This is a genomic window from Actinomycetospora lemnae, from assembly GCF_028737315.1.
Lineage (GTDB): Bacteria > Actinomycetota > Actinomycetes > Mycobacteriales > Pseudonocardiaceae > Actinomycetospora > Actinomycetospora lemnae.
The window spans coordinates 1-56,661 of sequence record NZ_JAQZAO010000005.1; the positions used below are offsets into that span (position 1 = coordinate 1).

Genomic DNA, 56,661 nt, shown 5'->3' on the forward strand with positions numbered 1-56,661 from the left:
CACCCCTCGTGGTGACCGCCCGGCGCCGCCGTGCGTGTGCTGGGCGAGCCCGAACCGTGACCCGCGACGACGCCCCGCTGCACGGCGGGACCCGCCCGACAAGGCACAATGAGACGCCAGTGAAGCGCGACGACGGTGTGGAGTCCGGACCCCGGACGCGGACGATCGGGAGCGAAGTGCATGCAGCTGCTCAGCCGCGGTGACGCCGGCCCGCCGGTCGCCGAGGTCCGGGCAGCACTCGAGGAGATGGGCATCCTCGAGCCCACGGGCCCCGGTCCGGCCCTGTTCGACGACCAGCTCGAGCAGGCCGTGCGCATCTTCCAGCAGCGTCGGGGCCTCATCACCGACGGCATCGTCGGCCCCGCCACGTACCGGGCCCTGCGGGACGCCCGCTGGGCGCTGGGCGACCGCATGCTGCTGCTCAACACCCAGCAGCCGCTCACCGGCGACGACGTCTTCTCGCTGCAGGAGCGGCTCCTCGAGCTCGGGTACGACTCGGGCCGCGCCGACGGCGTCTTCGGCCGCCAGACCGAGCAGGCACTGCGCAGCTTCCAGCGCGACTACGGCATGAGCCCCGACGGCATGTGCGGGCCCCGCACCCTGCGCCACCTCGGCTACCTCGGCCGCAAGGTCACCGGTGGGCGCCCGGGCCTGCTGCGCGAGCAGGAGCGGCTGCACCGCGCCGGGCCGCGGCTCTCGGGCAAGCGCATCGTCATCGACCCGGGCCACGGGGGTGCCGACCGCGGCGTCTCGGTGGGCACCGGGCCGGACCAGGTCACCGAGGCGGGTCTCGTGGGCGACATCGCCCGCCGCCTCGAGGGCCGCATGGCCGCCGCGGGCATGGAGGCGCTGCTCTCCCACGGTCCCGACGACTGCCCCACCGACGCCGAGCGGGCCGGCTTCGCCAACTCCGCCGGCGCCGACGTCGTGCTCTCGCTGCACGTCGATGCGAACTCCAGCCCCGCCGCGAACGGCCTCGCCGCGTTCCACTTCGGCACGGGCACCGGCGCGACCTCGACGGTCGGTGAGGCCCTCGCCGGCTTCATCCACCGTGAGCTGCTGGCCCGCACCCGGATGCTCGACTGCGGCGTCCACCCGCGCCCGTGGGAGCTCCTGCGGCTCACCCGCATGCCCGCGGTCCGCGTGGAGATCGGCTACCTCACCAACGACCGCGACCGCGCCGCCCTGCTCGACCCGGGCTTCCGCGACGTCGTGGCCGAGGGAATCCTCGTCGCCGTCAAGCGGCTCTACCTGCTCGGGCAGGACGACAAGCCGACCGGCACGTTCACCTGGGCCGAGGTGCTCCAGCGCGAGAGCAACCGCCCGGCCGCCGCCCGCTAGGACGACGGCCGGAGCCAGGCTCCCTCAGCCGCACCCCACGCGCGCCGGCGGCGCGGCGGCCGGGGCCGTCGAGATGGTCACCGAGCCCAGCAGCTGGGCGATGGCCGCCTCGACGTCCTCCTTCCAGTTGAAGCCGGTGCGCAGCTCGAAGCGCATGCGCGGCCAGCGCGGGTGCGGCGCGACCGTCTTGAAGCCCACCGCGCGCAGGAACGCCGCCGGCAGGACGCAGGTCGGCGTGTCGAGGTCGGTGCGGCCGTGGCCCTCGGCGCGCGGGCGCTCGGTGTCGTCCGCGAACGACTCCACGGCCTTGACGCCGCGGCGCGTGAGGTCACGGACCACGTCCTGCACGAGCAGGCGCCCGACGCCCTCGCCGGCGAAGTCGGGCAGCACGTGCAGCCCGCACAGCAGCACCGCGTCGGGAGACACGGGCGCGGTGGGGAACGCGGCGGCCCGCGGCACGACCGTGGGCGGGGCGTAGAAGGCGAAGCCGGCGGGGACGCCGTCGACGTGGGCGATGCGCCCGCACGAGCCCCACTCGAGGAGCACCCCGGAGACCCAGGCCTCCTTCTCGAGCTCGACGGTGCCGAAGTCCTCCGCCTGGTCGCTCAGGTGCGGGGGGATCTCCCAGTAGACGCACCGACGGCACTGCTTCGGCAGCTCATCGATGTTGTCGAGGGTGATCCCGACACAGGTCCGCGACACGCGTTCCGCCTTCCCCGACGATGGTCGAGCTCGTCCGCGCTGCGTTCCCGGATCGATGCCCGCGAGGAGGATACGGGCACCGTCCCATGCCGTCTCCGCCGCGGGGTCCCCCAGGTGGACGAACCACCCCGGCGAACGCCGGAGTGCCCCCTGCGCTCTCCGTCGATCTCAGGGCGCTCCCAGATCGACGCTGAGGGCCCGGACGATCACTCCTGGGGTGAGGGGCCCGGGGAGGGCGTCGAGTCCATCAGACGCGCGATGCGCTCCAGATCGTCCACCGAGCCGAACTCGACGACGATCCGGCCCTTGCGCTGGCCCAGCTCGACCTTCACGCGGGTGTCGAACGTGTCCGAGAGGCGCTCGGCGAGGTCCTGGAGCCCCGGCGCGTGCATCGGCCGGCGGGCCGGCGCGCGCTTGGCCGGCGGCTGCCCGCCACGGGCGAGCGTCACCGCCTCCTCGGCCGCGCGCACCGACAGGCCCTCGGCGACGATGCGGGCGGCCAGCTCCTCCTGGGCGCCCGGGTCGTCCAGACCGAGCAGCGCGCGGGCGTGCCCGGCCGAGAGGACGCCCGCGGCGACCCGGCGCTGCACCGCGACGGGCAGGCGGAGCAGGCGGATCGTGTTGGTGATCGCCGGGCGGCTGCGGCCGATGCGGTCGGCGAGCTGCTCGTGCGTCACGTCGAACTCGGTGAGGAGCTGCTGGTACGCGGCCGCCTCCTCCAGCGGGTTGAGCTGGACGCGGTGGATGTTCTCGAGCAGCGCGTCGCGCAGCAGGGTGTCGTCGGGCGTCTGCCGGACGATCGCCGGGATGTGCTCGAGGCCGACCTTCTGGGCCGCGCGCCAGCGCCGCTCGCCCATGACGAGCTCGTGGGTGAGCGACGGCCCGCCGTCGGGGCCCGGCTCCGGGGTGGGCAGCTCGCGGACGACGATCGGCTGCAGCAGCCCGAACTCGCGGATGGAGTGCTCGAGCTCGGCGAGGGCCTCCTCGTCGAACACCGTCCGCGGCTGCTTCGGGTTCGGGCGGATCCCGTCGAGGCGCACCTCGCGGTACACCGCGCCGGCGACCTCGCCGGAGGCCTCGGGGGCGGTCGCCGTGCCGTTCGTCGTGGACGTCGTGGACGCCGTCTCGTCCGGGGCCTCCGGCGTGCGCCGGTTCCCGAACACCACGTCCGCGGCCTGGTTGCCGAGCCCGCGCCGCGACGGCACGGGCGCACCCTCGGTCTCCGGGGGACCGGTGGGGATGAGGGCCGCCAGCCCCCGTCCCAGTCCGCCGCGCCGTTCGGTCCGCTCGCTCATCGCACTCCCTCACCCTCGCGCTGGCGACGCACGACCGCGCGTGCCGCGAACTCCCGTGCCGCATCGAGGTAGCTCATCGCTCCCCGCGAGCCCGGGTCGTAGGTGAGCACGGTCTGGCCGAAGCCGGGCGCCTCGGAGACCTTCACGCTGCGCGGGATGACGGTGCGCAGCACGACCTCGCCGAAGTGCGCCCGGACCTCGGAGGTCACCTGGTCGGCGAGCTTGGTGCGGCCGTCGTACATGGTCAGCAGGATCGTCGACACGTGCAGCTCGGGGTTGAGGTGCGACTGCACGAGCGCGATGTTGTTGAGCAGCTGACTCAGGCCCTCGAGCGCGTAGTACTCGCACTGGATGGGGATGAGCACCTCGGGCGCCGCCACCATCGCGTTCAGCGTGAGCAGGCCCAGCGACGGCGGGCAGTCGATGACGACGTAGTCGACGTCGAGCCGGTCGAGCGCCTCGGGGGTGAGCGCGTTCTTGAGCCGCGACTCCCGGTTGAGCATCGAGACGAGCTCGATCTCGGAGCCGGCGAGGTCGATGGTGGCGGGCACGCACAGGAGGTCCGCGGAGCGCTCGCAGACGGCGGCCGCCTCGTCGATGGTCATCTCGCCGAGCAGGACCTCGTAGATCGACGGGGTCCCGCTGCGGTGGTCGACGCCGAGCGCGGTGCTGGCGTTGCCCTGCGGGTCGAGGTCGACGACGAGCACGCGGGCACCGTGCAGCGACAGGGCCGCCGCGAGGTTCACCGCGGTGGTCGTCTTGCCGACGCCGCCCTTCTGGTTGGCGACGGTGATGATGCGCCGCTCGGGGGGCCGGGGCAGCCGGTGGTCCTCGGGGTGCAGCACGCGCGCGGCGCGGGCGGCCTCCTCGGCGATCGGCGTCAGACCCTCGTCACCGTGGGGGTAGAGGACCTCGCCGGCGCCGAGCACGCCCGCCCCGACACTCGCCGCGGCGTCGCTGACGGCCTCGCGCACCTTCTCGGCGGAGGGACGGTCGGCGGGTGTTCCACGTGGAACGGAGCGGCTAGGTGTCGGTCGGTCGGTCACGGGCTCGATCCTTCCTGCCGCGCGCGCGGCGTCCGGAACCGGGGGAGGGGCCGCGTCGCTCGCTCCGGCTTACCAGCACGACGGTGGTCGCGGCTTCTCCCACGCCGCAGTGCACGACCCGTGGGTCGTCACCACCGGCCGCGCGGATCTCCTTGAGGTCTCGCTCGACCTCGCTCGCGGCGCTCGCGCCCTTCATCGCGGCCAGGATCCCACCCGGCCGCACGAGGGGGAGCGTCCAGGTCGCGAGTCGCCCGATCGGCGCCACGGCGCGGGCCGTGACGACGTCGCTCTCCCCGCACCGACGGCGTGCCTCACGCTCCTCGGCGCGCCCCCGCACGACGGTGACGGTCAGCCCGAGCTCGTCGACGACCCGCTCGAGCCACGCCACGCGCCGCGCCATCGGCTCGAGCAGCGTGATCGTGAGATCGGGGCGGGCGAGGGCGAGCGGGACGCCGGGCAGGCCGGCACCCGACCCGACGTCGACCACCGAGGCGTCGGTCGGCAGGACCTCGCCGACCGCCGCGCTGTTGAGGACGTGGCGCTCCCAGAGCCGGGGGAGCTCGCGCGGACCGATCACGCCCTGCTCCTGGCCGGGGCCCGCGAGCAGGGCGACGTAGCGCTCGGCGGCCGCGAGACGGTCACCGAACACCGATGCGGCCGCGTCCGGCGTCGCCGGGATCGTCGGCGCCTCGACGGGGCCACCGCCGTCGGCGGCCCCGTGGGTCGTGCTCACCGCCGTGTTCCACGTGGAACGTCGGCCCGCGACCCGGTGCGCGCGCCGCGGGACAGGAGGCCGGGACCGGCCGGGCCCGTCGTCACCGGTCTCAGCCCGCCGGGTGGACCACGACGCGGCGGCGGGGCTCCTCGCCCTCGCTCTCGCTGCGCACCCCGCCGACCGCGGCGACCGCGTCGTGCACGATCTTGCGCTCGAACGGGGTCATCGGGCGCAGCCGCTGCGCGCGGTTGGTGTCCTTGGCCTCCTGGGCGGCGGTGCGCCCGAGGTCGGTGAGCTCGGAGCGACGCTGCGAGCGCCAGCCGGCGATGTCGAGCATGAGGCGGTTGCGGGCGCCGGTCGACTGCTGGACCGCGAGACGCGTGAGCTCCTGGAGCGCCTCGAGGACGTCGCCGCGGGCGCCGACGAGCTTCTCGAGGTCCTTGCCCCCGTCCACGCTGACCACCGCGCGGCCGGCCTCGACGTCGAGGTCGATGTCCCCGTCGAAGTCGAGGATGTCGAGCAGGCGCTCGAGGTAGTCGCCCGCGATGTCGCCCTCGCGGACGAGCTGGTCCTCCGAACTGCGCTCGGCCCGCGACGCGTCCTCCGCGGGCCCGTCCGTCCCGGCCGCCCGGTCCTGCTCCGGGTCGTGCTCCTGGTCCTGCTCCCGGTCCTGCTCCTGCGACGCCACCGTCTCCGACACGCCGTCTCCTTCCGCCGGGCCCCGGAGGGCCGTCTGGCACGCGCTGCGCCGCTCCACGCGCGCGTGCGGGTCCGTGTCCGGCTCGCGCGGCCCGGAGGGCGTGCGCGGTGGCCGGGGTCCGTGACGGCGGGGGACGGCCAGGCCGTCCGCACCCACCGCCCGCGGGACTACTTCTTCTTCTTGCCGCGCTTGCCCTGGCCCGAGGACGCCAGCTGGCCGCCCTTGCCGCCGGCCTTGCCCGGGCCGCCCGCGGAACCGTTGGCGCCGTTGCCCCCGGACGCCCCGGACCCGTTGCCGGACCCGTTCGCGCCGCCCCGGGCGACCTTGCCCGGCGTCGCGCTGCCGGACCCTTGCCGGGCGCCGCCGCCGTTGCGGGCCGGCCCGACCTTGCCCGGCGCGCGCCGGCCCGAGCCCTTGCCGGCCTTGCCCCCGCCCGCGGCCTTCGCCCCGGCCGCCGTCGAGCCCGCGGCCGGCTGCGCGTCCGGGACGTCGTCGGCGGCGGTCTCCGGACCGTCCTCGACGGTCACCTCGTCGGGGGTCTCCTCGGCGGTGGTCCCGGCGGGACGCTGGCGCTGCGGCTTCTGACCCACCTGGGGCTTCTGGCCCACCTGCGGCTTCTGGCCGACCTTCGGGGCCAGCGCGTCACGCTGCTCGCGCGCCTGCTGGCGCAGCTCCTCCTCCTCGCGGGCGATCTTGCGGTAGATGAGGAACTGCTGGGCGAGCGTCCAGGTGTTCTGGCTCAGGAAGTAGATGAGGATCGCGACCGGGAAGAAGGCACCGAACACGAGCAGACCGGCCGGGAACAGCCACATCGTGATCTTGCCCATGATCGCGGCCTGCGGGTTCGCGGCCGCCGCCGGGCTCTGGTGCTGCTGCGAGACGCGCGCGGTGAAGTGTGTGGCCACCGCCGCGAGGATCATCAGCGGGAGCGCGACCGGCAGGACGTGGGCCTGGAACTCGCCGAAGTTGAAGCTGAAGGTGCCCAGCGACTGCATCCCGCCGGCGATGGCCTCGTTCAGCCGGACGCCGAAGATGTCGGCGTTGGTGAACGACTCGATGTCGGCCCGGTCGAAGACGTAGTTGTAGGGGTAGTTCGGCTGGAAGCCCCGCAGCACGTGGAACAGACCGATGAACACCGGCAGCTGCACCAGCAGCGGCAGGCAGCCCCCGAGTGGGTTGACCCCGTGCTCGCGCTGGAGCTTCTGCATCTCCTCGGCGAGCTTCTGCCGGTCGTTCTTGTACTTCTCCTGCAGCTTCTTGATCTGCGGCTGGAACTCCTGCATCTTCCGCATCGAGCGGACCTGGCTGATGAACGGCTTGATGAGCAGGGCCCGGAGCGTGAAGACGAGGAAGATCACCGAGAGCGCCCAGCCGAGGCCGCTCGCGGGCCCGAGGACGAAGCCGAACACCTCGTGCCAGAACCACATGATGGCCGACACGGGGTAGTAGATGAAGTTCAGCACGACTCTCGCTCCTCGTGGTGGGGGGTCTCGGCCCCCGTGTCGGCGGCGCGGCGGGGCCACCCGCACCGCGTCCGGTGCCCGCGGGGCGGCACCGGGTCCAGGCCTCCAGGGTGCCAGGGGGCGCACTTGGCCACCCTGACCAGGGTCAACCCCGTGCCGATCACGACCCCGTGCGTCCGCAGCGCGCCGATCGCGTAGGCGCTGCAGGTGGGGTGGAAGCGGCACGACGGCGGGAACAGCGGCGAGATCCAGCGCTGGTAGACGCGGAGCACGGCGACGAGCGCCCGCACGACGAGCGAGGGCCGGCGCCCGGCGCTCGGCTCGCGGGCATCACCGGCGGGCGGATCCGCCGGCGTGCCGTGCACCGGTGCCCGGTCCTCCACCGATGCCGTCCTCCTCGTCGCGACCACGGTCGCGCGCCGTGGGGATGCCGGGAGCACGTCACGCGCCGCTCCCGGTCGTGGGTTCCATGGTGCCCGTCCGCGCGACGGGAAGCGACCGCCCGCGGGGCTCCGGCGGTCGCCGGCCGACACCGTGGGAGCATCCGCGGCGTGTCGATCGTCGGAGGGCGGGCCACCGAAGGACGCAGTGGCCGGGCGGACGGACCGTCGCCCGGTGCGGCCACGGCGACCCGCGGGACGCGCCGCTCGCGCGCGGTCCACCGGGTCCTCGCGGCGGCCGCGCGCCGGGGCGCCGTGGTCGAGAAGGAGATCCTCGGCCTCGCGGACCTCGTGGGGCCGGGCGACGTCTGCCTCGACGTCGGCGCCGAGTTCGGCCTCTACACCCACGTCCTCGCCGACCTCGTCGGGCCGAGCGGCGCGGTCCACGCCTTCGAGCCCCAGCGCGGCGCCCACCGGGCACTCCGGCTCGGCGTCCGTGCCGCAGGGCTGTCGTGGGTGCACCTGCACCGGATCGCGCTCGGCGCCGTCCCCGGCACCGCGGAGCTCTCCGTCCCCCGCCGGCGGGGCCTGCCGGTGCACGGCCGCGCGTACGTGACGGCGGGGGCGTGCGACGACGGACCGAACCGGGAGTTCGCGCGGCGGCGTCTCGAGTCCGTCGCGGTCGAGACCCTCGACTCGGCCGTCGCCGACCTCGTCGCGGGCCGGGTCGCGCTGGTCAAGGCCGACGTGGAGGGTGCGGAGGGCGCGCTGCTCGACGGTGGCGCCGCGACGCTCGCGGATCACCGCCCGCACCTGCTGCTCGAGATCGAGGACCGGCACACGCGCAAGTACGGGGTCGGCGCGGACGCGCTGTTCGCGCGGCTCACCGGCGAGCTGGGGTACCGGGCCCACACCTGGTCGGCGGGCTGGCGGTCCGTCACGGGGATCGTCGACACCGAGCGCAACTACCTGTTCAGTCCGTGAGCCGCAGGCGGGCGAGGGCGGCGTCGAGGTCCTCGCCCAGCTCGGCCGAGGTCGCGTCGGCGGCGGCCGGCTGCGCGCGGATCACCAGGTCGGTCCCGGCCGGCAGCGCCTCGAGGCGCGGGCGCAGCAGGTGGCGCAGCCGCCGGCTGACGCGGTGACGGACGACGGCCGGACCCACGCCGCGACCGACGACCAGCCCCGCGCGGGCCGGGCGGTCGGGCGTCGGCGGGACGTCCGCGGGCGGCAGCGCGTGCACGACGAGGCGGCGGCGCCCGGCTCGCCGACCGCGGCGCAGCACGAGGCGGAAGTCCTGGGGCCGGGTGATCCGGAGGGGGCGCGGGAGCACGGAGAGGCGGCGCGCGAGGGGGGACCCGGACACACGACGACGGGACCGCGTCCACGTCAGGGAGCGGTCCCGTCGAGGGGTCGTGCCGGCGGGTCGGACCCGCGCGCGATCAGGCGCTGAGGGTCTCGCGGCCCTTGCGACGACGCGCGGCGAGCACCGCACGGCCGGCGCGCGTCCGCATGCGCAGCCGGAAGCCGTGGGTCTTCGACCGCCGACGGTTGTTCGGCTGGAACGTGCGCTTGCCCTTGGCCACTTTCGGGTTCTCCTGCTCCAACGCGTCGCGTGAGGACGACGCCACGGTCAGTCACGGATCGGATCCGGCCACCCGCACGGCAGCGGCTCCGCTTCGCGACCAGGGTAGCCGGTACGGCGACCGCGGTGCGCACCCCGGGTCGCCACCGCCGTCCGGGGGAGGTTGTGGGGGTCGCGGGCGGCTTGTTAGCGTCCACCACTCGCCGAGGGTGCGACCTCGGCCCGGGGCCGATCACCGAACGGCTCCAGCGGGGGGTGGAGGACCCGGGCGTCGGGGGGCGTCCGTCGCACCCACTCGCCACCCTCAGCGCGCCGTCGTGCACAGTTGTGGACAGGGCTGTGGACACGTGTGCCCATCGACGGGTCGGCGGTACCCACGACGGTGTCAGGGGACGGAGGGGGTGCGCGGTGTCGGACCAGCTCTTCGACCTCGACGAGACCTGGGGCCAGGTCGTCGCCGAGCTCACCGCCGGCTCGGGCGGCGGCGCCGTGCTCTCCCCGCAGCAGCGGGCCTGGGTGCGGGTCACCCGCCCGCTCGGGCTGCTCGACGACACCGCGCTGCTCGCCGCGCCCAGCGAGTTCGCCAAGGAGGCGATCGAGCGCGCGCTGCGCGACCCGATCGTCGCTGCCCTCTCGCGCCACATCGGACGGCCCGTCTCGCTCGCGGTGCGCGTCGACCACAGCGCCCGCCCGACCCCCGACATCGGTCCGACCACCTCCCCGCTGCCGCGCGTGACGCTCTCCGCCGACGGCGGGCACCCCTCGGGCGACGGCCACCACCCCGACACCGGCCCCGACACCGGCTACCTCGCCGCGACCTCGTCGCCGGGCGCGCCCACGTCGTCCCACCGGGCCGAGGCCATCGCCGCGGCCGCCGGCGTCGGGCGGGTCACGCACAACCCGGACCGGGCGCACCCCGAGGAGGAGGTCGACGAGGTCCGCGAAGGCCTCGCCGCCGTCCACGAGATCTGGTCGCCCCGCGGCCCCGGCGAGCCGGTGACCGAGCTCCGCGACACGGGCCCGGACCCCGCACGCGGCGCCCCGCGGTCCCAGACCCGCCTCAACGAGAAGTACACCTTCGACACGTTCGTCATCGGGGCGTCGAACCGCTTCGCGCACGCCGCGGCCGTCGCGGTGTCCGAGGCGCCGGCCCGCGCGTACAACCCGCTGTTCGTCTGGGGCGACTCCGGGCTGGGCAAGACCCACCTGCTCCACGCTGTCGGCCACTACGCCCAGCGCCTCTTCTCGGGCATGCGCGTGCGCTACGTGTCGACCGAGGAGTTCACCAACGACTTCATCAACTCGCTGCGCGACGACCGCAAGGTGGCCTTCCAGCGCCGCTACCGCGACGTCGACGTGCTGCTGGTGGACGACATCCAGTTCCTGGAGGGCAAGGAAGGGACCCAGGAGGAGTTCTTCCACACCTTCAACACCCTCCACAACGCGAACAAGCAGATCGTCGTGTCCTCCGACCGCCCGCCCAAGCGGCTGGAGACGCTCGAGGACCGGCTGCGCACGCGGTTCGAGTGGGGCCTCATCACCGACATCCAGCCCCCCGAGCTCGAGACCCGCATCGCGATCCTGCGCAAGAAGGCCGCCGGCGAGCGGATGGCCGCGCCGCCCGAGGTCCTCGAGTTCATCGCCGACCGCATCGAGCGCAACATCCGCGAGCTCGAGGGCGCGCTGATCCGCGTGACGGCCTTCGCGTCGCTCAACCGCCAGCCGATCGACCTCCAGCTCGCCGAGATCGTGCTGCGCGACCTCATCCCCGACTCCCGCCAGTCCGAGATCACCGCGCCGACGATCATGGCGGTGACGGCCGAGTTCTACGGCGTCTCCATCGACGACCTCTGCGGCCCCGGCAAGACCAAGGCGCTCGCCCTGGCCCGCCAGATCGCGATGTACCTGTGCCGCGAGCTCACCGACCTCTCGCTGCCCCGCATCGGGCAGATGTTCGGCAACCGTGACCACACGACGGTCATGCACGCGGACAAGAAGATCCGCAAGGAGATGGCCGAGCGCCGCCGGACCTACGAGCAGGTCCAGGAGCTCACAGCGCGCATCAAGCAGCGCGCCCGCGGCTGAGCGAGGCTCCGGGAGCGGGAGCCCGCACCGAGGACGCAGCGAACGCGCTGTTCGCTGCTTCTACGCGCGCGAAGTCCCCGCTCGCGCCGCTCCCTGCCCAGGGGAGCGAGGGACGCCCTCGCTGCCCCTCAGGCCCCGGGGACGCCCGAGCTGCGCCGCCGTGGGCCCGCCCCACTGCCCCGCCACGCCCCTCGCCCGGGGCGCCGACCGTGCCCGGCGCCGCCGAGATCTCACGCTGCGTCGAGATCCGGCGTCCCGTCGAGCGACGCAGCGTGACCACTGGAGCAGGCCCGCCGCGCCGAGACGACGGTGCCGCGCGCCGGGTTCCGCGGCCGGTAGCACACCGCGATCGTTCGACTCCCGATCGACCCACAGCTGGGGACAAGTCTGTGGACATCCTCCGCCGGGCGGTGGAAACGGGCGGGACGAGCAGGCCGGGCCGCGCTCCGTCCACCGGACACGCCGCTCCGTCCCCGGATCCGGGTACCGCCGACGCCGAGGTGTCCACACCGGATCCGGCCGCTCGACCTGCAGCGATCGCCCCGGTCCACACCACGCACAGGACTTACTACTCCTACTGTTCTTCTTCTCTGGGAGAACGACAGAAGACCAGGTGGTGTGGACGCGTGGAGCGCGCCACGCCGAGGACGTGGTCGGGCCACCCGATCGGCTCGGACCGCGACCGGGCCCGGAGTGTCGGACCCCTCCTGCACGCTCTACCGTGATGCACCCGCGCCGGGGTCCGTCCCCGCCCGACGGCACGCAGCCACCGGCCCAGCAGGGGGAGGACCCGCGATGAAGTTCCGCGTCGAACGCGACGCCCTCGCCGACGCCGTGGCCTTCGTCGCCCGCAGCCTCCCGAGCCGCGCGCCCGTCCCGGTCCTCGGTGGCGTCCTGCTCGACACCGAGGGCGACGGCACGCTGACGGTCTCGGGGTTCGACTACGAGGTCTCCGCCCGCGTCGAGGTGCCGGCGATGATCGGCGACGCCGGCCGCGCGCTGGTGTCCGGCCGCCTGCTCGCCGACATCACGCGCGCCCTCCCGCCGCACCCCGTGGACGTCACCGTCGACGGTCCCCGCGCCACCATCGTGTGCGGCAACGCCCGGTTCAGCCTCCCGACGATGTCGGCCGAGGACTACCCGCAGCTGCCGGACATGCCGCCGGTCGCCGGGGCGCTCGCGCCCGAGGTGTTCGCGCAGGCGGTCTCCCAGGTGGCCGTCGCCGCCGGGCGTGACGACACGCTGCCGATGCTCACCGGCATCCGCATCGAGATCGACGGCTCGACGCTCACGCTCGCGGCCACCGACCGCTTCCGGCTCGCCGTCCGCGAGTTCTCGTGGGAGCCGGGCGAGAGCGCGGGCGCCGGCGAGTCGGGCGAGGTCGCGCTGCTCGCCCCGGCCAAGACCCTCGCCGAGGCCGCCAAGACGCTGACCTCGTCGGGCTCGCGCATCGAGCTCGCCCTCGCCCGCGGCGACGGCCTCCTCGGCCTCGCTGGCGGCGGCCGCCGCTCGACGACGCGGCTGCTCGACGCCGAGTTCCCGCGCTACCGCCAGCTGCTGCCCAAGGAGCACACCTCGGCGGCGGTCATCGAGATCGCGCCGCTGGTCGAGGCGATCAAGCGCGTGTCGCTGGTCGCCGAGCGCGGCACGCAGGTCCGCCTCGAGTTCGCCGACGACACGCTGCGCCTCACGGCGGGCGGCGACGACGAGGGCAGCGCCGAGGAGGAGCTCGCCTGCCGCTTCGTCGGCGAGCCCCTGACCATCGCGTTCAACCCGGGCTACCTGCTCGACGGCCTCTCCGCGCTGGGCGCCGACCACGCACACCTGTCGTTCACCACGCCGAGCCGCCCCGCCCTGCTGCGGCCCGCGAGCGCGCCCGATGGCTCGGGTGACGACGCGGAGGCGGTCGGCGCGCCCGCCGAGGCCGGCGCCACGGCCGTCGAGCCCGGCCCGGGCGACCAGGTGGACGATCTCCCCGAGCCCCGTCCCGGGTACCTCTACCTGCTGATGCCGGTGCGGCTCCCGGGCTGAGCCCCTACGGTTCGGCGCGTATCCCGCCCGAGCGCAGGAGCCGCCCCGTCCGGGTGGCCGACCGAGAGGAACGCGACGTGCAGCTGGGGATGGTCGGACTCGGCCGGATGGGCGGCAACATGGCCGAGCGGCTGCGCGCCGCCGGCCACGAGGTCGTCGGCTACGCCAACGACGGGTCGGGCGACGTCGCGTCGCTGGACGAGCTGGTCAAGACGCTCGCGGCGCCGCGCACGCTGTGGCTGATGATCCCGGCGGGCGAGCCCACCCACTCCACCGTCCGCAGCCTGGCGGACCTCCTCGACGAGGGCGACCTCGTCGTCGACGGCGGCAACAGCAAGTTCACCGACGACACGGTGCACGCCGAGCTGCTCGACGCGCACGGCATCCGCTACGTCGACTGCGGTGTCTCCGGCGGCGTGTGGGGGCGCACCGAGGGCTACGGCCTGATGGCGGGCGGCGACCCGGCCGACATCGAGCGGATGATGCCCGTCTTCGACGCGCTGCGCCCCGAGGGCCCGCGCGAGGAGGGCTTCGTGCACGCCGGCCCGGTCGGGGCGGGGCACTACGCGAAGATGGTCCACAACGGCGTCGAGTACGGCCTCATGCAGGCCTACGCGGAGGGCTACGAGCTGCTCAACGCCGGCGGCCCGGTCACCGACGTCGGCGCGGTGATGAAGGCCTGGAGCCGCGGCACCGTCGTGCGCAGCTGGCTGCTCGACCTCATGGTCCGCGCGCTCGAGGCCGACCCGCACCTCGACCAGATCACCGGCTACGCCGAGGACTCCGGCGAGGGCCGCTGGACCGTCGACGAGGCGATCCTGCACGCCGTGCCGCTGCCGGTGATCTCGGCGGCGCTGTTCGCCCGGTTCGCCTCGCGCCAGGTCGACTCCCCGGCCATGAAGGCCGTCGCGGCCCTGCGCGCCCAGTTCGGCGGACACGCGACACACAAGGCCGGCGACGCGGCCAACGAGCCGCCCACGGGGGGCTGAGCACCAGGTCGACGGCGAGCGGGACGACGGGAGGGGCCGATGTACGTCCGGGCGCTCTCGGTCACCGACTTCCGCTCGTGGGAGCAGGCCGACCTGACCTTCGAGCCCGGTGTCTCGGTGCTCGTCGGGGCCAACGGCCAGGGCAAGACGAACCTGGTCGAGGCCGTCGGCTACCTCGCGACCCTCGCCTCGCACCGCGTCGCGGGCGACGCGCCGCTGATCCGGCGCGGCGCGTCCTCGGCGACGGTGCGGGCGGTCGCGGTGAACGAGGGCCGCGAGCTCACGGTCCAGGTCGAGATCGCGAGCGGGCGGGCGAACCGGGCGCGGGTCAACCGCGCGCCCGTGCGCAGCCCGCGCGAGGTGCTCGGGATCGTGCGCACCGTGGTGTTCGCGCCCGAGGACCTCGCCCTCGTCCGCGGCGACCCCGGCGAGCGCCGGCGGTTCCTCGACGAGCTGCTCGTGGCCCGGGCGCCGCGGTGGGCCGGGGTGCGCGCCGACTACGACAAGGTGCTGCGCCAGCGCTCGGCGCTGCTCAAGACCGCTCGGAACGCGCGCGGCGACACGAGCACCCTCGACGTGTGGGACGCCCACCTCGCCCGCGCCGGGGCCGCGCTCGTCACCGGGCGCCTCGAGCTGACCGCGGCGCTCGCCCCCCACGTGCGCCAGGCGTACGCCGAGGTGGCGCCCGAGTCGGAGCCGGTGGGCGCCCGCTACCGCTCGCGGGCGGAGAGCGTGGACGCGCTCGGCGCCCCGGAGGCGGAGGTCCCCTCGGCGGAGGACGTCGAGGCGATGCTGCTCGAGGAGATGCGCCGGCGGCGCCACCAGGAGATCGAGCGCGGGGTGTGCCTCGTCGGCCCGCACCGCGACGACCTCGAGCTCACGCTCGGCGAGGGGCCGGCCAAGGGCTACGCGAGCCACGGTGAGTCGTGGTCGCTCGCGCTGGCGCTGCGGCTCGGCGCGTTCGAGCTGCTGCGCGGCGAGGGCTCGGAGCCGGTGCTGGTGCTCGACGACGTGTTCGCCGAGCTCGACGTGCGCCGGCGGCGGGCCCTGGCGCGGACCGCCGCCCGCGCCGAGCAGGTCCTCGTGACGGCAGCGGTGGACGACGATGTGCCCGACGACCTGCAGGGAGCACGCTACGTGGTCGACTCGGGCACGGTGCGTGAGATGACGACGATCGGTGGGACGACGGGGGGTGGATCGGGTGGCCCGGACGCGTGATGTCGGCGGAGGTCCTGGGGACAGACCTGTGGATGCTGTGGACAACTCGGGTGACGGGCGCGGACCGTCGCGTCGTCCGGGCCCGGATCCGACCCGCGACCAGCAGCGCCGCCCGGACGACGCTGTCCACACCCCCGAACGCGACGATCAGGGCGCGACCGGGAGCGCTGCGCCGAACGGTCCTGCCGGTCCGAAGCGGGGCGCCGACCTGGCCCGTGACGCGCTGGCCGCGGCCCGGGCGGCGGCGTCCGAGCGCCGGGCCGCGGCGGGCGGCGGGGCCGCCGGGGTGCGCAAGCCCGTGCGCCGTGGCGGCACCGGGCTCGGGCGGGCGCGGCGTCGCGGCTGGTCGGGGGCCGGGGCCGACGACCGCGACCCCCAGCCCCTCGGCCGCCTCGCCTCCCGGCTCTCCGGTGATCGCGGCTGGGCGCCGCGGCTGGCGAACGGGTCGGTGTTCGGCCGGTGGGCCGAGCTGGTGGGCGCGGAGGTCGCCGAGCACGCCCGTCCCGAGTCCCTGCGCGACGGCGTGCTGACCGTGCAGGCGGACTCCACGGCGTGGGCGACCCAGCTGCGCCTGCTCCAGCGCCAGCTCCTCGCCCGCCTGGCCGCCGGGCTCGGCGACGGCGTCGTCACCTCCATGCGCATCCACGGCCCCGCCGCCCCCAGCTGGCGCCGCGGACCTCGCCACGTGTCGGGCCGCGGCCCGCGCGACACCTACGGCTGAGGCGGACCCGTCAGGACGGGCCGTCGTCGCCGCGCCAGAGCGCCGGAGGACCCTTCCCGGCCGGTCGCACCCTCCGACGGTCGTTTCGTGCGCCGTGTGACGCGCTGAGCCGCGTGCCCGGGCCCTTTCTGCACGAGCGACCCGGTAGACTGGATGTCGATGTACCGCCCGCGCGCCCCGCGCTCGGGCACGCGCCCACGCGAGGGAGACACCGGAGCTCGTGGCAGCCGCACAGAACTCGGCCCAGAAGAAGAACAACGGGGACTACAGCGCCTCGTCCATCACGGTCCTCGAGGGCCTCGAGGCGGTCCGCAAGCGGCCGGGTATGTACATCGGCTCCACCGGCGAGCGGGGTCTCCACCACCTCATCTGGGAGGTCGTGGACAACGCCGTCGACGAGGCCATGGCCGGCTACGCGACGCGGGCCGAGGTGACCCTCCTGGCCGACGGCGGCATCTCCGTCGTCGACGACGGTCGTGGCATCCCGGTCGACACCCACCCCGTGGAGAAGAAGCCGGCCGTGGAGATGGTGCTGACCATGCTCCACGCGGGCGGCAAGTTCGACGACAAGTCGTACGCCGTCTCCGGTGGTCTGCACGGCGTCGGCGTCAGCGTCGTCAACGCCCTGTCCACGGCGCTCGACGTCGAGATCCACCGCGACGGGCAGGTCTGGACGCAGCACTACGACCACGCGCGCCCGGGTCCGCTCACCCAGGCCGGCAAGACGCGCAAGACCGGCACCACGATCACGTTCTGGGCCGACCCGCAGATCTTCGAGACCACGACCTACAACCTCGAGACGATCTCGCGGCGCCTGCAGGAGATGGCCTTCCTCAACAAGGGCCTCACCATCGTCCTGCGGGACGAGCGCAAGCCCGAGAACGCCGACGAGTCGAGCGAGGTCGACGAGGCGCCCGACGCCGAGGGCTACGTGTCCAAGGTCAAGGAGCGCACGTTCCACTACCCCGGCGGGCTCGAGGACTTCGTCGCCCACATCAACCACGCGAAGGAGCCGATCCACCGCAAGCCGGTGGGGTTCCAGGCCGAGGGCACGGGCCACCAGGTCGAGATCGCGATGCAGTGGAACTCCGGCTACTCGGAGTCCGTCTACACCTTCTGCAACACGATCAACACCACCGAGGGCGGCACGCACGAGGAGGGCTTCCGCTCGGCGCTGACCGCCACGGTCAACCGTTACGCGCGCGACAAGAAGCTCATCAAGGACAAGGACCCGGCGCTCACCGGGGACGACATCCGCGAGGGCCTCGCCGCCATCGTCTCGGTCAAGGTCGCCGAGCCGCAGTTCGAGGGCCAGACCAAGACGAAGCTCGGCAACACCGAGGTCCGGTCGTTCGTCCAGAAGGTCTGCAACGAGCACCTCGCCGACTGGTTCGAGGCGAACCCGGCCGAGGCCAAGACCATCATCAACAAGGCGGTCGGCTCGGCCCAGGCCCGCCTCGCCGCGCGCAAGGCCCGCGAGCTCGTCCGGCGCAAGACCGCCGGCGACCTGGGCGGCCTGCCCGGCAAGCTCGCCGACTGCCGCAGCAACGACCCGGAGCGCAGCGAGGTCTACATCGTCGAGGGCGACTCGGCGGGCGGCTCGGCGAAGTCCGGCCGCGACTCGATGTTCCAGGCGATCCTGCCGATCCGCGGGAAGATCATCAACGTCGAGAAGGCCCGGATCGACCGCGTCCTCAAGAACAACGAGGTCCAGTCGATCATCACGGCGCTCGGCACCGGCATCCACGACGAGTTCGACCTGGCCAAGCTGCGGTACCACAAGATCGTGCTGATGGCCGACGCCGACGTCGACGGCCAGCACATCCGCACGCTGCTGCTGACGCTGCTGTTCCGCTTCATGCGCCCGCTGATCGAGAACGGCCACGTGTTCCTGGCGATGCCGCCGCTGTACAAGATCAAGTGGGGCGGCCGGAACGCCGAGCCGGAGTTCGCGTACTCCGACCGCGAGCGCGACGCCCTGCTCGAGGCCGGCCGCGCGGCCGGGAAGAAGATCAACAAGGACGAGGGCATCCAGCGGTACAAGGGCCTCGGCGAGATGAACGCCAAGGAGCTCTGGGAGACCACGATGGACCCGGAGACCCGGCTGATGCAGCAGGTGACGCTGGACGACGCGGCCACGGCCGACGAGCTGTTCAGCGTGCTCATGGGCGAGGACGTGGAGTCGCGTCGCTCGTTCATCACCCGCAACGCCAAGGACGTGCGGTTCCTCGACGTCTAGTCGAGGTCGAGGTGCAGGGCGGGGAGGCGACGTTTCCCGTGGAACGCCGTCCCTCGCCCCGACCCGGGACGGGCCCGACGACCGGCGCGGACACGCCGGCGCGGCCCCGACCGGGGAGCCGGGGGAGCACCCCCGGCCCCGATAGAGTGCGAAAGGTGAGAGCCGCGTGACCGAGACGACCCTGCCTCCCGGTGGGTCCGGCGACCGCATCGAGCTGGTCGACATCCAGCAGGAGATGCAGCGCTCCTACATCGACTACGCGATGTCGGTCATCGTGGGCCGCGCGCTGCCGCTGGTGGAGGACGGGCTCAAGCCGGTCCACCGCCGCGTCCTGTACTCGATGTACGACTCGGGCTTCCGGCCCGACCGCAGCTACGTCAAGTGCGCCCGCGTCGTCGGCGACGTCATGGGGAACTACCACCCCCACGGCGACTCGGCGATCTACGACGCGCTCGTGCGCCTCGCGCAGCCGTGGTCGATGCGCTACCCGCTGATCGACGGCCAGGGCAACTTCGGCTCGCCGGGCAACGACCCGGCCGCGGCCATGCGCTACACCGAGTGCCGCCTCACCCCCCTCGCGATGTCGATGCTCGCCGACATCGACGAGGAGACCGTCGACTTCATCGACAACTACGACGGCCGCACGCAGGAGCCCTCGGTGCTCCCGAGCCGCGTGCCCAACCTGCTGATCAACGGCTCGGCCGGCATCGCGGTGGGCATGGCGACGAACATCCCGCCGCACAACCTCCGCGAGGTGGCCGCGGGCGCCACGTGGGCGCTGGACAACCCGGAGGCCTCCGAGGAGGAGACCCTCACCGCGCTCATGGAGCGCATCAAGGGCCCGGACTTCCCCACCGCCGGGCTCGTCGTCGGCACCGACGGCATCCAGCAGGCCTACCGCACCGGGCGCGGCTCGATCCGCATGCGCGCGGTCGTCGAGGCCGAGGAGGACGCCAAGGGCCGCACGATCCTGGTCGTCACCGAGCTGCCCTACCAGGTCAACCCGGACTCGCTCATCGAGTCGATCGCGACGCTGGTGCGCGACGGGAAGCTCCAGGGGATCGCCGAGATCAACGACGAGTCGTCGGACCGCGTGGGCCGGCGCATCGTCATCACCCTGCGCCGCGACGCCGTCGCGAAGGTCGTGCTGAACAACCTCTACAAGCACACGCAGCTGCAGTACAGCTTCGGCGTCAACATGCTCTCGATCGTCGACGGCGTGCCGCGCACCCTGCGGCTCGACCAGATGATCCGGCACTGGATCCGCCACCAGATCGACGTGATCGTCCGGCGCACGCGCTACCGCCTGCGCAAGGCCGAGGAGCGGGCCCACATCCTGCGCGGTCTGGTCAAGGCGCTCGACGCCCTCGACGAGGTCATCGCGCTGATCCGGTCGTCGGAGACCGTCGACATCGCGCGCACGGGCCTCATGGAGCTGCTCGACGTCGACGACGTCCAGGCCCAGGCGATCCTGGACATGCAGCTGCGGCGCCTCGCCGCCCTCGAGCGCCAGAAGATCGTCGACGAGCTCGCCGAGCTCGAGGAGACGATCCGGGACCTGCAGGACATCCTCGAGCGCCCCGAGCGCCAGCGGCAGATCGTCCGTGACGAGCTCGGCGAGATCGTCGAGAAGCACGGCGACGACCGGCTCACGCGCCTCGTCGGGTACGACGGCGAGGTCGCCGACGAGGACCTCATCGCCGTCGAGGACGTCGTCGTCACCATCACGCGCACCGGCTACGCGAAGCGCACCAAGACCGACCTCTACCGCACCCAGAAGCGCGGTGGCCGCGGCGTGCAGGGCGCGACGCTGAAGCAGGACGACATCGTCTCCCACTTCTTCGTCTGCTCCACGCACGACTGGCTGCTGTTCTTCACCAACCGCGGCCGGGTCTACCGGGCGAAGGCCTACGAGCTGCCCGAGGCCACCCGCAACGCGCGCGGCCAGCACGTCGCGAACCTCCTCGCGTTCCAGCCCGAGGAGCAGATCGCGCAGGTCATGCACATCAAGGACTACGAGGCCGCGCCGTACCTGGTGCTCGCCACGAAGTCCGGGCTGGTGAAGAAGTCGCGGCTGACCGACTTCGACTCCAACCGCGCCGGCGGCCTCATCGGCATCAACCTGCGCGAGGGCGACGAGCTCGTCGGGGCCGTGCTCTGCTCCGGCGACGACGACCTGCTGCTGGTGTCCGCGGAGGGCCAGTCCATCCGGTTCTCGGCCACCGACGACGCGCTGCGCCCGATGGGCCGCGCGACGTCCGGCGTCACCGGCATGCGCTTCAACAGCGGGGACGAGCTGCTCTCGCTCGGCGTCGTCCGCCAGGGCACGTTCCTGCTCGTCGCCACCGGCGGCGGGTACGCCAAGCGCACGCCGATCGAGGAGTACCCGGTGCAGAACCGGGGCGGTAAGGGCGTGCTGACGCTGCAGTACGACCGCCGTCGCGGGACCCTCGTGGGCGCGCTCATCGTCGAGCTCGACGACGAGCTGTACGCGATCACGACGAGCGGCGGGGTGATCCGGACGACCGCCAAGGAGGTCCGCAAGGCGGGCCGCCAGACCAAGGGTGTGCGGCTGATGAACCTCGGTGAGGGTGGCACGCTGCTCGCGATCGCCCGCAACGCCGAGAACGCCGTCGACCCCGACGCGGGCGGCGCGACCACCCAGCCCCAGCCCTGATCGGTCCTGGTCGTCCCCCGACGTCCCCCGGCCCCCGTCACCGACCGACGAGACGAGTCCTGCCGTGAGCACACCCAACAAGCCGGACGAGCCGAACCCCGCGACGTCGGAGACGTCGGGCGGGTCGCGCACGGGCACGCAGGAGGCCGAGCGGTCGGGTGACGTCGAGACCCGCGACGCCGCGTCGACCACGCAGGTCGGGGCCGTCGACGACGGGACGCCGGGCGAGCCGGCGGACGGCGAGTCGAGCGGCTCGTCGGGATCGGCCGCCGAGGGTGGCGAGTCGGGGGGCCCGGCCGGCCCGCCCCCGCCGTGGCAGCGCGGCGGCGCGGCGACCGGCCCGCCGTCGGGCCCGCTGCCGGCGGGCCGTCCCGGCGGTCCGCCGTCGGGGCAGCCGTCGGGGCAGCCGTCGGGGCAGCCGTCGGGGCAGCCGAGGCCCGGGCCGGGCGGACAGGGCGGTCCCGGGGGGCCGGCGGGTCAGGGCGGCCCGGCGGGTCACGGCGGCCCGGGAGGTCCGGGTGGACCGGGTGGTCCGGGTGGACCGGGTGGACCGGGTGGACCGGGTGGACCGCAGCCGCCGTCGGGCCCGTTCCCGCGGCCCGGGGGCCCGGGTCCGCAGGGCGGCCCCGGCTACGGGCGGCCGAGCGGCGAGGGGTCGGGGACACCGTCGGGTGGGATCCCGGTCGCCGTGCGCACGGCGACCGCGTCGGGCACGGCCCGGCCGGAGGGCACCGGCGCCCCGAGCGGATCCGGCATCGACGCGCCGACCAACCAGCTCACTCCCGAGCAGCTCGGCATGCGCCCTGACGACGACGAGCCGCGCCGCGAGCCCGACGACGTCTCCGAGCTGTCGGCCGGCCGTCCGCGCACGAGCAAGGCGCCGCGGCGGGCGAGCCTGCAGGTCCGTCGGTTCGACCCGTGGTCGGTGCTCAAGCTCGCCCTCGTGCTCGGCGTCGCCCTGTTCTTCGTGTGGATGTTCGCCGTGGGCGTGCTCTACGCGGTGCTCGACGGGATGGGCGTCTGGGCCCAGCTCAACGGCACCTACCAGGACCTGACGTCCGACTCGGGCGGCGGCGGCGAGCTCATCACCGCGGGCGGCGTGTTCGGCGTCGCGGCGGTGATCGGGGTCGTGAACATCATCCTGTTCACCGCCCTCGCGAGCGTCTCGGCGTTCATCTACAACATCTCCGCCGACGTCGCCGGCGGCATCGAGGTCACCCTGTCCGAGCGGGACTAGCTGCTCGGTACGGGCGGGGGCCGGGTGTCGGGCGCCGGGTGACCGTCGGGTACCGTGGCGTCCGCACCTGGTTGCTGCGAGGGCCCATAGCTCAGTTGGTTAGAGCGCGTCGCTGATAACGACGAGGTCGCTGGTTCAAATCCAGCTGGGCCCACTCCCACGGTGCGACCCCACCGACACGACGGCCCCGGAGCATCGCGCTCCGGGGCCGTCGTCGTTCTCGGGCTCTGCCCGTGCTGATCAGCCGGAGAAGGTCGCGGTGTGGTCGGAGCCCTTCCGCTGGGCCTCCCAGGCCTCGACGACGTTGTTGGGGACGCGGCCACGGTCGGACACCTCGAAGCCCTGGGCCTTGGCCCACTCGCGGATCTGCTTCGAGGTCTCGCGGTCGTAGCCGCCGGGCGAGGTCGCGCGCGGCGTGCCCGTCCCCGCGCCCGAGCGGCGGCGGCCGCCGCCCGAGGAACGCCGGCCGCCGGTGCGGCGGGCGGCGGCGACGTACTCGGCGAGTGCGTCGCGCAGCTTCGCGCTGTTCTTGTCGTCGAGGTCGATCTCGTAGGTCACGCCGTCGAGTGCGAACTCGACCGTCGTGATGTCCTCGGCCTCCTCGCCGGTCAGGTCGTCGACCAGGGTGACGATGGTCTTCTGCGCCATGGCGGGCGTGACTCCTCACTACTTCATCGAACCGATGAGGTGCCGTCTATTCGTTGCCTTCGCGAGATTAGCAAAGAAATGACGAGGTGTTCGCACCGGTCCCGATTCGGGCCGTGCGGGTCACGCTCCCGAGGACAAATGCGCCGTGAGACCCTCCAGCCCGCCGGCGAACACATCGCGGGAGAAGAACGCCTTGAGCCGTTCGGCGTCATCCGGGTCACAGTCGAAGAGGACCGACCAGGAGACGAAGCATTCGCCCGTCGAGGTCACGGGGAACACGCGGATGGTCGCGCGGTAGTCCTGGACGGGGAACGGCGATTCGAGGATGGCGTACGTCAGCGTCCGCTCGCGGTCGTCGAGGGCCACCAGCGCTTCGACGACCGTGCCGCCGTCGCCGCCCAGGGTGAGCCGGCGCACCGCGCCGACCTGGTCGGGCCGGGCGCCGTCGTCGAGCTCACTGGCGGCGATCGCGGGGACCCAGGCGGGCAGGCCGTCGAAGTCGCGGATCACGCGCCAGACGGTGTCGACGTCGGCCGGGACGACGGTGCTGCTGCGGGTCTCGGGCATCAGATCTCCTCCTGCGGGGTGGGTCGCAGCTCGACGAACGCGCGGGTCGTGGCCGTCAGGGCCTGTTCGGTGGGGAGGCGCTCCATGCTGCTGGCGCCGTAGAAGCCGTGGCAGGTGCGCGTGCGGGACAGGACGTACGCGGCGTCGTCCGGCGACGACACCGGCCCGCCGTGGACGAGCACGAGGACGTCGTCGCGCACCGACAGCGCCGCCTGCGCCCACTCGTCGACCAGCCCGACGCAGTCGTCCAGCGACTTCGAAGTCTGCGCACCGATCGACCCGCCGGTGGTGAGTCCCATGTGGCAGACGACGACGTCGGCGCCGGCGTCGGTCATCGCGCGCGCGTCGTCGGCGGAGAAGACGTACGGCGTGGTCAACAGATCCTCGTCGTGCGCGGCGGCGATGAGCTCGACTTCGCGGTCGAACCCCATCCCGGTCTCCTCGAGATTCACCCGGAAGGTGCCGTCGATGAGGCCGACGGTCGGAAAGTTCTGGACGCCGGCGAACCCGAGCTCGCGCAGCTCGCGCAGGAAGCGGGGGCGGATGAGGAACGGGTCGGTGCCGTTCACCCCGGCGAGCACCGGGGTGTGTCGCACGACCGGGATGACCTCGCGCGCCATCTCGACGACGATGTCGTTCGCGTTGCCGTAGGCCAGCAAACCCGCGAGCGAACCGCGACCGGCCATGCGGTATCGGCCGGAATTGTAGATGACGATGAGGTCGATCCCGCCCTCCTCCTCGCAGCGTGCGGACAGGCCGGTGCCGGCGCCGCCGCCGACGATCGGCTCGCCGCGGTCGACCTTGGCGCGCAGGCGCTCGAGGATCTCGGCGCGGGTCACGGGCGTCCTCCGGTGATCTCGTCGAGCGCGGCGACGAGGGTCGCGGCGAACTCGGGGTCGTTGACGTGGTGGGGGCTCTCGACGATCCGGTGGTGGTCGTCGGCGCGGACCTGCGCCCGCAGGGTGTCGAACAGCGCGGCGTCGGCCTCGGCGTCGGCGAAGGGCATGCCGGGGGCGTCGAGGGCCGAGACGCCGCCGGTGGGCAGCACGAGGCGCACGGGGCCGGGACAGGCGTTGAGCTGTCGCGCGAGGAACTCCGCGGCGGCCCGGTTCTCCTCGGGCGTGGTGCGCATGAGCGTCACCTGGGCGTTGTGCTCGTAGAAGGTGCGGCCGCGGAACTGCGCGGGGACCGTGTCGGGCGCCCCGAAGTTGACCATGTCCAGGGCGCCGACCGACCCGACCCAGGGCACGCCGGTTCGTGCGAACGCGCCCAGGCGGTCCTCGGTCGCGGACATGACGCCGCCGACGACGAGGTCGGCGATCTCGGTGGTGCTCACGTCGACGACGGCCTCGACCAGGCGGTCGTCGACGAGCTTCTCCATCGCGCGCCCGCCCGTGCCGGTGGCGTGGAAGACGAGGCAGTCCCAGCGGTCGCTGACGGCCTCGGTGACCGCGGTGACGCACGGCGTCGTCACCCCGAACATCGTCAGCCCCAGCGCGGGCTTGTCCTGCGCCGGCGGCGTCTCGGCGGCGATCATCCCGCCCAGCGCGTGCGCCGCGTTGGCGAGCACCCGCCGGCTGATGCGGTTGAGACCGGCGACGTCGGTGACCGAGTACATCAGCGTCATGTCGACCGCGCCGACGTACGGCGCGACGTTGCCCGACGCCACCGTCGACACCACGACCTTCGGCACCCCGACCGGCAGGCGCTGCAGCGCCGGCGTGGTGAGCGCGGTGCCCCCGGAGCCGCCCAGGGCGAGGACGCCGGCGACGTCGTCGCGCGCCGGGAGCCAGCGCTCGAGCGCGGCGCTCATCGCCGCGACCGAGCTCCCGCGGTCGCCGGTGAACGCTTCGGCGCCGGCGACGTCGCGCGGGGTGACGTCCGCGGTGCTGGCGTCCGGGTCGCTCGTGCCGACGTCCACGGTGGTCACCGCGTGCCCCGCGTCGCGCAGGAGCCCGGCGACGTAGCGCAGCTCCTCGCCCTTCGTGTCGAACGTGCCCACCACGTAGGCACGATCCGTCCCGGCCATCCGCGCTCCCGTCCACGAGACCTCGTCGTCCGACGGGTGAGTCCTACCGCCCGCGAGCCGCCCGGCGATACCCGTGGACGATCACCGGGGGTGTCAGCGAAGTGCCGTCGCGGACACTGGACGTCCGTATCGGTACGTCGATCATGCGGGCGTCGGCGTCCGACGGGTCCGTGCGTGGTGCTGCGGTACCGTGGTCCGGGTCGTCGTCGGAAGGGGTGCAGTGAAGGCACTCGTGACGCTCGCCCTGGCCGCCGGGGCCGCCCTCCTCCTCCGGCGCCACCGCGATCAGCGACCCACGCGAGACGTCTGGCACGAGGCGACCACCTCGTCCTGACCCTCGGGGACGTAGCTCAATTGGCAGAGCACCGCCTTTGCAAGGCGGGGGTTGAGGGTTCGATTCCCTTCGTCTCCACCCATCCTGACCTGCGGAGACGCTGGTCCGACTGAGCGAACCTCGGACGACGTGACACGGTTCGTGACGCGAGTCGCCCTAGCTTCCGTGTCATGGCCAAGGCCAAGAACCCCCGGAAGCGCGAGCGGGGGACCATCGACGAGCTCCCGAGCGGAGCCCTGCGCGTCCGGGTGTATGCCGGGCAGGACCCGGTGACGAAGCGCCGGCACGACCTCGTCGAGGTCGTCCCGGCAGGCCCGAAGGTGTGGGACCGGGCCGAGGAGGTCCGGCAGAGGTTCCTCGCCGACATCAGGAAGCGCCGCAACCCGCAGACCACGGCCACCGTCGACCAGCTGCTCGACCGCTACCTCGATCAGCACACCGGCGGCCGGCGCACGGTCGAGGGCTACCGGGAGTACGTCGACAAGCACGTCCGACCGTTCATCGGCAAGTCGAAGGTCGGCTCGGTCGACGCCGAGATCCTGGACTCGCTCTACGCGGAGATGCGGCGGTGCCGCGAGCACTGCCGCGACCGCCGAGGTGTGGACCACCGGACCACCCACCCGCACGAGTGCGATGTGCGATGCCGCCCGCACCGGTGCCGGCCGCTCGGTGCTGCCACGATCCGCAAGATTCACTACGTCCTCAGCGGCGCCTACAAGCGCGCGGTGCGCTGGCGCTGGGTCGGCTCGAACCCGATCGACCAGGCCGAACCACCGCCGGTCCCGACGCCAGACCCGCAGCCACCAACTCCCGAGGAGGCGGCGCGCCTGGTCGCGGAGGCGGGACGTCGTGACCCGGACTGGGGGATGTTCGTCTGGCTGATGATGGTGACCGGCGCACGCCGGGGGGAGGTGTGCGGGCTCCGCTGGCAACACATCGACCTTGAGCGAGGCGTGATCACGATCCGGCGCGCGATCGCCGAGGTTCGTGGTGAGACAGAGGAGAAGGACACCAAGACTCATCAACGCCGCCACGTCACGATCGACCCCGGCACGGTCGCGGCCCTTGCCGAGCATCGCCTGCGGTGGGTGGAGCGCTGCGCCGCACTCGAGCTCGAGCTCGCGCCGGACTCCTTCGTCTTCTCGCCGTCCCCGACCGGGCAGGAGCACCTGACGCCGTCGTCGGTGACGCAGCGGTACAGCAAGATGGCCGACCGCCTCGGCATCGACACCCACCTCCACAACCTGCGGCACTACTCCGCGACCGAGCTCATCGCCGGCGGGGTCGACGTCCGCACCGTTGCCGGCCGACTTGGGCATGGTGGCGGCGGAACGACGACACTGCGTGTGTACGCGGCGTGGGTCGCCGAGGCCGACCAGCGCGCGGCGCAAGGACTGGCAGACCGACTACCTGATCGACCGCCATCGTCTAAGCCCGACGATGTGGAGCGGGCCAAGATCGATCCGAGGTACCCGTTCGAGCGCATCGCAGTGGATCTGCGTGAGCGGATCGCCGCGGGCGAGTGGTTGGCCGGCGCGCAGCTTCCGAGTGGCAAGCAGCTCGGGGTCGACTTCGACGTGTCGACCGCCACTGCGCAACGCGCGGTCGCGCTGCTGCGGGCGTGGGGACTTGTGGCGGTGAGTCGCGGCGCTCGGCCGGTCGTGACACAACCTTCCCCGTGCAGCTCGAAGGACCTCACGTGACTTGCGCCTGAGCCGCGGGCGTGGGGTGGTCGAGGCCGATCTCGACCGGCGACGCCACCGGAACAACGCCAACGAGCTCGGGCTGTCGCCCACGGCGATCAGAGGCGCCAACCATGCGAGAGTGCCGCCTCCGCACGGGACCGCACGTGGCACCGCGGGGCGGTCGTGAGGGCGTGCCAGGCTGTCCGGCGTGGGGGAGAACCCGGAGCTGGAGCACGGCAGGGCACGGGGGAGGGCGTGGAAGAGGGGCCTCGGCAGAGACCTGGAACGCGCCGAGATCGAAGCCTCGCCGGGGACGCCCCCGCTGGCTCGGCTGAGCAGGGCCGCGGGGAAGCGGTGAGCACGCGCCGCGGTCGCGGGGGGCAGCCGTGCGCGTTGTGCGCGCACCGCCCATCGTCGCGCAGGGGCGAGCACGTTCTACCGACCTGGCTCATCGACGCCCGGTTCCCGGCCAGCGACCGTCCCTTCACCAGCGGCCCGACCGGGCAGGCGATCCGCAGCTACGACCACTTCCAGCGGGTGATGCTCCCGTGCTGCCGCGAGTGCAACAGCGTGCTCGAGCACCGCTTCGAGACCCCGGCCCACGAGGCCATTGAGCGCTTGCTCGATGGTCACGAGGTCCCCCCCGGGCCCGACGCCGACCTCGTGCGCCGGTGGCTGCTCAAGACCTGGCTGCTCCTGGCCCACCCCCGCGCGGAGTACAAGGACTCCGTCCTGCAGGGCGCGGTGCTGCGGTGGCGCCACGCCCCCTGGGTCTTCGGCTGGATGGTGCAGGGGACCGAGCCGCCCGAGGGCCTCTCGGCCTGGGCGTTCCGGTACGTAACCCCCTACGAGAAACCCGAACAGCCGGAGCTCGTCGACCTCGCGACCGGGTGGCGCGACGGTACGTTCGTTGAACCCGAGGTCTTCGAGCTCGCGCTGCAGACCCTCAACGTGGTCGTCGTCCACCACCCAGGGCTTCGTCTCGAGCTGGCAGCGGAGCGACGCGGCGAGCTCGTCCGGCTCTGGCCCGCCCCACGGGGCACCGCCATTACGGGGCTGCCCACGCACCACGCCAGACCGGTGCTGTGGCGGGTCGGCTGACTCGGTGCGCGCGACGGCGTACGTCGTCACGAAGTGGTCGGCGGCGCCGCGAGCCGTTCGTGCTGCAGCTCGGCCACCGCGCCCTCGAAGGTCCACCCGTCCGGCGCGGCTGAGTGGAGAAGCGGCCATGTCGCCGTGTCGAGGTCGAGGTCGTGGGCGTTCTTCAGCGCCCGGAGCACCTTCGGGGCCGCCCTGTACCGCAGCCCGTCGTCGATGAGGCGGTAGCGGTGGGCGGTGAAGGGCAGCTCGGCGTCCTCGGCCCCGCCGCCCTCGACCGTGCCGTCGCTGCGCCGGCCCTCGGCGCGCTCGACGTCGATCAGCCCGAACCGCGCGAGGTGGCGCTGCGCGACGAGTCCGGCACGGTCGCCGCCGAACGCCCACTCCCAGTCCTCAGCCGACACCGCGACCTCCCCGTCACCGCCGTCACGGCGGTCCTGTTCGCTGCGGGCGAGCAGGTACAGGTACGTGACGATCTCGCTGTCGCTCAGGACGTGCACCCACCCGTTGATCCAAAACTCGACGGGCACCTTGATGGCCGGCTCGTCGTCCTTGGGGCGCCGGTAGGTCGTCGCCGAGCTGGTGAGGTTGTCGCTGGCCTCGTTGAGCAGAGCAAAGCCCTCGAAGCGGCCGCGGCCTTCGGGGTACCGCGCCTGGATACGGCCGTGGGCCTCGAGACGGGCCAGGGCGGCGCGCAGCTGCTCGGAACGGTTGTCCTCGGGCGTGCGAGCCGTCCCGGTGCTCCGGCGGCGGTTCACGGTCGGCGTGGCGATGAGCTCTTGCCAGCTCGGTCGACCCTCGACCTCGGAGTGCCGCAGCGCCCGCGTCGTCGGACGTCCGGCCTCGAGTCTAGTGCGACGGCACGTGACCTCGAACAAGATCACCAGCAGCACCTGTACTGCGCAACCCTTCGGGGTCGACACCGCCCGCAGCGGGCTGTCTCCCAGCGCACCCCGGTGGCGCAGCAGGTCGGCGCGCAGCGGCACCTGACGCGGCCGCACGACGCGCCATACCCGGGCGCGCGCCGCGGCGACGCGCTCGTCGAGCGGGCCCGCGCGCCCGGCCGACCCGGCGAGCCCGCGCAGCCGGTTCATCCGCACGTCGGTCCGAGACGTCGCCGAGCGCCCTACCGGTCCCGTGGACCGTCTCCGACCCATCTGCGCGCCTCCGACTGTCCGGGATTGACTGCTCCTTAGCGCTCCGTTGTCGCTCCCCTTTGACGGTCCACGTGTACGCGTAGGGGCAGTCTATCCCGTCCACGTCGAGGCGGGACACCGAGGTGCCGGCACGCTCATCGTGGGTGTCAAGAGCCGCTGACCTGCAGCGACAGAGAGGACACCACCCGCATGAACATCGATATCAAGGTCCCCGACCTGATCCCGCTGGTGCAGGCGCTCCTGCCCCACGCCGGGCCCGCCGCGCTGCTGCTCCTCGTGGCCGGCCTCGTGCTGGGCGTGCTGGTCCCGGCGGTCTGGTCGCAGCGCTCGACGCGGCGCTGTGCGGCGGCCGCCGTCCTCGACCGCATCCTGCAGACGGTGGAGCGCATCGCGGCGGTCTCCGCCCGTCTCCTCGCGCGCGTCGCGTTCAACCCGCCCCTGCCGTGACCCGCGTCGGCAGCTGCACCGTCGACGTGGCCCGCAACGCAGACGGTGCAGCGCCGGCCCATGGGACCACGTCCGGATCGCGGAGAGGGCGTCGCCGAATCGGGCGACCTGCCTTCTCCGCGCTCGGGGCCGTGGCGTACCCCTGGCGAGGCACGTCGTGGGGGAGGGGCTGGTCGTCGTGACGGTGCAGGTGTCGGTGCAGGCGTGCACTGTCCGGGAGCTCGCGGCCGCGGCGCCCGAGCTGAGCTGGACTCCGGTCTGCACGGTCAACGAGCAGCTCGACGAGCCCGACGAGCTGTCCGCGACCAGCCTCGGCAAGCTGGACGACCCGACGTTCCTGTGCGTCCGCGCCGCGCTGCCCCGCGAGCCCGGGCTGTACCTGTGGACCGCCGCCCCCGACGGCGCCTGGTCCGGGCAGTCCAGCGACCGCGCGGTGATCTACCTCGGCCGCGCCACCGGCGCCGGTGGGCTGCGGGCGCGTCTCGGCGACGAGCTGCGCTGGGTCCGCAACGGCGTTGGGCGAACCGCGAACTACCGGCAGGCCAACTTCCACGGTCATCCCCGCGCGATGATCATGCACGACGCGCGGACCCTCTACGCCGTCACCGCCGATCGTGAGCAGGCTGCTGAGCTCGAGCGTGAACTGCTCGCCGTCGCCTCCTACGGGTGTGCGCTCAGCCCGCTGGCCAACGGCAGCAGCTGGTGGAGCAGCTCCACTCATCAGCGCCGCGCTCGCCAGCGCGGCTACGACCGCCTCGTCGCCGCCGGCCTGCTCATCGACCCGATCCCGTAGACCGCCGGCCGCTGCGCCCAGCCAGCCGCGACCGTCATGGCACCGGCGCGACCTCGTCCAGCGGCACGGTCGGGACGGCGATCCAGCCTTCGAGCGCTGCAAGCTGCCCCTGCGGGCTGCCCGGCGCCGGCGGGCCCTCCACCCCACCCGGAGTGCAGGCCGCAGCGGCCACCAGGGCCGCGACCAGTGCGTCAACGACGTCGTCGCCGCACGCCGGGTGCTCCACCGCCGCGACCAGTGCGCCATCCGGGATTAGGACGGGACCGTCGCCACCGTTCTCGCCGACCCGGTTGGACGCGGTGAGCTCGCGCAGCAGCGCGCGACGCGCGAGGAGCGCGGCGGGGTCAGCGCGCTTGTAGCCCGCCGTCTCCGAGGTCGCCAGCCCCCATAGGCCCACAGCAAGGGCGGGGTAGACCTCGACCAGGCGCCCCCGACCGGCGCGGTCGATCAGGCCGTGCCCCCGCTCGCGCTCGTGGCGGCTGACCAGAGCCGCCCAGCGCATCGCGACCGCCCCGATACGGTCCGAAGACACCGACAGGGCGTTCACTCCGTAGCGGTCGGCTAGGTGGCGGTCGGTCGCCCGCAGCCGCAGCTCCCGCCGGTCCTCGGGCTCGGCGTCGGTCGGCCAGGGCCCACGGGATCCGTGTGCGGCGACCGCGGCGATGAAGCTGCTCGGCCACCCAAACGGGCAGTCGATCCCGACCTTGTGCCCGTCCTCGAGGGCGTCGAGCAACGCCTCGGTGCCGGCCGAACCGTCCGCTGAGTCGCAAACCAGCCGCGCGTGCCCCTGGATGCCGCCTGCCGAGGTCGTCCAGTCGATCGCAACGACGGCCGTGCCTCGCGCGGTGGCGGACAGGTCGATCCCCACAGTCCTCATCGCGTCATCGTCTCGATCACGCCCGCTGAAGCTCGCACGGCCAAAGAACGACGAGCAGCCAGGACTGCGATGAGGGCCGCAAAGCGTCGCGAGGGATGCCTCTGGAGTTCCTACTCCGTGCCCAGGCACAGCTGCTCGTCGGAGAGCTGGACTGACCGCTCGCCCCTTCGGTGGCGTTCGCCGGGGCCTGCGTCTAGTGACACCCTTGGCGGGTGCCCGACTCTGAGTCCCCGAATCAGGTCGAACTTGAGCACCGCGACGTCCCGGGCGCGATGACCGCGAAGATCGCCGCCAGCCGGGCGCCGTTCGTGCCTCCCGACATCGAGTTGCTCCAACGCTGCCTCAGGTACTGCCCGGGCGCGGAGATCGTTCATGGTCGGCCCGAGTGCGGTGATGGCGGCTGCGACGGCCGTCAACTCAACGCCTGGCCGTATCCCTGCGAGTGCTGCGCCATCTCGTGACGCCGCTTCAACCCGCGGCGGCCGAGACGCTCGCTCACCAGCTCCTCGCGGACGCGTTACCACGGCGGTGGTCCCACGTCGTCGCGGTCGCGGCGAAGGCTCGTCGCATCGCGAGCTCGCTCGAGCAGGACGGAGAGCTCCTCGAAACCACCGCGTGGGTCCACGACGTCGGGTACGCGCCGCCGGTCGCCACCACCGGCTTCCATCCGCTCGACGGGGCACGCTTCCTAGCTGCACAGGCCGCGCCAGCGCGCGTCGTCGACCTGGTTGCCTTCCACTCCTCGGCATGGGCCGAGGCTCGGGAGTTCGGCCTCGCCAAGGAGCTGGCGACGTTCGAGGACGAGCGGTCGCTGACCCGCGACCTGCTCTGGTATTGCGACATGACCACCGGACCGGATGGCACCGACCTCGGGTTCGAGGACCGCATGGCTGAGGTTCGAGAGCGGTACGGCCCCGACCACTACGTCACGCGCGCGCTCGACGCGGGCATGGACGAGCGCCGAGCGGCGGTCCGCCGGTCCAGGGAGTGGCTGACGTCGGTCGGGCTCGCCGATCAGGTGTAGTACGGCGGCGCGTCTAGCCGGAAACCGTGCTCGATCCGCAGCCGGATCGACGGGTGGATGTCGATGCCGGCGATGTCTTCGCGGGGCACCCATACGACCTCGCTCGACTCGTCGCTCGTCCGCGGTGAGCCGGCGACCGGGCGCGCGCGGAAGCAGATCGAGAACTCCTGGCGAACCTCGCCGTCGTCGTAGGCCAAGACGTGGTCGGGGTTCGAGTAGATGCCGACAAGGCTCGTCACCTCGACCGTGATCCCTGTTTCTTCCTCAGTTTCGCGGACAACAGTCTGAGTCATCGTCTCGCCGAGCTCGTGGCGACCACCTGGCAGGGCGTAGTAGCCGTTGTCAGTACGCCGGATCATCAGCAATTGCTCATCGTCATCGAGGACGAACGCACTGACCGCGATGACGATGCTGTTCGCCCGAGGCGCCTCTGGGTTCTCGAAGTAGTCGGTTCTGGCCACGCCGCTACCACTCAGCCGGCTTCGACTGCTCCCACACGTCCAGGAAACTGCGCTCGTAGGTGTCGAAAACATCTCCCGCCGCGAGCTTCCGTAGGTGCATCGCTGGTGCATGCGGACCTGGAACTCCGAAGACGTGCATGTTGACGATCATCTCATCGTCGAACCGGAAGATCGAGTTGTAGAGCGTGGTCTCGTGAAAACGGAACTCGACGCCCTCCGTGTGCAGTAGGGGTCGATAGCTAGCGAGGCCGTACCGGATGCGCGCCCCGAGCACTCCAGGGCCGAGCTTCTCCTCGGCACTCCGCCGCTCGGTGGCCTCGCTCTCAGGCTCCCCGAACGCGATCCGAACGTCGACGCCGGCCTCCGCCTTCGTCTTGACGGTGGCGATGAAGCCTGGCCGCTCGTGGAGGAACTGCCCCGCGTGCACCAGCACGTCGATGCGCTCCGTAGCGCCCTGGAGCAGGTCGTCCCACACCCGGGCGGGCACGTCACTGCGGTGCGGGAACGTCTCCACGATCTCCGAGGTCGCGGCCTTCCTCTGCCGCTGAGCAGGCACGGCCCCTGGCCACAGGTAGGACTCACTACGTCCGACGAGGGCCGCCAGGGCACCCCTGTGACGGGGGTATGGCACTCGATCTTGGGTGAGCCAACGCTCGACGGTCTTCGCGTCGACCCCGACCTGGTCGGCCGCTGTGGCTGTCGAGTGGCCGGCGTGCATCAGGGCATCACGGAGACGTTCGTTGGCCATCTCGGACCTCCAGGCCTTGCCTAGGGACGACTTTATTCTAGCGAAGACGTCCCTAGTTGTCCTGCCTGATGGTGTAGGCGTCCCCTGCTTTTTTCGCACTCTTGCGTTGCCTCGCCGCCACTCGGTGAGCACGGAGGAGCTTCGGAGGACACAGTGACACTCAACGAAAGGACTGCGACAGCGCCGACGTTCTACGACGTGGCCGAGGTCGCCGCAATGTTCAAGATGTCGCGCATGACGGTCTACCGCGCCATCAATTCCGGCGAGCTGCGAGCAATCCGTATCCGCGGTCGGCTGCTGATTCCAGCCACGGTGATCGATGGTCTCGTCGCCGAGGCGACGGCCGAGCGATCGGAAGCTGACGGACCTGCGTTCGACGTCTTCAAGGGGGGCCGGTCGTGAGCGTCGGTCTCCTGATCCTCTTCGCGATCTTGGGCGCGTTCATCTGCGCCAAGACCCGTTCCGCCGCTGGCGCCGTGGTGTTCTCCCTCGTGGCGTTGGTGCTGTTCATCGGCACGCCGGTCGGGCAGGGCCTGCCAGCCGCGATCACCGGGTTGATGTCAGCCGTGGACCAGGCCACGACGCCCGCTCTGTCCGGGGCTGCAGACGCAACGGCGGACGGCTAGAGCCGGCGCCTCGCTGTGGACCTGCTCAAGGCCGCTTGGCCGAGCAACTTGGCGGAGCCGCTGCACGCGGCGCGGACCAGTGAGTCCCGCCGAGCGTGAGCGGGCCGTTCCTCCCGCCTCAAGGGCGCCTGCGGCGCCGCTGCGCGGCCGGACGCTGTCCGGCCCTTGACCCCGGAGACCTCGCCGACCCGCGGCGCCCGCACGCGGGGTGGAGGCAGCCAGGACGCCTCCACCCGCACCGAGCGGGACCCACTGACCCCATCTGCGACTGCCGCGGATGACCAGCTTCTGAGGAGATCGATGTGAACGAGACGACGTTGACCATCGTCGGGAATCTGACCGACGAGCCGGAGCTGCGCTACCTGCCCAGCGGCGCGGCGCGCGCGGGCTTCACGGTTGCTTCCACGCCGCGGCGGTTCGACCGCCAGCAGGGGGCGTGGATCGACGGGGATGCGCTGTTCCTGCGCTGCGTGGCATGGGGCCCAACCGCGGAGCACGCCGCGGAGTCGCTGGACAAGGGCGACCGAGTGGTGGTGGCGGGTCGCCTGCGGCAGCGGTCCTTCGAGACCGCGGACGGCCAGCGCCGGCAGGTGATCGAGCTCGAGGTCGACGAGCTCGGGGTGTCTCTGCGATTCGCCACGGCCCGGTCTCATCGCACGGCGGTGACGCACGCCAACGGCACCGATGAGGTGGAGCCGGCTGCCGCTGACTCGACGGAGGACCTGGTGGGCGGCCATGGCTGACAGGAACTGGCGAGTTCAGGCGGCCTGCCGCGGTGTGGACCCGGAGCTGTTCTTCCCGGAGTCGTCGGACGAGCCCCTCGTGCGCAAGCAGGTGGCCGCGGCCAAGGCGGTGTGCCGCACTTGTCCGGTGCGCGAGGAGTGCCTCGCCGAGGCGCTGGAGCGGCTCCCTCACGGAGTCGCCGGCGGGATGACCGAGCACGAGCGTCGGCGAGCTCGGACGCAGCGTGACCGCCCCGGGCCGCGGAAACCGCGGTGGCTAACGCTGCTCGAGGCCGGGTCGTCGCAGCCTGAGGTCGCCGCGGAGTACGGGGTGAGTGCCCGCACCATCGCCCGCTGGGCCGCCCGCCTTCCCTCCGAGCTCGCCGCGCAGTCGACCACGGCTCAAGGGGGTGACCCCCGGTGAGCGCGCTTCACGTGAGCCGGCGCGAGCAGGCGGCGTGGTCGACGCGCGAGCACGTCCGTCGGGTCGCGGTCATCGCCTTCGACACGACCGAGCAGCAGGAGCCGATCGAGGGCTTCCACGGGGTGTCCCGCCCTGTGCTCTCCGACCCCCTCGCCGGCGTGCGGGCCGGACGACTCGTCGCCGACGTCGCGGCGGGTGCGCTCCGAGACTGGGCGCTGCGGGCCCGCGGCGCTGGACACAGCTGGGACGCGGTCGGCCGGGCACTGGAGCTTCCCCAGGAGTCGCTCGGCAGCACCCGGGCGGAGGCGGCGTGGGAGTGGCTCATCGAGCACAGGCCTCCACCTCCCACGGCGAGCACCGCGCCGGACTCAGCGGTGTGGACCTGCACCACCTGCCGCGCCCGAGTGCGCGACAGCGGCCCGTTCGCCTCCCACCCCGATGACCGGGAGTCAGGCCACTTCGCCGACTGCGCCCGCCGCGTGGCGGCACTTAAGGCCTGGCGGAACGACGAGGAGGGAGAGGGCGATGGCTAGCCTCCGAACCTCGAGCGGGACACCGCGTCGCGCCGCAGGATCGACGATGCCGCTGCTGCTGGGCGTCGAGCTGGTCCGTGCTGACGTCGCGAACGACGTGCTCGGGCTCGAGCTCGGGGAGGCGCCGTGCGGCGGCCCGATCACCTGGGTCCTGATCATCGACGGCGTCGTGGCCGGGCGTACCGACGAGCCGATGACCGACGACGCCGCGCAGGGCTGGGCGCGCCGGATCACCGGGGAGGGCGTGCATTTCCAGCTCGCCCGCACCACCACCGGCGGCTACTGGCTCGCCGACACCGATCACGGCTCGCAGACCCAGAGCGGGTGGTCCGGGTGACCGCGAGTCTGCTGATCCTGGCGCTGCTGGCCGGTGCAGTCGTGGTGTCGATGATGCGCGGCGCGGTCCGACAGGCACTGCTGTTCGGGGCCCTGGCGTGCCTGCCGGCGACCACCCTGATCCAGGCGCTGTCATGGCCGGCTCTCCTCGTTGCCAGCGCGGTGCTCGCGCTGGTTGCCTGGCACCGCTGGTCGCGCAGCCGCTCGATCGTGTCTCGGTGGTCTGCGCGGTCGCGCCGCCGCGCGGGCGTCGCCTCCAGCCTGGACGTGGCCCGCCACGCCGGGACGGTGGCGACCCGCCGGCGTGCGGGAACCGTCCGGCCGTCGCTGGGCTCGCTGACCCGCCGCGAGGGGTGGGCGACGCCGACCTCGGCGGTCGGGGTGGAGCTGTGCCGGGTCGGGCTGCAGCGGGTGTGGTCCTCGGTCGAGGACGTGACCCTGGTGTTCGGGGGCCCGAGGACCGGCAAGACCGGCTGGCTGGCCGGCCGGGTCCTCGACGCCCCCGGCGCCGCGGTGGTGACCTCGACCCGCACCGACCTGCTTGAACTCTGCGCCCCGATCCGGCAACGGAACCGGGGGCCGGTGTTCGTGTTCAACCCGGTCGGGCTGGGCGGGCTGCGCTCGACGATCAGCTTCGACCCGCTGACCGGCTGCACCGACCCGGTGACCGCGATGGAACGCGCGACCGACATGGTCGCCGCCACCTCCCGCGCCTCGCATGGGGACGCGGAGCGATGGGACGCCCAGGCACGCCGGGTACTGGCCGCGCTGCTGCACGCCGCCGCACTCGGCCGCGGCTCGATGCGCGACGTACTCGGGTGGGTCGCCGACAACGACCGCGCCGCCCGCGAGGTCCCGGCGCTGCTGCGCCGCAGTCAGGTCGAGACCTTCGATAAGGCGGCCGAGCAGTTCGTCACCACCAACGACCGCACCCGCACCAGCATCACCAACTCGATCATGCCGGCGCTCGGTTGGCTCAACCATCCCGACGCCGCCGCGGCGGCCGCACCCACCGATCAGCCCTTCGACGTCGAAGCCTTGCTCGCGTCGCGGGCAACGGTGTTCCTGCTCGGTGCGGAGGAAGCCGACACCGGCCCCCTGGTCTGCGCACTGACCGGGCACATCGCCCGGGAAGCCCGCCGCCTCGCAACCGCGAAGCCGTCGGGCCGACTCGATCCGCCGCTGCTGCTGGCGCTGGACGAGGCGGCGCTGATCAGCCCGGTGCCGCTGGAGAACTGGACCGCGGACATGGGCGGGCGCGGGGTCACGATCATCGCCCCGTTCCAGTCGCGGGCCCAGCTGCTGGCCCGGTACGGGGAGCACAAGACCGCCACGATCTTGAACAACACCGGCTCGGTGATGTTGTTCGGCGGCACTCGGGACCAGGCCGATCTTCAGTTCTGGGCGACCCTGGCCGGGGAGCGCGACGAGCGGATCACCACCACCGACCTCCACGGTCGCGTCGCCAGCCGGACGGTGCGCAAGGTGCCGGTGCTCGCGCCGGCGCAGATCGCGAACCTCCCAGCCGGGAAGGTCGTGGTCTATCGCCGGGGGATCGCCCCGGTAATCGGGCGGGCCCGGATGGCGTGGACCCGCAGCGACGTCCGCGCCCTGCGCGCCAAGCCCGCGGTCGGCTGGCGGGGCCGGCAGCAGCGGGCCCGCGCGTGGGCGGAGGTCGGCCTGACCGCGGTGCTGCGACGGCTCGCCAGCCCACGACGAACCACGTGGCGCGCTCGCGCCGCGGGCCTCTGGCGGCGGATGACCACTCGGCCCGTGAGTACGAGCGTGCCGGCGCCGCGCCCTCCCTCGGACGCTCGCCCGCCGCTGGTCATCGATGTCGACCCGGTCGCCCCGCCCGTCCTCGGCGAGCACGACTACCCGCGCAGCAGTGACGAGAGGTGGTTGCGATGAGCCAGCCCGAGCAGGGACGCGACTTCCCGCAGGTGGCCTTGCGATGGCCTGGCAAGCGGCACGAGGCCTACCTCGACACCCGCCCGGACGAGACCTCGCGCTACAACCCGGCCGCGGAGTACGGCGACGTCGACTGGCGCGAGCCGGCCTCCGACGCCGAAGCCGCCGCCCGCACCGCCTACCTACACGATCACTTCCCGCCGGCGCCGGGGTGGCCGACTCGTCGACTGACCGAGGTTGAGGACGCGCTCGGGGACGCCCAGGAGCGCGCGGTGCTCTCCGACCGCGCGCGCGATCCCGACCCCTACGCGTGGGCGCAGTACGAGCGGCTCCAGGCCTTGGAGGGGCACGCGCCGCTACCGGCCCACGGCGCGCTCGACGACCTCCCCCTTGACGAGCACGCCTGGCCGGACACCCTCGCCGCCCCGGAGCGGCAGGACACGGGCTGGCGTGATGAGGACCAGGTCGTCCGCGATCACTTGGCCGACGAGGCCGCGTTCGACGGCCGAGACGCCAGCAGCGACACCGCTGACGCCATTGCCGTGGGTCGCGATGGTCCGTTCTTCGACACCCAGGGACGGTGGTGGCCGTCGACCGGTGCGTGGGCTGCCGGCACCTGCGACCCGAGCCGACGGAACGACCCCGGGTACCTCGAGGCCCCCGACGACCCCGAGCGGCTGCGCCAGCGCGTCGAGGACCTGCGCGCCTCACTCGCCGCGAGAGCCCAGGAGGGCCTTCTCGACGACGAGCAGCGGCGCGAGCAGCTGACCCGCTGGTACGACGACGACCACGCCGCCACACGTGACGCCGACTCCAGGGACAGCGGCGAGGACGGCGTCGGCGGGTCGGGGTGGGCTCGGTGACCCGCCGCCCGCCCGGCCAGGCCGGGTCCGGTGAGGGCGAGGGGGAGTTCGCGCGAGTGGAGGCCCTGGCCGGGTTGGCGCGTGAGGTCGACGGACTGCGCCGCGGCCTCGACGCCCTGCTCGGCACGCCGACGCGGGTGGACGACCTGGCCCGGACCGTCGCCCAGCTCGCCGACGCCGTCGCCGCGACACCGGCGCGGCCGGGCCCGACTGTCGCGCTCTCCTGGCTGACCGCACCCACCGACAGCGAGACGCTCGAGGGTCTGCTCGAGGAGCTGTGCCGGTGGCTGCACGCGGTGTTCCTGCGCTACCCCGACGGGGTCGCGGTGCTGCCCGAGTGCTGGCTCTGGCACCCCGACGTCGTCGAGGAACTGGTCTGGCTGATGTCTGCCTGGCGCGGCGCCTACGAAGGCCGCGGCGCCTCGGTGCAGCTCGCAGGCGATTGGCACGACCGGCAACGCCCTGGCGTGGTGCGCCGCCTCAAGACCGCCGTGGGGTCCTGTTCCCGGGAGCGCCACCAGACCCGACCCGGCTGGGCGACCGCTCCTCTCGGAGCTAAGCCGGTGCCCGGGGTCGAGGCCACCACGTCGATCGCCTGGTGGTGGGCCGGCGCCCGCGACGACGCACCTCCTGAGCCGGCCCCCGACGGCACGACGGCGGAGGACGGTTCCGGGATCGGTGCCGCGGTGAACGGGGCCGAGCGCGGGCGGTGGTCGCGGTGACCGCCGCCGAGCAGGCCGAGACCCGCGTTCAGCAGCGCGCCCGCGAAGCCGCCGAGCGGGCCGAGTGGGACCGGCTAACGAAGATCTACTTCGCGCACATGAACGCGGTCGCGCCCGACCAGTTCCACTGCTTCTGCGGCAGCCTCGACGACCTCCGCCACGCCGTCGCCCGCCTCGACCGCGAAGCCCTCCGTCACACCGGCCGCAATCCCGGTTCGTCGTCGTCTGGCGGAGCCCCTGCAGGTAGGGCAGCCCGCGGCGCTGCCAGCACGGTCGGGGCCGTCGAGCAGGGCGATCAGGACCAGCAGCGTCGCGAGCAGCTCACCCAGTGGCACAACGCTGACCGGAGCGTCGAGCGCAGCAGCGGCGACGCCGACACGGACTGATCGCTCGTGACCAACCGCGAAACCGACATCGAGGCTGCGCGAGGTGATCGCCTGCCGGGGGCGCGTGGAACGGGTGCGCTGCTGTGGCTACCTGGGTTGGCGGTCGCGCTCGGCGCGGCCATCGCCACCGCGCACGGGCTGTTCGAGGTCGCCGTCGCCGCCCGCGTCCCGACCGGGATCGCGTGGCTGTACCCGCTGATCACCGACGGGCTCGCGCTCGTCGCCTACGGCGCCACTGCCCGCCTGCGGGACGGCGCGGCCCGCTACGCCTGGGTCGTGGTCGTCTCCGCCGCCGGCCTCTCCGGGCTCGCCCAAGCCACCTACCTCGCCAGCGGCCCCACCGTCGAGGTCGCCCCCGGTCTGCGGTTCGGGGTCGGCGCCTGGCCCGCCGTCGCCGCGGCAGTGGTCGCCCACCTGCTCTACCTGCTCGCCGCGGCGAGCCCTCGCGGTGGTCAGCCCGAACCTGTTCATTGCCCATCGTTGAACGCCGGCGCTGTACAGACACAGGTCCGGCCCGGTGCCGTTCAGCCCGAGTCCGGGAAGAACGCGGACCCGCTGGTTCCCGGGCGCGCCGGCGACAGCGGCTCGGCTGTCCCGCCGCCGCGGGCAACGGCCTCGCCGGCCCGCGACCGGGCCGAGGCGGCCGCGTCGCGGCACGCCCAGCGTCACGGCGCCTGGCCGACCGTCTCCGAGCTCGAGACCACCGCCGAGGTCTCCCGCGGCACCGCCGCCGCCGCGCTCAAAGCGCTTCGAGACCGACCACTGCCCCTCCGTCTGATCAACACCACCGAGAACGACCCCACCGACGAGGCCCAACCATGACCACACAGCAGCCGACCACGACGACCACGAGCAACAACCATGACCAAGACAAGAGCCAAGAACCACGACCACTTCCCGACACCGATCACTACGCCGAACAGACGACACGACACGACCAACAGGACACTCGAACGAAAAGATCAAGGGAAAGATCAGAAGACGCACACCGAGGCATCACGATCCGAGGGTCGCGGCCGGCCCTCCGGCCGGCCGCCAAGCGGCAAGGTCGCCGTCCACTGGACTGTTGATCTTCACTGCTCGCGCGAGGGCCGTCCACGGAGGTGGTCCGGGTGCTGAGCGTCGCGACGGGCTACAACCCGGATTACCTGTTGCGCGAGGTCGCGACCGGGCGGGAGAACTACTACACCGGCGCGGTCGCCGAGGGCGAGCCACCGGGACGTTGGTGGGGTGCGGGCGCCGAGACCCTCGGGCTGCGCGGCGAGGTCGACGCCCAGGACATGAGCGCGATCTACTCCCGATTCCTCGACCCCCGTGCTGAGGGCTTCCGCGACCCCGCCCGCTGGGACGAGCTCGGCGAGGACGCGACGCTCGGGCACGCCGGGCGGGCATACAAGTCAGCCGAGCAGTTGTACGCCGAGGCCCTCGAGCGCGAGCCGGGCGCCTCGGCTGAACGCCGCGATGAACTCCGTGTCGAGGCGAGCAAGGCGGTGCGGCAGAACGTCGCCTTCCTGGACCTGACGTTCAGCGTTCAGAAGTCGGTGACGCTGCTGCACACCGCGTTCGAAGCCGAGGAGGTCAAGGCCCGGAACGCCGGGCTCGAGCAGGAGGCCGCCGAGTGGGGCCGGCTGCGCGAGACCGTCGAAGACGCGATCTGGCGCGGCAACGACGCCGCCCTCTCCTATCTGCAGGAGCACGCCGGCTACGCCCGCGTCGGGCACCACGGCGGTGCCGCCGGCCGGTGGGTCGACGCGCAGAACTGGGTCGTCGCCAGCTTCTTCCAGCACGACTCCCGCGACCACGACCCCCAGCTGCACATCCACAACGCCACCCTCAACCGCCAACACGCCGACGACGATGGGCAGTGGCGCACGCTGGACTCCCGCGCGATCCACCGGCTCAAGCCCGCGGCCGCCGCGATCGGGGAGCGCACCACCGACGAGGCGCTGATCCACGAGCTCGGGGTGGCGATGGCGATGCGCCCCGACGGGATGGCCCGGGAGGCGACCGCGGTCGACCCCGGCTCGCGTGACATGTTCTCCTCCCGCGCCCACAAGATCAGCGGACGGGCCGCCGAGCTGATCGAGCAACTTGAAGCCTCCCAGGGGCGGGAGGCGACCGGTCTCGAGCGCGACCGCATCAAGCGGCAGGCCACCATGGCCACCCGCGCCGCGAAGTCCCACGGCGGCGAGACCCGCGAGCAGTTCCTCGCCCGCGTCGACGACGAGCTGCGCGCCGAGGTCACCGGCGGGCTCGCCGGGATCGCGCACGCCGCCCGCGCCCAGCACGAGCAGGACCGCGCTGAGCCCGACAGGTTCACCGCGACCGAGGTGATCGAGGCGGCGCTGGAGGCCGTCCAGGCCAAGAAGACCAGCTTCACCCACGCCGACGTCGTCCGGGAGATCAACGCACTCCTGCCCGACCACCTCGGCACCCCCGACGGCACCGACGTCGCGGTTTTGCTGCGCGGCCTGGCCGACCGGGCCATCGCCCTGGTCGAGCAGGTCGAGCAGGTCGACACGGCGGCACCTGGTGAGGGTCTCGAGCCCGAGATGTTGCGGCGCCGGGACGGGTCCTCGGTCTACATGGCGCCGGGCGGACGCTCCTACGTCACCCGCGAGCACCTGCGCAGCGAGAACCGCCTGCGCGCGGCCACCGCCGCACGTGACGGGGTGCGGCTCACCCCGAGCGAGGCGGACCGGTTCGTCGAGCACCTCCGCGGCGAGGGCATCGAGCTCGGCGTCGACCAGGCCGCCGCCGTGACCGGGGTCCTCACCTCCGGCGCGCGCCTGGAGACCCTCATCGGGCCGGCGGGCACGGGCAAGAGCTTCGTCGTCGGCTCGCTCGCCCGCGCCTGGAGCGACCCCGCCCTCCGCCACCCGGAGGAGCCCGAGCGCCGTGTGTTCGGGCTGGCGACCGCCCAGCTCGCCGCCGACGTCCTCACCGAGGAAGGACTGACCACCGCGAACACCGCCCGCTGGCTGGCCACCCAGCGCCGCCTCGACTCCGCCCGGGCGACCCACCGGCCCGCCCTCGACACGGACGAGCCCTGGCGGCTACGCCGCGGCGATCTACTGGTGGTCGACGAGTCCTCCATGGCCGACACCGCCGCCCTCGCCGCCGTCCACGCCTACGCCGACGAGGCCGGCGCCAAGCTGCTGCTCGTCGGCGACCCCCGCCAGCTCGGCGCCGTCGGCGCCGGCGGCGCCATGGACCTCGTCGCCCGATCCGGGGCGCGCTACGACCTCGCCGACGCCCGCCGCTTCACCCACGAGTGGGAACGCGACGCGTCGCTGCGCCTGCGCGCCGGCGACCCCGAGGTCATCAAGGACTACCACCGCCACGGACGGCTGCTCGACGCCGGCACTCTCGCCGAGGCCGAAGCATCCGCGGCCCGCGCCTGGCTGGCCGACACCCTCGCCGGCCACCGCTCCCTACTGGTCGTCGACACCAACGACGCCGCCGCTCGCGTCTCCTCCTCGATCCGCGACGAGCTCGTGCGCCTTGGCCGCGTCGACGAGCACGGCCTGCCGCTGCGCGACGGCACCACTGCCGGCGTCGGCGATGTCGTGCAAGGTCGGCGTCTCGCGTGGGAGCTCGCCGGCTACGAGGGCAACCTTCGCGGCCCGATCAACCGCGAGCACTACCGCGTCACCGGCGTCCGCGACGACGGCGCCCTCGCAGTCAAGGTCGTCGCCACCGACGAACCCTTCCACGCAGGAGCCGAGAGCGAAGGCGGTGCCGGAGAGGCCGAGGGGGAGAGGCTCGTGCTCCCACCCGAGTACGTGGCCGACCACCTGACGCTGTCCTATGCGGGCACCGTGCACGCCGCCGAGGGCGCCACCGTCTGGAGCGCCCATCCGGTGGTCACGCCCCGCACCGACCTCAACGCTCTCTACGTGGGGCTCTCTCGCGGCCGCGAGGCCAACACCGCGCATGTCGCCACCCTCACCGGACCCGAGGACGCCGCCCACGGCTCCGAGACCGACGTGGTGCACCGCGACCCGCGCGCCGTCTTCGCCACCATCCTCGACACCCGCGAGGCCACCGACGAGGCGCACCGGTCCGCCACCACCGCGCAGGAGGACGCCGCCGCTCGAGCCGCGTCGGTGCAGACCGCGGGGGAGCGGTTCGCCGCCGTCGCCCACGACGCCGCCACCGAGCGCACCGCCCGCTGGCTCGACGCCCTCGTCACCCACGACGTCCTCGACCCAGGCGATCGGCAGCGGATCGCCGCCGAGGACGGCACGGCCGGGCTGACCCGGCTGCTGCGCCAGGCCGAGATCGCCGGCCACGACCCTGCCGAGGTCCTGCGCGGCGCCGTCGCCGACCGTCCCCTCGACGGCGCGCGCCGGGTCAGCGACGTCATCCAGGGCCGCATCCGCGCCGAGCACACCTCGAACCCGCCGGCGACACCTGGTCCGACTGGATGCCGCGCGACATCGACCCCGCCACCCACCGCTACCTCGCAGCGCTCGCCGAGGCCGCCGACACCCGCACCCGCGAGCTCGGTGAGCGGCTCGCCGCGCAGCCCCCGGCCTGGGCCACCCGCGCTCTCGGTGCGGTCCCCGACGACGACGCGGCCCGCGACACTTGGATGGTCCGCGCTGGCGCCGTCGCGGCCCACCGCGAGCTCGGCGGCCACCCGCTCGACGATGACGGCACGGCGAGGACGCAAGCACGCGACGATCCCAGTGACGGGCGGCCTGCGAGCGCCACCGAGGTGCTCGGCTCCGCCCCGCCACGTGGGCACGTCGAGGCCCACGCCGCCTACCGCGCCGCGCACCGCGCCACGGGACTGCCCGACCACCAGCGCGACGAGCTCGAGTGCTCACCCGCCGGTCACCGCGTCCGGGTCCGGGCATGGGAGCGCGAACAGATCTGGGGCCCGGCCTACGTCGAGAACCTCCTCGCCGGCACCCGCCAAGCCGAAGTACGCCACCGGCAGACCGCCGAGCTGCGGCGCGCCGAGGCCGACACCGTGCCCGACGACGCGCAGCGGGACCGCCTCACCCGCGAGGCCGACCACGCCGCCGCGCTGGCCGAGAGCCTGGGCCGCCACGGAACGACGCTCGAACAGCAGTCCCAGACCTACGCGCACTGGTACGCCGCCACTGCCATGACCCGCGCGCTCGGCGAGGCCTCCGCGCAGTATCTCGCCGAGCAGCACGCCGCCGACGAGCCTGAGCCAGCGGTCACCGCCGAGGAATGGCTCGCCCTCGACCGCGCCGCCCGCCGCGAGGACGACGTCCACCGCGACATCACCGTCATTGACGTTGACGAACGGCCTCGCAGCGACGAGCAGTGCATCGAGGCGGACTACGGCAACTCCCACCGGCCCGGCGAGCTCGATCGTGGCGAGGACGACGTCCAGGAGGACGACCCCGACGCTGGCGAACCAGGCGACGAGTCCACGACGGACGACCGCAGCAATCGCGACGATGTGCCCCTGGCGGAGACCGACGTCCCCGACATCCGTGACACCGCCGACGGGACACCCAGTGGCGTCGACGAGGACAGCATCCACGCCCCCGACACCGACGAGGTTGGGGCCGCGGCCGCCCGCGCTCACGAAGCCGCCGCCGAGCTCCGCAACCGCGAAGCCCTCGAAGCCCGCCACGAGGCGGACGAGCGCGCGCAACAACTAGCCGCCTGGCACGAGGAGGACCAGCCCGCAGCCGAAGAGACACTCGACGTCAGCCACGACCAGGACATCGCCGACTCGGACGACTACGTCGACGCGGAGGTGTGATCCGGCCGACGAGGACCCGCTGGCCCGGTCCGATCAGCTTGCGGGCGAGTGAGCGCTTCGCGGATCATTGCCGCGCAGTCCCGCCGCAGCTCGGCCGACGCGCGGGAACCGTCCTCAAGGTGGCGCGGCAGTACCGGCGGCGTGTCATCGATGAGCCCCAGTGCCCAGCTCAGCGCGCGCCCAGCCCCGTCGGCGATGGCCGTCGTCCAGCCATAGGTCGACCACTGTCCCCACCACAGCCGTCGCTCGGCGTTGTCGAGCCGGGCGATCCCGGCCTCGCGCCACCACCCGGGGTCGGGGTACGGCTCGCCGCGCGACACCGCCCCACACACGATGAGCTCGCCCATCGCCCGCCACTGCGTGGGCGCCCCGACATCGCCAGTGGCCGGCGCGGTCATGTGCACCCCACCGACCCAGGCGAGCGCGCACTGCGCCCCGTGGACCTCGGGGGACTTACCGCGCCTCACGTAGGTCCACAGCAGGCCGTGCTCCATCCACATGAACTGCGAGAGCGGCCGAGCGACCCAGCCGGGCACCATGCGGACCCGTGGCGTTCCCGTGACCCGCGGCGCGTCGCCACCCACACCCATGACTGGTCCCCTCAGGCGTCGGGAAGGCCGACGTGTCACGCAGAACTTCTGCGAGAGCGAGTGTGCGCTCGCACCCCGACATCGCGTCATTGCTGGCGTTGCTCCCCGGACGCGGAGTTCGGGCTGCCGCACGGGACAGGTGCGAAAGATCGCCTCTCCGCAGTTGGCAGCGAATGACGGTCGCGCCGCGGAATCGGAGATCCGACGAGCGCTCAGGGGCTGCCCGGCGTGGCGCGGACCCGCCTGCCCGTCAAGGGACAACCGGTGGGACCTGAGCCGACACGAGGCCCGTTTCCGGCCCGTCCGGCAGGAACCTCAGGGTGCGAGGCGGAGCAGGCCCGCTGAGCCCCTGAGGTGGGTACTGACGGCCCTGGTCCCCGGCGTCTCGTCGGCGAGGCTCGGCTGCGTTGCTCCGTCGAGGGAGGCGTCGATGGGCCGCGAGTCGACACCGCGCCGACTCCGCAACTCCACGCTGGTGCTGCGGGTCCTGGCTCGTCGTCAGCGGCTGCGGCGGCGCGATCATTGGAGCAGGGCGGCGTTGCTCGCCCACCAGTCCCGCGCGCTCGCCGAGCTGCGGGCGTTCGCCGGTGATCGGTCACCGTTCTACCGACGGTTCCACCGCGGGATGGGTGATGCCGCTCGGCGAGCTACCGGTCCTGACCAAGGCGCTGGTCATGGAGCACTTCGACGAGGTCTGTACCCGACCGGAGGTCCGCATCGCCGACGTGGAGCGCTATCTGCGGGCTGCTTCGGTCGACGAGCTCCTGGACGGCCGCTACTACGTCGCGGCCACGGCCGGCACGACGGGTCGACGGGGCGTGTTTGTGTGGAGCCCTGCGGAGTGGGTGAACGTCGTCGCGTCCTACAACCGAGCCTTCGACTGGGCCGGCTCCACCGCCGGGCTGACGCGTCGGATCAGGACCGCGGTGGTGAGCTCGACGAATCCCTCTCACCAGTCGGTCCGGGTGGGCGCCTCGGTGCACAGTCGTTGGGTGCCGACCCTGCGCCTGGACGCCGGGGACCCCTTGCCGACCCTCGTCGACCGTCTCCACGACTGGCAGCCGGAGCTGTTGATCGGTTACGCCTCGATCTTGCGCCGTCTGGCCGTCGAGCAGCTCGCCGCTCGCCGCTCGCCTCACCATCGCGCCCCGGTTCGTGTTCAGCGCGTCGGAGGTGCTCACCACGTCCACCCGAACGCTGATCGAACGCGCCTGGGGCCGCCCGCCCCACGACGTCTACGCAGCGACCGAGGCCTCCGGCATCGCCGCGGAGTGCGGCGAGCACCGGGGGATGCACGTGTTCGACGACCTCGTCGTGCTCGAGGTCGTCGACGAGGACAACCGGCCCGTACCCCCCGGCCGGTACGGGGCGAAGGTGCTGGTCAGCGTCTTGTTCTCCCGCACGATGCCGCTGATCCGCTACGAGATGAGCGACAGCGTGCAGTTGGCCGCTGATGCCGACTGTGCGTGCGGACGCCCGTACACGTTGCTCGGGGGCATCCAGGGCCGCGTCCAGGAGGCACTGCGCTTCCCGACGTCCGACGGCGCCACCCGTGAGGTGCAGCCCGTGACGTTCCACCACGTGATGGACACCGTCACGGCCGCGGGCTGGCAGATCGTCCAACGGGCGGCCGGCCTCGAGGTCCTGCTCGCCCGACCCGTCGACGTCGACACGTCGGTCCTGGCGGCCTCCCTGAGCGCGGTCCTGGAGGCCCAGGGCGTCGTTGCGCCCACGGTGACGGTCCGCGCCGTGGAGACCATTCCCCATACCGCTCTGGGAAAGGCACCCCTGATCGTGCGAGGAACCTAGGACGTGGCGCGCGGACGTGTGTCAGCGGTGATGACGTCCACACGACGTCGGTATTCCTCTTCGTCGATCTCTCCGCGCGCGAAGCGCTCGTCGAGGAGCCGCCGGGGCGTCGGACGATCGGTGCTGACCTGACCCGCCCGCCCGATGTAGCGGACCAGTGCGACGATCCCGAAAATGATCAATGCCCAGAACAGCACCATGCTGATGGTCATGAGTCCGTAGCCCCACCCGTTCATGCCGGGGCCGTACCACCACATCATGTCCTCGACCTCCCACGCCGTCGCTCGTCGTCGCCGGCCCCGCCGGCCGCTGCTGTCGCGCAGGACCCGCGCCCTCGGCCGGACGAGGGCGAGCCTCGGCGGGGATCGAACGGTGGGGCAGGGCCCTGCGTCGGCCGCACGGCGAGTCGAAGGACCCTCGTCCGGGACGCCATCGGTCCCTGTGCGGACGAACTCGCAGGTGGTGAGGATCGACGGCAACCCGCCAGACCGAGTGCGCCGGCGAGGGGAGGCCGTCGATGAGCACCAACGAGGTCGCGGTGCTGGTCGCACACCCACCGCGCCGAGGGTCCGCGCAAAACGCGTTCCGTTCACCCGGCGAGCCCACCGTCGAGGGCCACCCGCGCTGTCTGCGCTCGCCGCCTGATCCTGATTCGACCGCCACGCCGTCGAGCGACCAACGGGCTGCCGGCCATCGAGGTCGTCGCCTCCCGCAAAGCCTCGGCGTGCGGTCTGCCCCGCGTGTCGGACGTCCACGAGCAGGTGCAGCGAGCCCAACGGGACCACCCATCCGTGCCGGCCACCACCCGGCCACTCCCGTGAGGCAGAAGCTCATGCACGCCGACATCCCGCAACCCCGCGACGCCGGTGACCGAACGGATTCCTCCCGTACCGCTCTCGCCGACCGAAGCCTCCTCACCCCGGGCGCAGCTCTGAACTTCTTCGCCCGGCGACTCACCAACCGTCTCCCGGTCGCCACCTCAGATGGCGAGCGCCTACTCCAGGACGGCGACCTCGACGAGGGCTCGAGCCGGGAGGACGAGGCGGTCGTCGCGCCGAGTGCGGACCGCCTTCGGCGGGCGCAGAGGCGCCTTCATCGTCACCGCGATCAGGTCCGCAACGTTGCCGAGCAACGTCCTGACGGCGGTCGGGCTTCATCAGAGTGAGCAGCGGCTCATCGCGGATGCCGCCCACTACTGGGCTGACCAGACTGCGACGACCTGGGAGAACGACTCTCATTGGTGCGGCCGGAGCGTCATCGACGAGGACATGTTCAGGCGCATCGGCTCAGCGAACACCTCACTGTTCGACCGACTGGTGACGACGGTCGGCCACGGCAAGCGCCTGGGTCGAGTGCTCGAGTGGGGAGTCGGGGGCGGGGCCAACGCCGTGCGGTTCGCGCCGCGCGCGGACAGCTTCATCGCCTTGGACGTCAACCCCGCGTCCACCTCCGAAGCGGCGCGGCGCGTGGAGGGGGTGTGCGACACCCCGGTCACCGAGGTGGTCATCGACCTCGCCGACCCGGAATCGGCTCGTCAGTGGGTCCCGGACGAGAGCCTCGACCTGTTCGTCTGCCTCTACGTCCTCGAACTCGTCCCCACTCCCGAGTACGGGATGCGGCTGATGCACATCGCGCGGACGATGCTTCGGCCCGGCGGGCTCGCGTTCGTCCAGATCAAGTACGAAACCGGGTCCTTGTCGACGCGTCCTTTCCGTCGGAACTACGGCCGCAACTCGGCAAACATGACGACCTACTCCCTGGACGGATTCTGGAATGCCGTGGCCGATGTCGGGCTTGAGCCCGTCGCCATGGTCCTCGTCCCCGAAAACGATCTCGACCGACGCTATGCCTATCTCCTCTTTCGCAAGGAGCTTGAACCGGTGGATGGCACCACTTAGGGCCCTCGGTGGTGGGCCACGAGGCGGCGGCCGAGGGCAGGATCAGGCCGGCGGCCGAGGCCGCAGAACTCGTCGATGGTCCGGGAAGGATGCGCCGCGACGTCTGCGACGACCGCGAAGGCCGCGATTTTCGTGAGCGCGTAGGCGGCCCGGTAGAAAGAGCAACACCGGTAGGTCGTCCGGGTGCGGGTGGTCACGGTGATGATGATCAGGAGTAGCCACCCTGGGAGGCCGTCGAGCAGGCGAGCAGTCGCAGGACGGAGGTCTGGGCAAACGCGGCGAGGTTGCCCAACGTCATGCTGATGGCGGCGCTCACCGCGACGAGCAGTGGCCAGGGCACGATCGCTTCCGCCCCAACGGGAGAGCGGAGTTGGCGGGACGCTCGGTAGGGACTCGCGCGGGCCACCTACCGCGCATGCCACCCGCGCGCCAGTATTGATCGGGGCGCAGAGGAGCACCTGATGAGGTCTCCGGGTTTCTGGAAGAGCCACTACGTGACCTCCACCGATCCCGACGAGGTGGCACGGGCCGGAAGAACGCTCACGGTCACGTCAGGAGGCGAGACCGTCGAGCTGCTGCTGTTCCCACAGGAAGAGGATGTGCCGAGCATCCTGGTGTCTCCCGGCTCAGGGGGACACGCCTACGTGTTCGCCGAGCTGGCCTACCTCACCCACTGCGCCGGTTACCGGGTATTCGTCATGCCCAAGCACGGTGACAAGACCGTGGACGAGCTCGTCGTCCGACACCGCGAGGTGATCGGGTACATCGCGGCGCGATACAGCGACCGGATCGGTCTTTACGGTGAGGGTTTGGGCGGCTATGTGGGTTTCTATGTCGCTTTGGCGGGCACTCCGTCCGTGGGCAGCATCGCATGCCAGAACTCGCCTGCGATCCTCACCGAACTGGCCTACCACCGGGCCCTCTTGGCGGAGAGTGGTCCCTGGGCCAGGGCAGCGAGCCGCAGGCGGATCATGCTGCCGGTCGGTCGCCAACTGGTGCGACGCGCTCCCTGGCTCCGGGTGCCCATCTCGTCCTATCTGCCGTGGCGGGACCTCGTCGATACCCACGAGGGCGTCCGTGACGTGGAGCGCCGCCTGGTGTCGGACGGCTACTTGGAGGACCCGGACTTCGACCGGTGGTATTCGCTGTCCACGGTGATGTCGCTCGTGAGCACGCCGCCCCCCGCGCCGCTCGTCTCTCTGGCCACCCCGACCATGTTCGTGATCGCCAGCCAGGGGCCGACTCCCGGCTACGTCGCCGATCTCTACGATCGGCTGCCCCTCACCCGCAAACGGATTCTGCGCGTCGAGGGCAGCGTTTACTGGATGCTTTCGCATCCCAGAGAGGCCGCGGCCCTCATCGGCGACTGGTTCGACGCTTCGCTCCCGCCGCCGTGACGGTCTGGCGAGGTGTGCCTGGAAGGCGACCGGGGTGTGCTTTACCTCCATGAGTGGCCTGGGCTCACTGTTCGCCCCGGGGCGACTCCGCTGGCGGCGCCGGCGCTGGCGGCCCTCCTGAGCGGTGGGACCAACGGTCCGGACCCGCGGGCCTGCTGACTCTTCGCACTCCCGGCGCCCTGACCCGACGGTCGAAGAAGGGCGGGATAGGGGAGGTTCCATGCGACACCGGCGGGCTGCTCGTGCGGTGGTGGCCGGTGGCCGTGATCGGTCTGGGCGTGCCCGGAGCTGCTCGCCCAGCGCAGCATCGCTCCCCGGCCGCTCGCAGCAGGATTGAGGACTCAGTCCGGAGAGGACCGGTCGATGGCAACCGTCAGTGCTTTCACCGACAACAACTTGGATGGGCAAGGTTTCGGGTACCTGGACCAGAAGGCCAAGGCTCGGTATGCGCTGCCCCTGCGTTTCACGCCCGCAGTGGGAACGACGCTGATCGCGACGGGGTTGGTCATGCAGTCGCCGATCTGGCTGGGATCGGCGGCCCTCGTCGCCCTCAGTGGGGCCCTGTTCCCGACGGGTATGGTCATCGATCTCATCTACAACCTCGGTGTCCGTCATCTCCTGCAGGCGCCACCGCTGCCGCCGACACCGAGACCGCGTCGGTTCTCCTACTTCCTGTCCGCCGGCTTGCTGGCGGGCGCAGCTTTGTCCTTCCGGTATCGACGACCCGCCTTGGGAGCCGTCCTGGCCGGATCGGTTGCCATCGGAGCCACGATTCTCACGACTACGCTGTGGTGTCTTGGATCGTGGATCTACAGGGTTCTCTTCGAATCCTCGTCTCCGGGATCGTGCCGCAACTCGGGTCCGGTGAGCGGGAGGGCGGGTGGTTGAAGCCAGGTTCCCGCCGATGACTGACCACCAACGGCGTCGGGACCGGGGCCAACCTGGCCCCCTACCCGCCCGACGTCGACTTGATCCGGCGTAGACATCTCCCGCGCATGCTCGAGCGAGCCCGCCAGCGCGCGGGCCGGTTGGGCCGTGCTGTCACGCTGGAGCTGGCCGACATCAAGCATCTCCCCTACCCGGACGCCAGCTTCGACACAGTGACCGCTGCCTGTGTCTTCTGCTCCGCTGCCGATCCTGTGCAAGGCCTGCGGGAAGCCGATCGCGTGGTCGGTCCGAATGGCCGCATTTGCTCTACGAGCCCGTCCGGCCGACCAATCCGCGCCTGGCCGAGCTGCTCAGCCCGCTGACCCGCCGCCTGTTCGGCCCCGAGATGAACCGACGCACGGAGCAGAACCTCGCGCGCGCCGGTTTGATCGTCGACGAGATCACGAGGAGCCTGTCCTGATCTTTGCGCGCCCACGGGATGGTCCGCTCACCTCGACGTCCGGTTCGGTGGCGCTCGGCACCGCTGCCGTAAGGGGAGGTGTGCGGTGACGGCGCAGCCGGTTGGCGTTGCCGACCACCGACAGTGAGCTCAGCGCCATGGCTGCGGCGGCGAGCATCGGGCTCAGGCGCAGGCCGAGCACGGGGTAGAGGACACCGGCGGCGATGGGCACGCCGATGGCGTTGTACACCAGGGCGAAGAAGAGGTTCTGGCGGATGTTGCGCATCGTGGCGCGCGACAGGCGGATCGCGGTCACGACTCCGGCCAGGGAGCCGGAGATCAGGGTGATGTCGGCGGCCTCGATCGCGACGTCCGTGCCCGTGCCGATGGCCAGCCCGATGTCGGCCTGGGCGAGCGCGGGGGCGTCGTTGATGCCGTCCCCGACCATGCCGACATGTCGGCCCTCGGCCTGGAGCCGGCGGATCTCCCCGGCTTTGTGCTCGGGCAGTACCTCGGCGAGGACTCGACGGATGCCGACCTGGCGGGCGATGGCGGCCGCTGTCCGCTGGTTGTCGCCGGTGATCATGACGACGTCGAGACCGAGCCGGTAGAGCGCGGCGATTGCAGCAGCAGAGTCTTCCTTGATGATGTCGGCGACCGCGAGCACGCCGGCCGGTCGATCGTCGACCGCGGCCACGACGGGTGTCTTGCCCTCGGCGGAGAACCTGGCCGCGACGGGCTCGAGGGGGCTGGTGTCGATGCCGGCTCCGCGGAGGAGTCGCTGGGTGCCGACCAGGACACAATGCCCATCGACCGTGGCGTGCACGCCCTTCCCGGTGATCGAGTCGAAGTCACTCGCGACCCTGGTGTCGAGACCGCGTGAGCTCGCGCCTGCGACGACAGCGGCGCCCAGCGGGTGCTCGCTGTCGGCCTCCACCGCGGCGACGAGGGTCAGTAGCTCGTCGTCGCTGAGGGCCCCGGTGGTCCAGATGTCGGTCAGGGAGGGCTCGCCGGCGGTGATGGTCCCGGTCTTGTCGAGCACGATGGTGTCGAGCTTGTGTGCGGTCTCCAAGGCTTCGGCCGAGCGGATGAGGACGCCGGCGCGGGCGCCCTTGCCGGTCCCGACCATGATCGACAGTGGTGTGGCGAGGCCGAGGGCGCAGGGGCACGCAATGATCAACACGGAGACTGCGGACACCAGGGCGAGGGTGAGCGCCGGTGGCGGTCCAGCGAGGTACCAGACGGCGAAGGTGGCGACGGCGATGGCGATGACCGCGGGCACGAAGTAGGCCGAGGTGGCGTCGGCGAGGCGCTGGATCGGGGCCTTCGAGGCCTGTGCCTGCTGCACCATGCGGATGATCTGAGCGAGCATGGTGTCGGCGCCGACTTTGGCCGCGCGGACCCGCAGGACGCCGGTGGTGTTGATGGTGGCCCCGATGACGGCATCGCCGGCCTTCTTCGAGACCGGGATCGACTCGCCGGTGACCATCGACTCGTCCACAGCAGAGGAGCCCGACAGCACGGTGGCGTCGACGGGGACCTTCTCGCCCGGCCGGATCACCATCTCGTCGCCGACCACGACCTCGTCGATCGGCAGCTCCACCTCGCCTGCTTCGCGAACGACACGGGCGGTGCGGGCCCGCAGCCCGAGCAGAGCGCGGATGGCCTCGCCGGTACCTGCCTTGGCGCGGGCCTCGAGCAGCCGGCCCAGCACGATGAGGGTCAGGATCACGCCGACGGCCTCGTAGTAGACCTCGCGAATGTCTTCGGGCAGCAGTCCGGGCGCGAACGTGACGACGAGGCTGTAGCCGTAGGCGGCGACCGTGCCGAGCGTGATGAGGGTGTTCATGTCCGCCGAGCGGTGGGCCAGGGTGAGCCAGCCGGTGCGGTGGATGGGCCAGCCGGTGTAGAGCATCACCGGGGTGATCAGGCCGAACTGCACCCAGGGGTTGAGCAGCACGCCGGGCACCCAGCCGGCACCGAACACCGCGTGGGCCATGACCGCGAACAGCACCGGCAGGGTGAGGATCGCGCCCACGACGACCCGGCGGGTTAGATCGCTGATCTCCGCACGGCGCTCCTCGGCTTGCGCGGCTTCGTCCTCAGCCGCGGTGCGGGACGCGGGCGGCGGTGCCGGGCTGCCTACCTCGGCCCCGGAGGACGGGGCCTGTCGGGGTGTGGCCGGTGAGTCGCTCGCGGGTTCCACGATGAGCGAACCGTGGATCATGTTCATCCCGCAGGCGAACCCGAAGGTCCCGGCCCGCGCGGGCTCGACGCGGACGGTGGTGCGGGCGAAGGCAGGCAACGCGGCGTTGACTCCCAGATCGGGGAACACGACGTGGGAGGTGCAGTCGCCGCTCTCCTGGCGGTCGAAGACCAGCTCCAAGGGCACGTTCTGCCGCGCCCGAACGATGGCGGGCTGGTAGCCCCCGCGCACCGTGATCTCGACACGCTGCACGGCGCCGGCGATCTCTGCAGTGCGGGCTCGACGAGGCCCGAAAAAGTACCAGCCCAGGAAGGCCATGGCGGCGACGGCGACCACCAGCACCGTGATGTCGGCCGTGCCCATGACCGCTCCCTTCATCGACCTGGCGTAGGCCTGAACTTTGCGCGTTGGATACGCCCCCGGGGTAGGGACCTTTGCCCGTTGCAGAAGGGTCCGGTCGGACCCCACCCGAGGACGTGCGGCCCTCGATGGCGGACGTGCGGCCGGCGCAAGCTACGGGTCGGCATCAGAGAAAGGGGACGCCGTGAAGCGCCAACATCTGCCCCTGTACGCGATTGCGCTCGCGATCCTCGTCGTCGGCCTGGCGTTCGCCGGAGTGCCGGTCCAGACGCTCTTGATCGGTCTCCTCGTGCTGGTCTGCCCGCTGATGATGATGTTCATGATGGGTGGCCACGGCGGGCACGGGGGTTCCGACCACCCGAGCGACCAGCCTAATCAGAAACAGCACGGTCCCACCGAGCCTCGACCGTAACGCGCCAGAGGAAGAAGGGGAGGGGGTGGAGTCCGCGTGGCCGACGCCGCGTACGGTCTCTGGCCGCTGGTGAGCTTGAATACCGGGCTGTTCCTGCT

General features: G+C 72.5%; 57 protein-coding genes, 2 tRNA genes and 1 pseudogene. 38 read left to right on the forward strand and 22 right to left on the reverse strand.

Annotated features, from left to right (window positions below; genetic code table 11):
* The first annotated feature begins 180 nt into the window (after positions 1-180).
* Positions 181-1,341 (forward strand): N-acetylmuramoyl-L-alanine amidase, encoded by a 1,161-nt coding sequence (locus tag PGB27_RS12125; protein WP_274200630.1) that lies wholly within the window; start codon positions 181-183, stop codon positions 1,339-1,341.
* Between the two features lie 24 nt (positions 1,342-1,365).
* Here PGB27_RS12125 and PGB27_RS12130 read toward each other — a convergent pair whose 3' ends face one another.
* From PGB27_RS12130 to yidD, 7 genes are all read right to left on the reverse strand, one after another.
* A complete protein-coding gene (locus PGB27_RS12130; RefSeq protein WP_274200631.1) occupies positions 1,366-2,043 on the reverse strand; it encodes a GNAT family N-acetyltransferase in 678 nt (225 codons plus the stop codon).
* A 206-nt stretch (positions 2,044-2,249) separates the two neighbouring features.
* Positions 2,250-3,338: a ParB/RepB/Spo0J family partition protein gene (locus PGB27_RS12135; protein ID WP_274200632.1), complete on the reverse strand. Its 1,089-nt coding sequence runs from the start codon at positions 3,336-3,338 to the stop codon at positions 2,250-2,252.
* Positions 3,335-4,267, reverse strand: a complete 933-nt coding sequence (locus tag PGB27_RS12140; RefSeq protein ID WP_274201079.1) for a ParA family protein — start codon at positions 4,265-4,267, stop codon at positions 3,335-3,337. The genes PGB27_RS12135 and PGB27_RS12140 overlap by 4 nt, the downstream gene beginning before the upstream one ends.
* Positions 4,268-4,361: 94 nt before the next feature.
* Positions 4,362-5,063, reverse strand: a complete 702-nt coding sequence (rsmG, locus tag PGB27_RS12145) for a 16S rRNA (guanine(527)-N(7))-methyltransferase RsmG (protein ID WP_274201080.1) — start codon at positions 5,061-5,063, stop codon at positions 4,362-4,364.
* Positions 5,064-5,208: 145 nt separating this feature from the next.
* On the reverse strand, positions 5,209-5,799 hold the full coding sequence (locus PGB27_RS12150; protein WP_274200633.1) for a Jag family protein: 591 nt from the start codon (positions 5,797-5,799) through the stop codon (positions 5,209-5,211).
* A 167-nt stretch (positions 5,800-5,966) separates the two neighbouring features.
* Positions 5,967-7,262: a membrane protein insertase YidC gene (yidC, locus tag PGB27_RS12155; RefSeq protein ID WP_274200634.1), complete on the reverse strand. Its 1,296-nt coding sequence runs from the start codon at positions 7,260-7,262 to the stop codon at positions 5,967-5,969.
* Positions 7,256-7,645, reverse strand: a complete 390-nt coding sequence (gene yidD, locus PGB27_RS12160; protein WP_274200635.1) for a membrane protein insertion efficiency factor YidD — start codon at positions 7,643-7,645, stop codon at positions 7,256-7,258. The genes yidC and yidD overlap by 7 nt, the downstream gene beginning before the upstream one ends.
* A 168-nt stretch (positions 7,646-7,813) precedes the next feature.
* On the opposite strand from yidD, the gene PGB27_RS12165 reads away from it, so the two are divergent.
* Positions 7,814-8,626, forward strand: a complete 813-nt coding sequence (locus PGB27_RS12165) for an FkbM family methyltransferase (protein ID WP_274200636.1) — start codon at positions 7,814-7,816, stop codon at positions 8,624-8,626.
* Here PGB27_RS12165 and rnpA read toward each other — a convergent pair.
* The gene (gene rnpA, locus PGB27_RS12170; RefSeq protein ID WP_274201081.1) at positions 8,616-8,972 is read right to left on the reverse strand and encodes a ribonuclease P protein component; all 357 of its coding nucleotides are present in this window, start codon (positions 8,970-8,972) and stop codon (positions 8,616-8,618) included. The genes PGB27_RS12165 and rnpA overlap by 11 nt on opposite strands.
* Before the next feature lie 109 nt (positions 8,973-9,081).
* Positions 9,082-9,225: a 50S ribosomal protein L34 gene (rpmH, locus tag PGB27_RS12175; protein ID WP_133826811.1), complete on the reverse strand. Its 144-nt coding sequence runs from the start codon at positions 9,223-9,225 to the stop codon at positions 9,082-9,084.
* 407 nt (positions 9,226-9,632) lie between these two features.
* Between rpmH and dnaA the strand changes: the two genes are divergently transcribed.
* From dnaA to PGB27_RS12220, 9 genes and pseudogenes are all read left to right on the forward strand, one after another.
* On the forward strand, positions 9,633-11,309 hold the full coding sequence (dnaA, locus tag PGB27_RS12180) for a chromosomal replication initiator protein DnaA (protein ID WP_274200637.1): 1,677 nt from the start codon (positions 9,633-9,635) through the stop codon (positions 11,307-11,309).
* A gap of 795 nt (positions 11,310-12,104) precedes the next feature.
* Positions 12,105-13,340 (forward strand): DNA polymerase III subunit beta, encoded by a 1,236-nt coding sequence (gene dnaN, locus PGB27_RS12185; RefSeq protein ID WP_274200638.1) that lies wholly within the window; start codon positions 12,105-12,107, stop codon positions 13,338-13,340.
* A 77-nt stretch (positions 13,341-13,417) separates the two neighbouring features.
* Positions 13,418-14,329 carry a phosphogluconate dehydrogenase (NAD(+)-dependent, decarboxylating) gene (gene gnd, locus PGB27_RS12190; protein ID WP_274200639.1) on the forward strand — a complete coding sequence of 304 codons (912 nt, stop codon included), beginning with the start codon at positions 13,418-13,420 and terminating at the stop codon, positions 14,327-14,329.
* Between the two features lie 39 nt (positions 14,330-14,368).
* Positions 14,369-15,547, forward strand: a complete 1,179-nt coding sequence (gene recF, locus PGB27_RS12195) for a DNA replication/repair protein RecF (RefSeq protein ID WP_274200640.1) — start codon at positions 14,369-14,371, stop codon at positions 15,545-15,547.
* Positions 15,548-15,575: 28 nt separating this feature from the next.
* Positions 15,576-16,268, forward strand: a complete 693-nt coding sequence (locus tag PGB27_RS12200; protein WP_408630054.1) for a DciA family protein — start codon at positions 15,576-15,578, stop codon at positions 16,266-16,268.
* A gap of 220 nt (positions 16,269-16,488) precedes the next feature.
* Positions 16,489-18,507, forward strand: a complete 2,019-nt coding sequence (gyrB, locus tag PGB27_RS12205) for a DNA topoisomerase (ATP-hydrolyzing) subunit B (RefSeq protein ID WP_274200641.1) — start codon at positions 16,489-16,491, stop codon at positions 18,505-18,507.
* A gap of 166 nt (positions 18,508-18,673) precedes the next feature.
* Positions 18,674-21,184 carry a DNA gyrase subunit A gene (gyrA, locus tag PGB27_RS12210; protein WP_274200642.1) on the forward strand — a complete coding sequence of 837 codons (2,511 nt, stop codon included), beginning with the start codon at positions 18,674-18,676 and terminating at the stop codon, positions 21,182-21,184.
* 865 nt (positions 21,185-22,049) lie between these two features.
* Positions 22,050-22,421, forward strand: a pseudogene (locus PGB27_RS12215) (DUF3566 domain-containing protein); the annotation flags it as partial.
* A gap of 80 nt (positions 22,422-22,501) precedes the next feature.
* Positions 22,502-22,575 (forward strand) — tRNA-Ile (locus tag PGB27_RS12220).
* Between the two features lie 86 nt (positions 22,576-22,661).
* Here PGB27_RS12220 and PGB27_RS12225 read toward each other — a convergent pair.
* The 4 genes from PGB27_RS12225 to PGB27_RS12240 all read right to left on the reverse strand — a co-directional run bounded on the left by PGB27_RS12225 (position 22,662) and on the right by PGB27_RS12240 (position 25,665).
* Positions 22,662-23,069 (reverse strand): histone-like nucleoid-structuring protein Lsr2, encoded by a 408-nt coding sequence (locus PGB27_RS12225; protein ID WP_274200643.1) that lies wholly within the window; start codon positions 23,067-23,069, stop codon positions 22,662-22,664.
* 120 nt (positions 23,070-23,189) lie between these two features.
* Positions 23,190-23,636: an SRPBCC family protein gene (locus tag PGB27_RS12230; protein WP_274200644.1), complete on the reverse strand. Its 447-nt coding sequence runs from the start codon at positions 23,634-23,636 to the stop codon at positions 23,190-23,192.
* Positions 23,636-24,475, reverse strand: a complete 840-nt coding sequence (locus tag PGB27_RS12235; RefSeq protein WP_274200645.1) for a phosphoenolpyruvate hydrolase family protein — start codon at positions 24,473-24,475, stop codon at positions 23,636-23,638. Before PGB27_RS12235 ends, PGB27_RS12230 begins: the two co-directional genes overlap by 1 nt.
* Positions 24,472-25,665, reverse strand: a complete 1,194-nt coding sequence (locus PGB27_RS12240; protein ID WP_274200646.1) for a Tm-1-like ATP-binding domain-containing protein — start codon at positions 25,663-25,665, stop codon at positions 24,472-24,474. Before PGB27_RS12240 ends, PGB27_RS12235 begins: the two co-directional genes overlap by 4 nt.
* A gap of 232 nt (positions 25,666-25,897) precedes the next feature.
* Between PGB27_RS12240 and PGB27_RS29415 the strand changes: the two genes are divergently transcribed.
* From PGB27_RS29415 to PGB27_RS12255, 4 genes are all read left to right on the forward strand, one after another.
* A complete protein-coding gene (locus PGB27_RS29415) occupies positions 25,898-25,999 on the forward strand; it encodes a DLW-39 family protein (protein ID WP_408630066.1) in 102 nt (33 codons plus the stop codon).
* 5 nt (positions 26,000-26,004) lie between these two features.
* Positions 26,005-26,077 (forward strand) — tRNA-Ala (locus PGB27_RS12245).
* Between the two features lie 92 nt (positions 26,078-26,169).
* A complete protein-coding gene (locus PGB27_RS12250) occupies positions 26,170-27,702 on the forward strand; it encodes a tyrosine-type recombinase/integrase (RefSeq protein ID WP_274200647.1) in 1,533 nt (510 codons plus the stop codon).
* Between the two features lie 336 nt (positions 27,703-28,038).
* Positions 28,039-28,785, forward strand: coding sequence for a hypothetical protein (locus PGB27_RS12255; RefSeq protein WP_274200648.1), 747 nt, complete (start codon positions 28,039-28,041; stop codon positions 28,783-28,785).
* Between the two features lie 26 nt (positions 28,786-28,811).
* Here PGB27_RS12255 and PGB27_RS12260 read toward each other — a convergent pair whose 3' ends face one another.
* The gene (locus tag PGB27_RS12260) at positions 28,812-29,876 is read right to left on the reverse strand and encodes a hypothetical protein (RefSeq protein WP_274200649.1); all 1,065 of its coding nucleotides are present in this window, start codon (positions 29,874-29,876) and stop codon (positions 28,812-28,814) included.
* A gap of 252 nt (positions 29,877-30,128) precedes the next feature.
* Here PGB27_RS12260 and PGB27_RS12265 point away from each other — a divergent pair, with 252 nt between their 5' ends.
* Both PGB27_RS12265 and PGB27_RS12270 read left to right on the forward strand, forming a co-directional pair.
* Positions 30,129-30,386 (forward strand): hypothetical protein, encoded by a 258-nt coding sequence (locus tag PGB27_RS12265; RefSeq protein ID WP_274200650.1) that lies wholly within the window; start codon positions 30,129-30,131, stop codon positions 30,384-30,386.
* A 157-nt stretch (positions 30,387-30,543) separates the two neighbouring features.
* Positions 30,544-31,179, forward strand: coding sequence for a hypothetical protein (locus PGB27_RS12270; protein ID WP_274200651.1), 636 nt, complete (start codon positions 30,544-30,546; stop codon positions 31,177-31,179).
* Between the two features lie 34 nt (positions 31,180-31,213).
* Here the strand turns inward: PGB27_RS12270 and PGB27_RS12275 are convergent, their stop codons facing one another.
* Complete coding sequence (locus PGB27_RS12275; RefSeq protein WP_274200652.1) at positions 31,214-32,047, reverse strand: DUF429 domain-containing protein; 834 nt, start codon at positions 32,045-32,047, stop codon at positions 31,214-31,216.
* Positions 32,048-32,498: 451 nt separating this feature from the next.
* Between PGB27_RS12275 and PGB27_RS12280 the strand changes: the two genes are divergently transcribed.
* Positions 32,499-33,080 (forward strand): HD domain-containing protein, encoded by a 582-nt coding sequence (locus PGB27_RS12280; protein ID WP_274200653.1) that lies wholly within the window; start codon positions 32,499-32,501, stop codon positions 33,078-33,080.
* Here the strand turns inward: PGB27_RS12280 and PGB27_RS12285 are convergent.
* A complete protein-coding gene (locus PGB27_RS12285) occupies positions 33,071-33,541 on the reverse strand; it encodes an NUDIX hydrolase (protein WP_274200654.1) in 471 nt (156 codons plus the stop codon). The two genes, PGB27_RS12280 and PGB27_RS12285, sit on opposite strands and share 10 nt — an antisense overlap.
* Positions 33,542-33,545: 4 nt before the next feature.
* Positions 33,546-34,289, reverse strand: coding sequence for an XRE family transcriptional regulator (locus PGB27_RS12290; protein ID WP_274200655.1), 744 nt, complete (start codon positions 34,287-34,289; stop codon positions 33,546-33,548).
* Positions 34,290-34,487: 198 nt separating this feature from the next.
* On the opposite strand from PGB27_RS12290, the gene PGB27_RS12295 reads away from it, so the two are divergent.
* The 13 genes from PGB27_RS12295 to PGB27_RS12360 all read left to right on the forward strand — a co-directional run bounded on the left by PGB27_RS12295 (position 34,488) and on the right by PGB27_RS12360 (position 46,564).
* Positions 34,488-34,691 (forward strand): helix-turn-helix domain-containing protein, encoded by a 204-nt coding sequence (locus PGB27_RS12295; protein ID WP_274200656.1) that lies wholly within the window; start codon positions 34,488-34,490, stop codon positions 34,689-34,691.
* Positions 34,688-34,915, forward strand: coding sequence for a hypothetical protein (locus tag PGB27_RS12300; protein ID WP_274200657.1), 228 nt, complete (start codon positions 34,688-34,690; stop codon positions 34,913-34,915). The genes PGB27_RS12295 and PGB27_RS12300 overlap by 4 nt, the downstream gene beginning before the upstream one ends.
* 302 nt (positions 34,916-35,217) lie before the next feature.
* Positions 35,218-35,658, forward strand: a complete 441-nt coding sequence (gene ssb, locus PGB27_RS12305; protein ID WP_274200658.1) for a single-stranded DNA-binding protein — start codon at positions 35,218-35,220, stop codon at positions 35,656-35,658.
* Positions 35,651-36,061: a WhiB family transcriptional regulator gene (locus PGB27_RS29365; protein ID WP_332843796.1), complete on the forward strand. Its 411-nt coding sequence runs from the start codon at positions 35,651-35,653 to the stop codon at positions 36,059-36,061. The genes ssb and PGB27_RS29365 overlap by 8 nt, the downstream gene beginning before the upstream one ends.
* The gene (locus PGB27_RS12320; protein WP_274200659.1) at positions 36,058-36,594 is read left to right on the forward strand and encodes a hypothetical protein; all 537 of its coding nucleotides are present in this window, start codon (positions 36,058-36,060) and stop codon (positions 36,592-36,594) included. Before PGB27_RS29365 ends, PGB27_RS12320 begins: the two co-directional genes overlap by 4 nt.
* A 46-nt stretch (positions 36,595-36,640) precedes the next feature.
* On the forward strand, positions 36,641-36,931 hold the full coding sequence (locus PGB27_RS12325) for a hypothetical protein (RefSeq protein WP_274200660.1): 291 nt from the start codon (positions 36,641-36,643) through the stop codon (positions 36,929-36,931).
* Positions 36,928-38,841, forward strand: a complete 1,914-nt coding sequence (locus PGB27_RS12330) for a type IV secretory system conjugative DNA transfer family protein (protein ID WP_274200661.1) — start codon at positions 36,928-36,930, stop codon at positions 38,839-38,841. The genes PGB27_RS12325 and PGB27_RS12330 overlap by 4 nt, the downstream gene beginning before the upstream one ends.
* Entirely contained in the window at positions 38,838-39,704 is an 867-nt protein-coding gene (locus PGB27_RS12335) for a hypothetical protein (RefSeq protein WP_274200662.1), read from the forward strand. Before PGB27_RS12330 ends, PGB27_RS12335 begins: the two co-directional genes overlap by 4 nt.
* Complete coding sequence (locus tag PGB27_RS12340; RefSeq protein ID WP_274200663.1) at positions 39,701-40,426, forward strand: hypothetical protein; 726 nt, start codon at positions 39,701-39,703, stop codon at positions 40,424-40,426. The genes PGB27_RS12335 and PGB27_RS12340 overlap by 4 nt, the downstream gene beginning before the upstream one ends.
* Entirely contained in the window at positions 40,423-40,812 is a 390-nt protein-coding gene (locus tag PGB27_RS12345) for a hypothetical protein (protein WP_274200664.1), read from the forward strand. Before PGB27_RS12340 ends, PGB27_RS12345 begins: the two co-directional genes overlap by 4 nt.
* 96 nt (positions 40,813-40,908) lie before the next feature.
* Positions 40,909-41,634 carry a hypothetical protein gene (locus PGB27_RS12350; RefSeq protein ID WP_274200665.1) on the forward strand — a complete coding sequence of 242 codons (726 nt, stop codon included), beginning with the start codon at positions 40,909-40,911 and terminating at the stop codon, positions 41,632-41,634.
* 290 nt (positions 41,635-41,924) lie between these two features.
* Positions 41,925-45,935, forward strand: coding sequence for a MobF family relaxase (mobF, locus tag PGB27_RS12355; protein ID WP_274200666.1), 4,011 nt, complete (start codon positions 41,925-41,927; stop codon positions 45,933-45,935).
* Positions 45,932-46,564: a hypothetical protein gene (locus tag PGB27_RS12360; protein ID WP_274200667.1), complete on the forward strand. Its 633-nt coding sequence runs from the start codon at positions 45,932-45,934 to the stop codon at positions 46,562-46,564. Before mobF ends, PGB27_RS12360 begins: the two co-directional genes overlap by 4 nt.
* On the opposite strand, the gene PGB27_RS12365 is transcribed toward PGB27_RS12360, so the two are convergent.
* Entirely contained in the window at positions 46,543-47,154 is a 612-nt protein-coding gene (locus PGB27_RS12365; protein ID WP_274200668.1) for a hypothetical protein, read from the reverse strand. The genes PGB27_RS12360 and PGB27_RS12365 overlap by 22 nt on opposite strands.
* Positions 47,155-48,450: 1,296 nt before the next feature.
* Here PGB27_RS12365 and PGB27_RS12370 point away from each other — a divergent pair.
* Positions 48,451-48,963, forward strand: a complete 513-nt coding sequence (locus tag PGB27_RS12370) for a phenylacetate--CoA ligase family protein (RefSeq protein WP_274200669.1) — start codon at positions 48,451-48,453, stop codon at positions 48,961-48,963.
* Here PGB27_RS12370 and PGB27_RS12375 read toward each other — a convergent pair.
* Positions 48,960-49,175: an SHOCT domain-containing protein gene (locus PGB27_RS12375; RefSeq protein ID WP_274200670.1), complete on the reverse strand. Its 216-nt coding sequence runs from the start codon at positions 49,173-49,175 to the stop codon at positions 48,960-48,962. The genes PGB27_RS12370 and PGB27_RS12375 overlap by 4 nt on opposite strands.
* Positions 49,176-50,021: 846 nt before the next feature.
* Here PGB27_RS12375 and PGB27_RS12380 point away from each other — a divergent pair.
* Positions 50,022-50,861 (forward strand): class I SAM-dependent methyltransferase, encoded by an 840-nt coding sequence (locus PGB27_RS12380; protein WP_274200671.1) that lies wholly within the window; start codon positions 50,022-50,024, stop codon positions 50,859-50,861.
* Positions 50,862-51,069: 208 nt separating this feature from the next.
* Here PGB27_RS12380 and PGB27_RS12385 read toward each other — a convergent pair whose 3' ends face one another.
* Complete coding sequence (locus PGB27_RS12385) at positions 51,070-51,201, reverse strand: proton-conducting transporter transmembrane domain-containing protein (RefSeq protein WP_274200672.1); 132 nt, start codon at positions 51,199-51,201, stop codon at positions 51,070-51,072.
* Positions 51,202-51,355: 154 nt separating this feature from the next.
* Here PGB27_RS12385 and PGB27_RS12390 point away from each other — a divergent pair, with 154 nt between their 5' ends.
* The 4 genes from PGB27_RS12390 (at position 51,356) to PGB27_RS12405 (ending at position 53,606) form a co-directional block, all read left to right on the forward strand.
* Entirely contained in the window at positions 51,356-52,258 is a 903-nt protein-coding gene (locus PGB27_RS12390) for a hypothetical protein (protein WP_274200673.1), read from the forward strand.
* Positions 52,259-52,621: 363 nt separating this feature from the next.
* On the forward strand, positions 52,622-53,146 hold the full coding sequence (locus tag PGB27_RS12395; RefSeq protein WP_274200674.1) for a DUF4395 family protein: 525 nt from the start codon (positions 52,622-52,624) through the stop codon (positions 53,144-53,146).
* 80 nt (positions 53,147-53,226) lie between these two features.
* Positions 53,227-53,508, forward strand: coding sequence for a class I SAM-dependent methyltransferase (locus PGB27_RS12400; protein ID WP_274200675.1), 282 nt, complete (start codon positions 53,227-53,229; stop codon positions 53,506-53,508).
* Entirely contained in the window at positions 53,448-53,606 is a 159-nt protein-coding gene (locus tag PGB27_RS12405; protein ID WP_274201110.1) for a hypothetical protein, read from the forward strand. The genes PGB27_RS12400 and PGB27_RS12405 overlap by 61 nt, the downstream gene beginning before the upstream one ends.
* On the opposite strand, the gene PGB27_RS12410 is transcribed toward PGB27_RS12405, so the two are convergent.
* Complete coding sequence (locus PGB27_RS12410) at positions 53,587-56,154, reverse strand: heavy metal translocating P-type ATPase (protein WP_274200676.1); 2,568 nt, start codon at positions 56,152-56,154, stop codon at positions 53,587-53,589. The genes PGB27_RS12405 and PGB27_RS12410 overlap by 20 nt on opposite strands.
* 163 nt (positions 56,155-56,317) lie before the next feature.
* A complete protein-coding gene (locus PGB27_RS12415; RefSeq protein WP_274201111.1) occupies positions 56,318-56,494 on the reverse strand; it encodes a hypothetical protein in 177 nt (58 codons plus the stop codon).
* Here PGB27_RS12415 and PGB27_RS12420 point away from each other — a divergent pair.
* On the forward strand, positions 56,471-56,563 hold the full coding sequence (locus tag PGB27_RS12420; protein WP_274201084.1) for a hypothetical protein: 93 nt from the start codon (positions 56,471-56,473) through the stop codon (positions 56,561-56,563). The genes PGB27_RS12415 and PGB27_RS12420 overlap by 24 nt on opposite strands.
* Positions 56,564-56,661 lie beyond the last annotated feature (98 nt).

Excerpts from the sequence above, each read along its gene's own strand:
- PGB27_RS12375 (WP_274200670.1), bottom strand. The coding sequence starts at position 49,175 with ATGACCATCAGCATGGTGCTGTTCTGGGCATTGATCATTTTCGGGATC.
- PGB27_RS12135 (WP_274200632.1), bottom strand. The coding sequence starts at position 3,338 with ATGAGCGAGCGGACCGAACGGCGCGGCGGACTGGGACGGGGGCTGGCG.
- PGB27_RS12225 (WP_274200643.1), bottom strand. The coding sequence starts at position 23,069 with ATGGCGCAGAAGACCATCGTCACCCTGGTCGACGACCTGACCGGCGAG.
- PGB27_RS12125 (WP_274200630.1), top strand. The coding sequence starts at position 181 with ATGCAGCTGCTCAGCCGCGGTGACGCCGGCCCGCCGGTCGCCGAGGTC.
- recF (WP_274200640.1), top strand. The coding sequence starts at position 14,369 with ATGTACGTCCGGGCGCTCTCGGTCACCGACTTCCGCTCGTGGGAGCAG.
- PGB27_RS12365 (WP_274200668.1), bottom strand. The coding sequence starts at position 47,154 with ATGGGTGTGGGTGGCGACGCGCCGCGGGTCACGGGAACGCCACGGGTC.
- PGB27_RS12260 (WP_274200649.1), bottom strand. The coding sequence starts at position 29,876 with ATGAACCGGCTGCGCGGGCTCGCCGGGTCGGCCGGGCGCGCGGGCCCG.
- PGB27_RS29365 (WP_332843796.1), top strand. The coding sequence starts at position 35,651 with ATGGCTGACAGGAACTGGCGAGTTCAGGCGGCCTGCCGCGGTGTGGAC.
- PGB27_RS12420 (WP_274201084.1), top strand. The coding sequence starts at position 56,471 with ATGATGGGTGGCCACGGCGGGCACGGGGGTTCCGACCACCCGAGCGAC.
- PGB27_RS12230 (WP_274200644.1), bottom strand. The coding sequence starts at position 23,636 with ATGCCCGAGACCCGCAGCAGCACCGTCGTCCCGGCCGACGTCGACACC.
- dnaN (WP_274200638.1), top strand. The coding sequence starts at position 12,105 with ATGAAGTTCCGCGTCGAACGCGACGCCCTCGCCGACGCCGTGGCCTTC.
- PGB27_RS12395 (WP_274200674.1), top strand. The coding sequence starts at position 52,622 with ATGGCAACCGTCAGTGCTTTCACCGACAACAACTTGGATGGGCAAGGT.
- PGB27_RS12325 (WP_274200660.1), top strand. The coding sequence starts at position 36,641 with ATGCCGCTGCTGCTGGGCGTCGAGCTGGTCCGTGCTGACGTCGCGAAC.
- PGB27_RS12410 (WP_274200676.1), bottom strand. The coding sequence starts at position 56,154 with ATGGGCACGGCCGACATCACGGTGCTGGTGGTCGCCGTCGCCGCCATG.
- PGB27_RS12360 (WP_274200667.1), top strand. The coding sequence starts at position 45,932 with ATGACCCGCGCGCTCGGCGAGGCCTCCGCGCAGTATCTCGCCGAGCAG.
- PGB27_RS12250 (WP_274200647.1), top strand. The coding sequence starts at position 26,170 with ATGGCCAAGGCCAAGAACCCCCGGAAGCGCGAGCGGGGGACCATCGAC.
- PGB27_RS12265 (WP_274200650.1), top strand. The coding sequence starts at position 30,129 with ATGAACATCGATATCAAGGTCCCCGACCTGATCCCGCTGGTGCAGGCG.
- PGB27_RS12290 (WP_274200655.1), bottom strand. The coding sequence starts at position 34,289 with ATGGCCAACGAACGTCTCCGTGATGCCCTGATGCACGCCGGCCACTCG.
- PGB27_RS12335 (WP_274200662.1), top strand. The coding sequence starts at position 38,838 with ATGAGCCAGCCCGAGCAGGGACGCGACTTCCCGCAGGTGGCCTTGCGA.
- PGB27_RS12240 (WP_274200646.1), bottom strand. The coding sequence starts at position 25,665 with ATGGCCGGGACGGATCGTGCCTACGTGGTGGGCACGTTCGACACGAAG.